Annotated in this window: 40 protein-coding genes and 1 pseudogene (1 of these 41 running past the window's edge); 32 read left to right on the top strand and 9 right to left on the bottom strand. The window is 61.2% G+C overall.

Annotation, left to right across the window (positions count from 1 at the left end; all coding sequences use genetic code 11):
* The 9 genes from QD336_RS14265 to QD336_RS14225 form a co-directional block, all read left to right on the top strand.
* Positions 1-770, top strand: a 770-nt coding sequence (locus QD336_RS14265) for an ABC transporter permease (RefSeq protein WP_499171092.1), incomplete at its 5' end; no start/stop codon positions are given.
* Positions 767-1,519 carry an ATP-binding cassette domain-containing protein gene (locus QD336_RS14260; protein WP_269345257.1) on the top strand — a complete coding sequence of 251 codons (753 nt, stop codon included), beginning with the start codon at positions 767-769 and terminating at the stop codon, positions 1,517-1,519. The genes QD336_RS14265 and QD336_RS14260, both read left to right, overlap by 4 nt.
* Complete coding sequence (locus QD336_RS14255; protein WP_499171091.1) at positions 1,516-2,703, top strand: NnrS family protein; 1,188 nt, start codon at positions 1,516-1,518, stop codon at positions 2,701-2,703. Before QD336_RS14260 ends, QD336_RS14255 begins: the two co-directional genes overlap by 4 nt.
* Positions 2,704-2,908: 205 nt before the next feature.
* Entirely contained in the window at positions 2,909-3,094 is a 186-nt protein-coding gene (napE, locus tag QD336_RS14250) for a periplasmic nitrate reductase, NapE protein (RefSeq protein WP_269345261.1), read from the top strand.
* 7 nt (positions 3,095-3,101) lie between these two features.
* A complete protein-coding gene (locus QD336_RS14245) occupies positions 3,102-3,596 on the top strand; it encodes a ferredoxin-type protein NapF (protein ID WP_269345263.1) in 495 nt (164 codons plus the stop codon).
* Positions 3,589-3,876 carry a chaperone NapD gene (locus QD336_RS14240; protein ID WP_269345265.1) on the top strand — a complete coding sequence of 96 codons (288 nt, stop codon included), beginning with the start codon at positions 3,589-3,591 and terminating at the stop codon, positions 3,874-3,876. Before QD336_RS14245 ends, QD336_RS14240 begins: the two co-directional genes overlap by 8 nt.
* Positions 3,851-6,355 (top strand): periplasmic nitrate reductase subunit alpha, encoded by a 2,505-nt coding sequence (napA, locus tag QD336_RS14235; protein ID WP_269345266.1) that lies wholly within the window; start codon positions 3,851-3,853, stop codon positions 6,353-6,355. Before QD336_RS14240 ends, napA begins: the two co-directional genes overlap by 26 nt.
* Positions 6,325-6,816, top strand: coding sequence for a nitrate reductase cytochrome c-type subunit (locus QD336_RS14230; RefSeq protein ID WP_010973823.1), 492 nt, complete (start codon positions 6,325-6,327; stop codon positions 6,814-6,816). The genes napA and QD336_RS14230 overlap by 31 nt, the downstream gene beginning before the upstream one ends.
* A gap of 2 nt (positions 6,817-6,818) precedes the next feature.
* Positions 6,819-7,514, top strand: a complete 696-nt coding sequence (locus QD336_RS14225; protein ID WP_269345777.1) for a cytochrome c3 family protein — start codon at positions 6,819-6,821, stop codon at positions 7,512-7,514.
* Between the two features lie 39 nt (positions 7,515-7,553).
* On the opposite strand, the pseudogene QD336_RS14220 reads toward QD336_RS14225, so the two are convergent.
* Positions 7,554-8,029, bottom strand: a pseudogene (locus tag QD336_RS14220) (LysR substrate-binding domain-containing protein).
* A 38-nt stretch (positions 8,030-8,067) separates the two neighbouring features.
* Between QD336_RS14220 and QD336_RS14215 the strand changes: the two are divergent.
* Complete coding sequence (locus QD336_RS14215) at positions 8,068-8,319, top strand: beta-barrel domain-containing protein (RefSeq protein ID WP_269345273.1); 252 nt, start codon at positions 8,068-8,070, stop codon at positions 8,317-8,319.
* A 191-nt stretch (positions 8,320-8,510) separates the two neighbouring features.
* On the opposite strand, the gene QD336_RS14210 is transcribed toward QD336_RS14215, so the two are convergent.
* The 3 genes from QD336_RS14210 to QD336_RS14200 form a co-directional block, all read right to left on the bottom strand.
* The gene (locus QD336_RS14210) at positions 8,511-10,424 is read right to left on the bottom strand and encodes a PhoX family protein (RefSeq protein WP_269345275.1); all 1,914 of its coding nucleotides are present in this window, start codon (positions 10,422-10,424) and stop codon (positions 8,511-8,513) included.
* Between the two features lie 484 nt (positions 10,425-10,908).
* Positions 10,909-11,748 (bottom strand): siderophore-interacting protein, encoded by an 840-nt coding sequence (locus QD336_RS14205; RefSeq protein ID WP_269345277.1) that lies wholly within the window; start codon positions 11,746-11,748, stop codon positions 10,909-10,911.
* 503 nt (positions 11,749-12,251) lie between these two features.
* Positions 12,252-13,439 (bottom strand): acyl-CoA dehydrogenase, encoded by a 1,188-nt coding sequence (locus tag QD336_RS14200; RefSeq protein WP_269345279.1) that lies wholly within the window; start codon positions 13,437-13,439, stop codon positions 12,252-12,254.
* Between the two features lie 96 nt (positions 13,440-13,535).
* On the opposite strand from QD336_RS14200, the gene QD336_RS14195 reads away from it, so the two are divergent.
* The 8 genes from QD336_RS14195 (at position 13,536) to QD336_RS14160 (ending at position 22,172) form a co-directional block, all read left to right on the top strand.
* Positions 13,536-14,456, top strand: a complete 921-nt coding sequence (locus tag QD336_RS14195) for a LysR family transcriptional regulator (protein WP_269345281.1) — start codon at positions 13,536-13,538, stop codon at positions 14,454-14,456.
* 134 nt (positions 14,457-14,590) lie between these two features.
* The gene (locus QD336_RS14190; protein ID WP_269345283.1) at positions 14,591-15,652 is read left to right on the top strand and encodes a LacI family DNA-binding transcriptional regulator; all 1,062 of its coding nucleotides are present in this window, start codon (positions 14,591-14,593) and stop codon (positions 15,650-15,652) included.
* Positions 15,649-16,671, top strand: coding sequence for an ABC transporter substrate-binding protein (locus QD336_RS14185; protein ID WP_269345285.1), 1,023 nt, complete (start codon positions 15,649-15,651; stop codon positions 16,669-16,671). Before QD336_RS14190 ends, QD336_RS14185 begins: the two co-directional genes overlap by 4 nt.
* A 166-nt stretch (positions 16,672-16,837) precedes the next feature.
* Entirely contained in the window at positions 16,838-17,665 is an 828-nt protein-coding gene (locus QD336_RS14180) for an ABC transporter permease (RefSeq protein WP_269345287.1), read from the top strand.
* A complete protein-coding gene (locus QD336_RS14175; protein ID WP_269345288.1) occupies positions 17,662-18,441 on the top strand; it encodes an ABC transporter permease in 780 nt (259 codons plus the stop codon). The genes QD336_RS14180 and QD336_RS14175 overlap by 4 nt, the downstream gene beginning before the upstream one ends.
* Positions 18,434-19,459, top strand: a complete 1,026-nt coding sequence (locus QD336_RS14170) for an ABC transporter ATP-binding protein (RefSeq protein WP_269345289.1) — start codon at positions 18,434-18,436, stop codon at positions 19,457-19,459. The genes QD336_RS14175 and QD336_RS14170 overlap by 8 nt, the downstream gene beginning before the upstream one ends.
* 2 nt (positions 19,460-19,461) lie before the next feature.
* Positions 19,462-20,382 (top strand): nucleoside hydrolase, encoded by a 921-nt coding sequence (locus tag QD336_RS14165; RefSeq protein ID WP_269345290.1) that lies wholly within the window; start codon positions 19,462-19,464, stop codon positions 20,380-20,382.
* Positions 20,379-22,172 (top strand): adenine deaminase, encoded by a 1,794-nt coding sequence (locus tag QD336_RS14160; protein ID WP_269345291.1) that lies wholly within the window; start codon positions 20,379-20,381, stop codon positions 22,170-22,172. The genes QD336_RS14165 and QD336_RS14160 overlap by 4 nt, the downstream gene beginning before the upstream one ends.
* 51 nt (positions 22,173-22,223) lie before the next feature.
* Here QD336_RS14160 and QD336_RS14155 read toward each other — a convergent pair whose 3' ends face one another.
* Positions 22,224-22,925 (bottom strand): DNA helicase, encoded by a 702-nt coding sequence (locus QD336_RS14155; protein ID WP_499171090.1) that lies wholly within the window; start codon positions 22,923-22,925, stop codon positions 22,224-22,226.
* Positions 22,926-23,142: 217 nt separating this feature from the next.
* On the bottom strand, positions 23,143-24,315 hold the full coding sequence (locus QD336_RS14150; RefSeq protein ID WP_499171089.1) for a M20 aminoacylase family protein: 1,173 nt from the start codon (positions 24,313-24,315) through the stop codon (positions 23,143-23,145).
* A 312-nt stretch (positions 24,316-24,627) separates the two neighbouring features.
* Here QD336_RS14150 and QD336_RS14145 point away from each other — a divergent pair, with 312 nt between their 5' ends.
* The 14 genes from QD336_RS14145 (at position 24,628) to QD336_RS14080 (ending at position 39,314) form a co-directional block, all read left to right on the top strand.
* On the top strand, positions 24,628-25,335 hold the full coding sequence (locus QD336_RS14145) for a phosphoribosyltransferase (protein ID WP_269345296.1): 708 nt from the start codon (positions 24,628-24,630) through the stop codon (positions 25,333-25,335).
* A gap of 206 nt (positions 25,336-25,541) precedes the next feature.
* A complete protein-coding gene (locus QD336_RS14140) occupies positions 25,542-26,597 on the top strand; it encodes a dipeptidase (RefSeq protein WP_269345298.1) in 1,056 nt (351 codons plus the stop codon).
* Positions 26,598-26,647: 50 nt separating this feature from the next.
* Positions 26,648-28,288 (top strand): ABC transporter substrate-binding protein, encoded by a 1,641-nt coding sequence (locus QD336_RS14135; protein WP_269345300.1) that lies wholly within the window; start codon positions 26,648-26,650, stop codon positions 28,286-28,288.
* A gap of 18 nt (positions 28,289-28,306) precedes the next feature.
* Entirely contained in the window at positions 28,307-29,374 is a 1,068-nt protein-coding gene (locus tag QD336_RS14130) for an ABC transporter permease (protein WP_269345302.1), read from the top strand.
* Positions 29,371-30,303, top strand: a complete 933-nt coding sequence (locus QD336_RS14125; protein WP_269345304.1) for an ABC transporter permease — start codon at positions 29,371-29,373, stop codon at positions 30,301-30,303. The genes QD336_RS14130 and QD336_RS14125 overlap by 4 nt, the downstream gene beginning before the upstream one ends.
* Positions 30,300-31,136, top strand: coding sequence for an ABC transporter ATP-binding protein (locus QD336_RS14120; protein ID WP_269345306.1), 837 nt, complete (start codon positions 30,300-30,302; stop codon positions 31,134-31,136). The genes QD336_RS14125 and QD336_RS14120 overlap by 4 nt, the downstream gene beginning before the upstream one ends.
* Positions 31,133-31,882 carry an ABC transporter ATP-binding protein gene (locus QD336_RS14115; RefSeq protein WP_269345308.1) on the top strand — a complete coding sequence of 250 codons (750 nt, stop codon included), beginning with the start codon at positions 31,133-31,135 and terminating at the stop codon, positions 31,880-31,882. The genes QD336_RS14120 and QD336_RS14115 overlap by 4 nt, the downstream gene beginning before the upstream one ends.
* Positions 31,883-32,167: 285 nt before the next feature.
* Positions 32,168-33,070 carry a LysR family transcriptional regulator gene (locus QD336_RS14110; RefSeq protein WP_269345310.1) on the top strand — a complete coding sequence of 301 codons (903 nt, stop codon included), beginning with the start codon at positions 32,168-32,170 and terminating at the stop codon, positions 33,068-33,070.
* 209 nt (positions 33,071-33,279) lie between these two features.
* The gene (locus QD336_RS14105) at positions 33,280-34,815 is read left to right on the top strand and encodes an ABC transporter substrate-binding protein (protein WP_269345312.1); all 1,536 of its coding nucleotides are present in this window, start codon (positions 33,280-33,282) and stop codon (positions 34,813-34,815) included.
* A 193-nt stretch (positions 34,816-35,008) separates the two neighbouring features.
* Positions 35,009-35,959, top strand: a complete 951-nt coding sequence (locus QD336_RS14100; RefSeq protein WP_269345314.1) for an ABC transporter permease — start codon at positions 35,009-35,011, stop codon at positions 35,957-35,959.
* A complete protein-coding gene (locus QD336_RS14095; protein WP_269345316.1) occupies positions 35,956-36,777 on the top strand; it encodes an ABC transporter permease in 822 nt (273 codons plus the stop codon). Before QD336_RS14100 ends, QD336_RS14095 begins: the two co-directional genes overlap by 4 nt.
* Before the next feature lie 53 nt (positions 36,778-36,830).
* Positions 36,831-38,228, top strand: coding sequence for an amidase (locus QD336_RS14090; RefSeq protein WP_499171088.1), 1,398 nt, complete (start codon positions 36,831-36,833; stop codon positions 38,226-38,228).
* Between the two features lie 97 nt (positions 38,229-38,325).
* Positions 38,326-38,892 (top strand): DJ-1/PfpI family protein, encoded by a 567-nt coding sequence (locus tag QD336_RS14085; protein WP_269345320.1) that lies wholly within the window; start codon positions 38,326-38,328, stop codon positions 38,890-38,892.
* A 71-nt stretch (positions 38,893-38,963) separates the two neighbouring features.
* Positions 38,964-39,314: a ribbon-helix-helix domain-containing protein gene (locus tag QD336_RS14080; protein WP_269345321.1), complete on the top strand. Its 351-nt coding sequence runs from the start codon at positions 38,964-38,966 to the stop codon at positions 39,312-39,314.
* Between the two features lie 96 nt (positions 39,315-39,410).
* On the opposite strand, the gene QD336_RS14075 is transcribed toward QD336_RS14080, so the two are convergent.
* From QD336_RS14075 to QD336_RS14065, 3 genes are all read right to left on the bottom strand, one after another.
* Positions 39,411-40,331, bottom strand: a complete 921-nt coding sequence (locus QD336_RS14075) for an ABC transporter permease (protein WP_499171087.1) — start codon at positions 40,329-40,331, stop codon at positions 39,411-39,413.
* Complete coding sequence (locus QD336_RS14070) at positions 40,324-41,334, bottom strand: ABC transporter permease (protein WP_269345325.1); 1,011 nt, start codon at positions 41,332-41,334, stop codon at positions 40,324-40,326. The genes QD336_RS14075 and QD336_RS14070 overlap by 8 nt, the downstream gene beginning before the upstream one ends.
* Before the next feature lie 138 nt (positions 41,335-41,472).
* Positions 41,473-42,616: the 3' portion of a peptide ABC transporter substrate-binding protein gene (locus tag QD336_RS14065; protein ID WP_269345327.1), read on the bottom strand. The gene runs 566 nt beyond the window's last position; 1,144 of the gene's 1,710 nt are visible here — the last part of the coding sequence; the start codon falls outside the window, past its right edge; it ends in the stop codon at positions 41,473-41,475.

Below are 42,616 nucleotides of genomic sequence, written 5' to 3'. Positions count from 1 at the left end.
ATCTCTGGTCGGGCTGGGCGGGGCTTTCCGGCATTTTCTGTTTTCTCGCCGCCTGGCAGGCCGGGCATGAGATTTATGGCTCCTTCATCCTGCCTTCACCGGGTGAGACCTTCGCTGCCATCGGGGTGCTTGCAGCGCGGCCGGATTTCTTCACGATCCTGTCGCAGAGCGCCGTCAGGGCGCTGACCGGTTTTGCCATTGCCGCAGGCATCGGCACGGTGGCGGGTGTGCTGGCCGGTTATTCCTTCGCGGCGATGCGGTTGATGAAGCCTGTCGTCACCGTCCTGCTCGGCGTGCCGCCCATCGGCTGGATCGTGCTGGCGCTGATCTGGTTCGGCTCGTCGGGAGGCACGGCCGTCATGACCGTGGTCATCGCCTCGGCGCCGGTCTCCTTCGCCGGCGCACTGGAAGGTGTGGCCAAGCGGGACCGGCAGCTGGAGGTCATGGCGCAGGCCTTCGGCGCTCCGTGGTTCTACCGTCTGCGCACGGTCACCATGCCGCATGTTCTCTCCTATCTCTTTCCGGCCTGGACAACGACGGCCGGCAGCGCCTGGAAAGTGACAGTCATGGCCGAGCTTCTGTCCAATTCCGGCGGCATTGGCGGCGAATTGGCGACCGCACGGGCGCTGTTCGATATCGCGCAGGTCAGCGCCTGGCTCACCATCACGGTCGGCCTTGCACTGCTGACCGATTACGGCCTGCTGCATCTGCTGCGCGAAGCGCTGGAACGCTGGCGCGCCGCCGGGCTGCCATGGGGTGTCAAACGATGAGCGAGCATCTTGCCCTTGGTTTTGAACATGTCGGCCACGCCTTTCTGGGTCGCAGCCTGTTCGAGAATTTTGATCTCACCATAGCGCCGGGGGAAACCGTGGCGCTGCTCGGCCCTTCCGGCAGCGGCAAGACGACGATCCTGCAGATCGCGGCCGGTATCATCGATCCCGTGCGCGGCCGTGTGCACCGCCATTATCGCCGGCAGGGGCTGGTGTTTCAGGAACCACGGCTTTTGCCGTGGATGACATTGATCGACAATATCGCCTACGGCCTTGCGGCTGCCGGTATGCCGAGAAGGGAGCGACGGGAAAGGGCAGGGCATTTTGCGCTGGAAGTCGGCCTGGAAGAGGCGGATTTCGGTAAATATCCGGTCGAACTTTCCGGCGGCATGCGCCAGCGCGCCGGGGTGGCGCGGGCGCTCGCCGTGGAACCGGACATGCTGTTTCTGGACGAGCCCTTCAGCGCCGTTGATGTCGGGCTGCGCCGCCATCTGCAGGAGCTTCTGGTGGCCGCCTCCCGCAGGCGCGGTTTCTCCACGCTTCTCGTGACGCATGACCTTCATGAAGCACTGCTGGTGGCCGACAGGTTGATCGTGCTCTCCGGTGTCGATGGCCGCGTCATCGCCACGCACACGCCCGCCGGCTCGCCGGGCCGGCGCATGGCGCGTGCGGTTTTCGACGAGGCGGAATTGCTGGCCGAAAGCCCGGCCTTTGCCGAACTGTTTTCGGCACGGGAGCGGACGAGATGAGGGCGCGCCCCATTCTTTCCGAGGCCCTGCGGCTGTTTTTCCCGCTCGCTGCGCTCCATGGCGCGGTCTGGCCGTTTCTGTGGATCGTCATTGGCGGTTATGACCTGCCTTTCGGCGATGCCGTTCCGCCATCGCAATGGCACGCGCATGAAATGATTTTTGGCACCTATGGCATGGCGCTTGCCGGCTTCCTTGGTTCGGCAGTTCCGGAGTGGACCGATACCAGGGCGGCCTCGGGCAGCACGCTTCTTGCTCTCGCCGGCCTCTGGCTGCCGGGTCGCCTGATCGGGTTTGCGGGGGGCGATGCATGGAGCCTGCCGGCGGGCTTTTTCGATCTGGCCTTTCTGCTGGCGCTTTCCGCCCTCATCGGCACGGCGATGCTGGCGCGGCGTACGGTGAAACATCTGGCCTTCCTCATCTGGCTTTTTCTGTTCACGGCGGCGGAAGCGGCTGTGCGTTATGCCTGGTGGAGCGGTGATCTGGACCTCGCATCCCGCTGTCTGGAGGCGGCGCTGTGCATCTTTATCGTGCTGTTTTCACTGTCCGCCGCGCGTATCAATGTCGTCGTCCTCAATCTGGCGCTCGATCCAACCGGGGGGACAACCCCTTATCGGCCGCATCCCGGCCGCCAGCACATGGCGGGCGCGATGGTGACGCTTTATATGGCGGCGAAACTTTTCTTTCCGCAAAGCGATGTCTGTGCCTGGCTGGCGCTTGCGGCCGGCGCCGCGTTTTTCGACCGGCTGGCCGAATGGTTCATCGGCCGCGCCGTCTTCAAGACCGAGGTTTTGCTGCTCGGCCTCGGCAATGCCTTCGCCGGGGCGGGGTTTCTGGCGCTCGGGGCGACACGACTCGGTTTTTCCGTCCCACCGGCCGCAGGCCTGCATCTCCTGTCGGTGGGGGCGCTTGGTTGCGCCGTCATGGCCGTCTTCATCATTGCCGGGCTCAGGCATACCGGACGTGATCTGGCGCATCTGCCATGGCAGGCGCATGCGGCAGCCGGGCTGATGGTGATGGCCGGGCTGATCCGCATCCTGCCCGAATTCGATTTCGCAGCGATCCTGTCTCCCTATCATCACGGCCTCAGTGCAATGGTGTGGGCTGCGAGTTTCGGTGTCTGGCTACAGGGCTTTCTGCCCTTCATGCGTGCGCCGGGCATGGACGAGGCGGGGGCATGCGGATGAGCGAGCTCTCACGGCGCCGGCGGCAGGGCGCTCACCCTTTCCATTCCCGATGTTTATTTTTTTGGCAAAAGCCCAATATGAAATCAGTGACTTAGGTGGGCGGTATTGATGAATGTTATTTCTGATAAATAATCAATAAAATCAAGTGGTTGAATATTTCCGTCTTTTCGCCGATGATGACTCGAACCGAATAGGAAACGCGAATATGCCTAAAATAGTCGCGCCCCAGAATGCCGATGAAAAGCAGGGCCGGACGAGGGAGCTTGTGACCTTTGCCGTCCTGGCCTTTGGAATCTGGCCCATACTGGCGGTTGGATTTGTCGGGGCCTATGGCTTCATCTGCTGGATGTTCCAGATCATTTACGGGCCGCCGGGGCCTCCCGGTCATTGAGGGCTAAATGATGATGGAACTCAATCGGCGCGATTTCCTGCGCGGCGGACAAAAACAAAAACCGCGTATCTGTCCCCCCGGGGTCGCGTTGAGCGACCTCGCCGCTTGTAGCGGTTGCGCAAAATGCGTCGAAGCCTGTCCCACCGGCATCATCGCGATGGCGGGCGGCTTGCCTTCGGTCGATTTCTCCGCCGGGGAATGCAACTTCTGCGGCAAATGCGCGGAAGCCTGTCCCGAGCCGGTTTTTGCCGTGCCTGCGGCGCAGCGCTTCGATCATGTCATGGCGATCGGCGAGGGCTGTCTCGCCTTCGGCAATATCGATTGCCAGGCCTGCCGCGATGCCTGTCCGACAGAGGCGATCCGGTTTCGCCCGCGCCGCGGCGGCCCTTTCGTGCCGCAGCTTGTCAGGGATGCCTGCACCGGCTGCGGGGCCTGCGTGTCCGTCTGTCCGGCCGGTGTGATCGAGATCAAGGATAGAGCCACGGAGATGCAATATGCCTGAAAATACGGGCCGGTATCATGTTTCAAGCGCCGTGGTGGCGGTGATGCCGCAGATGCGGGACGCCGTGTTTGCAACGCTTTTGACGCTCGACAATGTCGAGGTTCATGGCGAGGGCAACGGCAAGTTCGTCATCGTCATCGATGGCACGAGCACCGGCATGTTGGGCGATACGCTCACTTATATTTCGACACTCGACGGTGTGATTGCCGCCAACATGGTTTTTGAACACGTCGATACAGAGGAGACGAGCGGCGATGAGCAGCGAACTGACGCGGCGTGATCTATTGAAGGCGCATGCCGCCGGCATTGCGGCGGCAACGGCGGGCATTGCGCTTCCCGCCGCCGCCCAGCCGGTGCCGGGCGGTGTTTCCGCATTGCAGATCAAATGGTCCAAGGCGCCCTGTCGTTTCTGCGGCACGGGCTGCGGCGTCATGGTCGGCGTCAAGGAAGGCAAGGTGGTCGCCACCCATGGCGACATGCAGGCGGAGGTCAATCGTGGCCTCAACTGCATCAAGGGCTATTTCCTGTCCAAGATCATGTATGGCAAGGACCGCCTGCAAACCCCGCTGCTGCGCAAGAAAAACGGCGTTTATGCCAAGGATGGCGAATTCGAACCGGTAAGCTGGGACGAGGCCTTCGACGTGATGGCCGCGCAGTGCAAGCGCGTGCTGAAGGAAAAGGGACCGACGGCCGTCGGCATGTTCGGCTCCGGCCAATGGACGATCTTCGAGGGTTATGCCGCGACCAAGCTGATGCGCGCCGGCTTCCGCTCCAACAATCTCGATCCCAATGCCCGCCACTGCATGGCGTCGGCCGCCTACGCCTTCATGCGCACCTTCGGCATGGACGAGCCGATGGGCTGCTACGACGATTTCGAACATGCCGATGCCTTCGTGCTCTGGGGCTCGAACATGGCGGAGATGCACCCCATCCTGTGGACCCGCATTGCCGACCGGCGTCTGGGTTTCGACCATGTGAGGGTGGCGGTGCTTTCGACCTTCACCCATCGCAGCATGGATCTCGCCGATATCCCCATGGTCTTCAAGCCGGGCACGGATCTCGTCATCCTCAATTACATCGCCAACCACATCATCAAGACCGGGCGCGTCAACGAAGACTTCGTGAAGAACCACACGAAATTCGTGCGTGGTGTCACCGATATCGGTTATGGCCTGCGGCCCGACAATCCGGTGGAGGTGAATGCCGCCAATTCAGCCGATCCGACCAAGACGGAAGCGATCGATTTCGAGACCTTCAAGGAATTCGTCTCCGAATACACGCTGGAAAAGACCGCCGCCATGACCGGCGTGGAGGCCGGCTTCCTGGAGGAACTGGCCGAGCTTTATGCCGACCCGAAACGCAAGGTCATGTCGCTCTGGACCATGGGTTTCAACCAGCATGTTCGCGGCGTCTGGGCCAACCAGATGGTCTATAACATCCATCTTTTGACCGGCAAGATTTCCGAGCCGGGCAACAGCCCGTTCTCGCTCACCGGCCAGCCCTCGGCCTGCGGCACGGCGCGCGAGGTGGGAACCTTCGCCCACCGCCTGCCGGCCGACATGACGGTGACCAACCCGGAACACCGTAAACATGCCGAGGAAATCTGGCGCATCCCGCACGGCATTATCCCGGAAAAGCCGGGTTACCACGCCGTGCAGCAGGATCGCATGCTGCATGACGGCAAGCTGAATTTTTACTGGGTACAGGTCAACAACAATGTTCAGGCCGGCCCCAACACCAAGAACGAGACTTATCTCGGTTATCGCAACCCGGAAAACTTCATCGTGGTTTCGGATGCCTATCCGACCATCACTGCCATGAGCGCCGACCTCATCCTGCCTGCCGCCATGTGGGTGGAGAAGGAAGGGGCCTATGGCAATGCCGAGCGGCGCACCCATGTCTGGCACCAGCTGGTGGAGGCCTCGGGCGAGGCGCGTTCCGACCTCTGGCAGCTGGTGGAATTCTCCAAACGTTTCACCACCGACGAGGTGTGGCCGGCGGAGATACTCGACGCCAATCCCGCCTATCGTGGCAAGACGCTTTACGAGGTGCTCTACAAGGACAGCGATGTCGGCAAGTTCCCGCTGAGCGAGATCAACGCGGATTACCAGAACCAGGAATCCAAGGATTTCGGTTTCTATCTGCAGAAGGGTCTCTTCGAAGAATACGCCGCCTTCGGGCGTGGCCACGGCCACGATCTGGCGCCCTACGATGCCTATCACGAGGTGCGCGGCATGCGCTGGCCCGTCGTCGATGGCAAGGAGACCTTGTGGCGTTATCGCGAGGGTTACGACCCCTATGTCAAACCCGGCGAGGGCGTGAAGTTCTACGGCAACAAGGACGGCAAGGCGGTCATCATCGCCGTGCCCTACGAGCCGCCGGCGGAATCTCCCGATGAGGAATTCGATACCTGGCTGGTGACGGGCCGCGTGCTGGAGCACTGGCATTCCGGCTCCATGACCATGCGCGTGCCGGAACTCTACAAGGCCTTTCCCGGCGCCCGCTGTTTCATGAATGCCGACGATGCGCGCAAGCGCGGGCTCAATCAGGGTGCGGAAATCCGCATCGTCTCGCGCCGCGGCGAAATCCGCTCGCGGGTGGAAACGCGCGGCCGCAACCGCATGCCGCCCGGCGTCGTCTTCGTTCCCTGGTTCGATGCCAGCCAGCTGATCAACAAGGTGACGCTCGACGCAACCGATCCCATCTCCAAGCAGACGGATTTCAAGAAATGCGCAGTCAAGATAGAGCCAGTCGCATGATCAGGAAACACGGATGGATCGCCGCCACGCTTCTGGTCGTGGCTCTTGCGACGGGGGCCGTCGCGCAGATGGTGCCGGAACTGTCCGGCCCGCGCGGCGACGCGATGAAGACCGAGCCGGCCAAACCTCTGCCGAAATGGGTGATCGACGATTTCAGGCGCATGCGCGCCTATCCGGAACAGCCGCCGGTCATCCCGCATTCGATCGACGGTTACCAGCTGTCGGTCAATGCCAACCGCTGTCTGTCCTGCCACAAGCGCGAATTCACGCAGGATTCCGGCGCGCCGATGATCAGCGTCACCCACTATATGACGCGCGAAGGCCAGATGCTGGCGGATGTTTCGCCGCGCCGTTATTTCTGCACCGCCTGCCACGTACCGCAGGCTGATACCCGGCCACTCGTGCCCAACACGTTTGAGGACATGAGCACGATGGGTGTAAAACCGGCGGGTAGCGAATGATGATCGCCCGTGTGAAAAAACTTCTCGCCTGGCTTTGGGCGGTGCTGACGACACCGGCGGGTACGCTCAGCCTCGCCTTCCTGACGCTCGGCGGCTTCGTCGGTGGCGTGATGTTCTGGGGCGCCTTCAACACGGCGCTGGAAATGACCAACAAGGAAGCCTTCTGCATTTCCTGCCACGAGATGCGCGCCAATGTTTATGAGGAACTGACCCGGACGGTGCATTTTTCCAACCGTTCGGGCGTGCGTGCTTCCTGTCCGGATTGCCATGTGCCGCATGAGTGGACCGACAAGATCGCCCGCAAGATGCAGGCTTCAAAGGAAGTCTGGGGCAAGATTTTCGGCACCATCGACACCCGCAAGAAGTTCCTCGACAAGCGGCTGGAGCTTGCCCAGCACGAATGGTCGCGCCTGAAGGCCAATGACAGCTTGGAGTGCCGCAACTGCCATTCTTCCGCCGCCATGGACTTCACCAAACAGACGCAGCGCGCCGCCGATATCCATTCCAAATATCTGCTGACGGGCAAGGCCACCTGCATCGATTGCCACAAGGGCATCGCACATGAGTTGCCGAACATGGAAGGCATCGATCCCGGCTGGAAAATGCCGCTGGCGCTCGACGACCAGCCGGGGCCGACGGCATCTGCGGTGGATGACCTGCGGCGTGCAATGACGGATGTGCACCGGAACGTGTTCTGACGATCACGGCGAGGTGGTGGGAACCCGGTTGGGCCGCAATCAGGCCCGGTCGGCTTCTTCGATGAAGCGGCGCAACAGCGGCAGATGCCGCCTTTCGGCGAGGCAGATCGCATATTCGTCGATGAGTTCGTTGGCGTCGCACAGCGGCACGAAGGCAAGACGCACATCGTGGCCGAATTCCAGATCGGCAACCACGCCGCATCCCACCCCGTTGGCGATGGCTTCGCGCACACCCTCGCGGGAGGAAATCTCGACGACCGGCTGGATGGAGATGCCATGATCGGCGAGGTTCTTTTCGAAGATCTCGCGGGTGCGCGAGCCCCGTTCGCGCATGACGAAGGACAGGCCTCCAGTTCGGCCATGAAGGCGCGCTCCCGCTCCGCCAGCGGGTGCGAGACGGGTACACACAGACCGAGCCGCATGCTGAGAAACTTGACGCCATAGAGACGCGGATCGTCCGGTGCGCGGGCGGTGATGGCGACATCGGCGCGATAGTCGATGATCTGCTCCACCACCCGGGCCGAATTGTCGACCGAAAGGGAAAAGGTGAGCTGTGGCCGCTCCGCCTTCAGCCGTGACGGTGGAGCGCATTTCGGCGGATGTGATGGTCGATCAGCGAACGGGTGCGAGCTATTACATCGTGCGCGTCGCCACCTCGCAGGAGCAGATAAAGCAGCTGGGAGAATTCAGCCTCATGCCCGGCATGCCGGTGGAAGCCTTCATCACCACCGGCGAAAGAAGCGTGTTGTCGTATTTCCTCAAGCTCTTGCTCGATCAGGCAAACCGCACCTTCCGGCAGGACTGAGCGGGGGCGCCCAACTTTTAGCCGGCGAAGGCGGAAGCCGGTTTGCCGGTCGCTATGGCCCGCCCTGTCGTTCAGGGTGGGCCGAGAGCGCATTACAACAAAGAAAACGCCCTGCATCCTTGCGGTGCACGGCGTTTCCATATCGAACCGAACCGCGGCTTAGCCGCGGCACGGTTTTCTTCAACCCTGTGTCAGCCGACCTGCGCGTTGTCGTCGCGCTTGATGGCGATGACGGTCGAGCGCGGCAGCTTGCCTTCGCCATCCGGGAAGGGGGCATCGGGGTGCTGGATGCCGACGAAGTGGGTGCGCTTGTCGCCCGACCAGGTCTGGCCGGTGACTTCGGAACCCTTCGGCGCGGTCAGGAAGCGCTCGATGCGCCCGGTGGCCGGGTCGCCCGCCAGCATCTGGTTGTTGCCCTGGCCGGCGAAATTGCCTTCGTTGCTGTCTTCGCCATCGGTCTGAATCCAGAGCAGGCCGGTCGAGTCAAACATCATGCCGTCAGGCGAGTTGAACATGTTGCCTTCGTTGATGTTTGCGGAGCCGGCATAGGTGTCCTTGTGAACGGCGGGGTTGCCGGCCATGCAGAACAGGTCCCACTTGAACTTTGCGTCGGCATGGTCGTCATTTTCCGGATACCAGCGAACGATCTGGCCATATTCGTTCTTCTCGCGCGGGTTGGCGGCATTGATCGCCATGGCGTCGCCGCCGGCATTGGCGCGCAGCTTGCCATCTTTCATTTCGCCGCGGCGGCTGTTGTTGGTCAGCGCGCAATAGGCCTCGATGGCGACCGGGTTGATGGCAACCCATTCCGGGCGGTCCATCGTCGTTGCACCGACCTTGGAAGCGGCCTGTCGGGTGAAGACGCAGATTTCATCGATCTTCATGCCGGTGGTTGCGGGCGTGAGCGCCACCCATTCGCCGGCGCCGTCATCCGAAAATTTCGCGACGTGGAGCGTGCCTTCGTCCAACAGCTTCGAGGTGTCGCCGCCCGGCACATAGATGCCGTTGGAGACGAATTTATAGAGGAATTCGCCACGCTCGTCGTCACCCATGTAAACCACCACGCGGCCGTCGCGGGCAATCACCACGGCGGCGTTTTCGTGCTTGATGCGGCCGAGCGCGGTGCGCTTGACGGGGGTGGAGGAGGCGTCCGAAGGATCGATCTCGACCACGTAACCGGCACGGCGCGGCTCGTTGGGGTTCCTGGCAACGTCGAAACGTTCGTCGAACTTTTCATAGGCGTAACGTGTCTCGGCAACGATGCCATAACGCTTGTAGTCGTCAGGCAGCTTGAAGGCGGCGTCTGCGGTGCCGAAATAGCCGTTGAAGTTTTCCTCGCAGGTGAGGTAGGTGCCCCAGGGCGTGCGGCCGGCGCCGCAATTGTTGAAGGTCCCGAGACAGTCGACACCTTTCGGATCGGCAGCGGTCTTGACGAGATCGGAGCCGGCGGCGGGGCCGGAAAGCTTTATCGGCGTGTTGTGGTGGATACGGCGGTTGAACGGGCTGTCGAGAACGATTTCCCAGCCGTCGTTGCCTTCGGCGACTTCCATGACGGTGACGCCCTGCATGTTCTGCAGGATCTTCACGTCGTCGGCCGTCTTCGGGTTGCCCTTTTCAGTGTGCGGCAGGTTGGTTTCCGGGTTCACATATTCGTGGTTGACGGCGATGAGCTGGTGGCTGCCGACCATGAAGAGTTCCATGCCGTCGGTGTTTTCGCCGAAGACCTTATCGGAGTTTTCAACGCTGACGCCCTTGGCGGGGTCGAGATCGGGAACGTTGGAGAAAAGCGGCTGGCCCCACTTGGCAAGCGGCTTCCAGTTGTAACCTTCCGGCACATGGATGGTGTGGTCGGTGGCGGCCGCCACCGGCTTGAAGGGGAAGCGGCCGGCAGCGGCTTCCTGCGCTTCGGCCGAGGTGCTGGTCATCAGGTTGCCGAGCGTGCCCATGGCAGCTGCCGCCGAGCCGAAGGCGAGCACGCCGCCGAGAAAACCGCGGCGGGAGATCGCGCTTTCGACCACGCGGTCGAAATCGGTTTCGGCCGGCGGCGGGTTTTGCAATTCGTCCCACTCGTCCCAGGACAGCTTGCTCGTATCGATGTCGGTCATGTCGTGTCTCCACCGTTCAATGTTTGGAATCATTCCAACAGGCTGCGTACCGGCTGAGTGTTTCACTCGGATGACGGGAAGACATGCTTTAAATATGACTGTCATAGGGAAGAATTCGCCATTTTTCCCTCAATACGCGAGAAGGATGCGGATGAGCAGCATGCCTTCAAAGCGGCGGAAGCGGAAGGGACCTCCGCTGTGCGGCGCTCTTTTTTGCTGAGGCTCGGCCGTCAGGCGCGGCGATGTGGAGCCGTTTACTCGATGATCCACCGCTTTTGGTCAGTGGCACGCCAAGGGGCAGGCTGCCGGGCGAGATAATCATCGAGATGCCGCCCGGCAAGTTGCGAAAGCGGCGGGATCAGGCGCATGAGGGCGAGCGAATGAAGCCTGCCGCCCTCTCGTCGTCCGGAGCCTTGGTAAAAAGTGCCCCAAGCTCCGTCATCACCTTTGCGTGTCCGGTATGGTTTGCGCCGGGATTGCCGGCTCAATCATCGAAATGATCGTGAACACCGCTGGCGCCGCGCCGCCAGTAACCGGAAGCGCGGGTCCATTTGGGGTTTGCGCCGCATTCCCCGACGAGGATGGCGCGAACCTCCTTTGCGGTCTGCGATTCACATGCGACCCAGCTGAAGAAATCGCCTTTCGGCAGCTCGAACTGGCGCAGCGCCGCCTTCAAGGCGCCATGGTCCGTGCCGCTTGCGGATTGCTGCGTGACCCACACGATCGAAGCGTCTGCCCTGGTCGTAAGTTCCAGCCGGTCGGCGTCCGTCTCGACCTCGATCAGCGCCACGACACGGGTGCCCGCGGGCATTTCCTCCAGCCGCCGTGCAAGGGCGGGAAGGCCGGTGTCGTCGGCGATCAGCAGATGCCAGTCATAGGTGAAGGGAACGATGAAGGAGCCACGCGGCCCGGCGATCCACGCCCGGTCACCCGCTTTGGCGGATTTTGCCCAATTGCTGGCGGGGCCGTCATGATGGGTGGCGAAATCGATGGCGAGTTCACCCTTTTCGGCGTCGAAGCTACGCGGGGTATAATCACGCACCAGCGGGCGCGGTGCGCCTTCCGGAAATTCCATGCCATTCGGGCCGATCACCGGCAGGCTTGGTTCGGTTTCACCGGGCGCGGGGAAGAACATCTTGACGTGATCGTCAAAACCGAGGCTGGCAAAGCCCTCCAGTTCCGGCCCGGTAAGGACGATGCGCACCATGGAGCGGCTGAGTTTTTCAACGCGTGCGACATCAAGCGTACGCAGGCGGATTGGGTGGCGGTGACGTGTGGGGGTGCGGTCCGGAATGGCGGACGCTAGGGTGTCTGGCATGCTCATGCTCTTGTCTTTCCTGGGATATTGCCGATGGGATCGGCGGTCTCGCTGTCCCGGATCGGTGGGCCGGATAATCGCGCGTCGGAATTTTCCGGCGGGCGATCCGGCGTCGTTGCGTCAAGATGCGCGAACCATAACAGGCGATTTTGGCTGCTGCAATATAACTTTCTTCTAAAACTCAAGTTTATGGTCGCCGCGGTTTTGAATAAGGGAAAATCGCGGCATTGAGGTCAGCACGGGCGAACCGCGCCTGTTCGGCAGCGGCGTGCGCGGCACGTTCTAAGGTGCTGTCCTGAGCAGAGCAAAAAGGCCTCCGAAAGATTTCCGGAGGCCTCAAACTGCTGGCAATCGTGTCTGACCCTCGCGGTCATCCCCAAGCTTATCCCGAGGCTTCAATCACGGAGCATAAAATCAAATGGTTGCAGATGCTCGGGACAGGCCCGGGCATGGCGAAGGAGGGGTTCTGGCCTCTGTCAATCCAGCTGCTTCTCGATGCGGAGAAAGCCTCAGAAAAATGCCTGAATACCCGTCTGTGCCCGGCCAAGGATCAGCGCGTGAACGTCATGCGTACCCTCATAGGTGTTGACCGTTTCAAGATTCTGCGCGTGGCGCATGACGTGATATTCGATCTGGATGCCGTTGCCGCCATGCATGTCGCGGGCCTGCCGGGCGATATCCAGCGCCTTGCCGCAATTGTTGCGCTTGACGATGGAGATCATTTCCGGCGCCATCTTATGTTCGTCCATCAGCCGGCCGACGCGCAACGATGCCTGAAGGCCGAGTGCGATTTCGGTCTGCATGTCGGCGAGCTTCTTCTGGTAAAGCTGCGTGCCGGCGAGCGGCTTGCCGAACTGCTTGCGGTCGAGGCCATATTGCCGGGTACGGAACCAGCAATCCTCAGCGGCACCCATCACGCCCCAGGAAATGCCGTAGCGGGCGCGGTTCAGGCAGCCGAACGGGCCCTTCAGGCCGGAAACATTCGGTAGCAATGCGTCTTCGCCGACTTCCACGCCATCCATGACGATTTCGCCGGTGATGGAGGCGCGCAGTGAGAGCTTGCCGCCGATCTTCGGGGCGGAGAGGCCCTTCATGCCCTTTTCCAGCAGGAAACCGCGGATCTCGTTGCCATGGGCTTCCGATTTCGCCCAGACGACGAAAACATCGGCGATCGGTGCGTTGGAAATCCACATTTTCGAACCGCGCAGGCGATAGCCGCCTTCGATCTTTTCGGCGCGGGTTTTCATGCCGCCCGGATCGGAGCCGGCATCCGGCTCGGTGAGGCCGAAACAGCCGATCAGTTCGCCGGAAACGAGGCCCGGCAGGTATTTCTTCTTCTGCTCGTCCGAGCCGTAAGCGAAGATCGGGTGAATGACGAGGGAGGACTGCACGCTCATCATCGAGCGGTAACCACTGTCGATCCGCTCCACCTCGCGGGCGACGAGGCCATAGGCCACGTAGCTCGCATTGGCCGCGCCATATTCCTCCGGCAGGGTCACGCCGAGCAGGCCGGTGCGGCCCATCAGGCGGAAGAGTTCCGGTTCGGTGGTTTCGGAAAGATAGGCTTCCTGAATGCGCGGCAAAAGTTCGGATTTGCCGAAGGCTTCGGCACTGTCGCGGATCATCCGCTCGTCATCGGTCAGTTGGTCTTCCAGCAGAAAAGGGTCCTGCCAATTAAATGCTGCGCGTTCGCTCACTTTATGCCTCCGGATTTGCTGGCCGGATTATTGGTATTCAAGCCTGATGGCACAAGCCATGTTTACTCATTTTTGCATTACATATAGTAATGGCTCATGTCGTCTCTCAGCCGCAAACTCCTGCCGTCCACCAGCGCGCTCGCCGCTTTCGATTCCGTTGCCCGGCTCGGCAGTTTTTCCGCCGCCGCCGATGAGCTGGCGCTGACGCAAGGGGCAATCAGCCGGCAGGTTATGTCACTGGAAGAACAGCTTGGCGTGCGCCTGTTCGAGCGCGGCGCGCGGGGCGTGGCGCTGACGACCGAGGGGCGCGCTTATGCGAAATCCATCGCCTCCGCCCTTGGCGAGATACGCTCCGCCTCCCTGCAGATCATGACCAAAACGCATGGCAATACGCTGAACCTCGCCATGTTGCCCACCTTCGGCACCCGCTGGCTTTTGCCGCGCATCCCGGATTTTGTGGCAAACCACCCGGAAATCACTATCAATTTCGCCACCCGCATCGGCCAGTTCGATTTTGAGCGGGAGCAGTTGGATATGGCGATCCATATCGGCCAGGCCGACTGGCCGGGCGCGGAAAGCACCTTTCTTATGCATGAAATGGTCGCGCCGGTTTGCAGCCCGCAATTCCTCAGCGCCCATCCGGTGGAAAAGGGCGAGGATATCGCCGCCCTGCCGCTCCTGCATATGGCCTCGCGGCCGGGAGCATGGGGCCACTGGTTCGAAAGTCTCGGCCTGTCGCTCGCCTTGCCGCAGGGCATGCGCTTCGAGCAGTTTTCCAGCGTGGCGCAGGCCTGCATCGCCGGGCTTGGCGTGGCGCTGATGCCGCTGTTCCTGATCGATAATGAGCTGAAATCGAAGCAACTGGTGAAAGCCTTCGATCATCAGGCGAGAAGCCCCAGTTCCTATTATGCGGTGGCGCCGCTTTCGCGTGCCAATCACGTCCCTGTCGTGCTGTTTCGTGACTGGCTGGTGCGGCAGGTCGAGGCTTATCGCGCAGCCAGCACCCAGACCTCGTAAAAATAATCGCTCTTTTTTCGGGCATTTAACCTTTGTGCCCAGCTTTTCGCCGTATTTCGCCGGCGCAGGACTCGACAGCGGTCCACACCTCGCTTATCCTGATTAAACGTTTAATCAGCCTTCCCGGACCATCAATGGCGTCGTCACGGCCTGCCACCAATCTGAGCGCGATAGCAGCGGCACTCGGCGTGTCGGTTGCAACCGTGTCCAATGCGCTCTCCGGCAAGGGCCGCGTTTCGCCCGATCTGGTGGAGCGCATTCGCAAGACGGCAAGCGAACTGGGTTATGTGCCGAGTTCGGCGGGCAGGGCGCTGCGCACCGGCAGATCAGGCGTTTTGGGGCTGGTTCTGCCCGATATCGCCAACCCTCTTTTCCCGCAGATCGCGCAGGCCATCGAAAAGGCGGCCGTCACCGCCGGTTATGGCGTGCTGATTGCCGACGCCCGCGGTGAGATCGCCATGCAGACGGACGCCATCAACCGGCTGATCGAGCGCGGGGTGGATGGCATGGTGATCGTTCCCCGCCGCGGCACGCGTATCTCCAATGTTGATTGCCCGGTTGCCGTCATCGACAGCCCTTCCACGCCGGGAAACACCGTCGCCGCTGACCATTGGGATGGCGGCCGGCAGGTGGGCGACTATCTGGCAAGCCTTGGCCACCGCAAGGTGGTGCTGGTGGGCAAGAACCGCGATTCCAACGTGCAGAACGACCGTCTCGGCGGCATTCGCGATGGTCTCGGCAAGACGTGTGTGACCCGGACGCTCTGGATCGACAGCATCGAACAGGTGGGTGGCGCAGGCTGCCGGCTGGGGCTTGCCGATCTGGTGGCGGATGGTTTTACCGCCTTTGCCGCCATTTCCGACCTGCATGCGTTACGCGCGCTCACCGAGTTGCAGCGCGAGGGTATCGAGGTGCCGGAAAAGGCGAGCGTCACCGGTTTCGACGATCTCATTTTTTCCGCCGTGGTCACCCCGCCGCTCACGACCATGCGCATGGATATGGGCCGCATAGCCGATCTCGCGGTCGGGGCGCTGCTGCGCGCCATCGATGGCGCCGGTGAGAACGGTGTCGCCATCGATGTGACGGCGGATATTTCGAAAGTACCGATGGCGCTGATCATGCGCGGCTCCACCGGCAAGGCAAAGCATGATGCGATTGAAGCCAAAAACACGACAGCAGGAGAACTCACACCATGAAAAAGATCATTTTCGCGTCGGGCACCGCCCTGATGCTGACGATGGGAGCGGCGCAGGCCCAGGACAAGACGCTGACGATTTCCGTCTACGCCTTTGCGCAGGATGAATTCAAGGAACTGGTCTATACGCCCTTCGAGCAGAAATGCGGCTGCAAGCTCGTCGTCGAGACCGGCAACAGCGTCGAGCGTCTGGCCAAGATGGAAGCCAACAAGGCCAATCCGGTGGTTGATCTCGCCATTGTTTCCATGGCCGATGCGCTCTCCGCCACCCGCAAGGACCTGATCCAGAAGATCGACGCCTCCAAGGTGCCGAATATCGAAAACCTCTATGACATCGCCAAGGACCCGAATGGCGACGGCATGAGCGTCGGCGTCAATTTCTACGCCACATCGATCGTCTACCGCACCGACAAGATGAAGATCGACAGCTGGGCCGATCTTCTGAAGGACGGCATTGTCGACCACGTCGCCTTCCCGAATGTCACCACCAATCAGGGCCCGCCGGCGCTTTATATGCTGGGCAAGGCCATCGGCAAGGATACGCCTGATCTTTCCGGCGCCATCGAGGCCGTGGGTGAGAAGAAGGACGATATCGTCACCTTCTACGTCAAGTCCTCGCAGCTGGTCCAGCTGATGCAGCAGGAAGAAATCTGGGCAGCCCCCATCGGCCGTTTCTCCTGGGCGCCTTTCACCAAGCTTGATCTGCCGCTTGCCTGGGCAACCCCCAAGGAAGGCCAGACCGGCGGCATGAATGTGCTCGTCGTGCCGAAGGGCGGAAAGAACGAGGATCTTGCGCTGCAATTCATGGATTTCTGGCTGTCGACCGACGTTCAGAAGGCGCTGGCTGAAAAGCTGGTGGACAGCCCGACCAACAAGCAGGTCAAGGTGTCTGACGAGGTGGCGAACAACATCACCTATGGTGACGAAACCGCCCGCAGCCTGCAGCTCATTCCGTCCGACGTGACGCTTGATAACCGCGACAAGTGGTTGTCGGAGTGGAACGCCAAGGTCGGCCAGTAACTCCTTTCACCGTTTGGAACGGGGCATCGAAACGTCCGCGAGGACGGCTCCATTCCGGGAAAAGCGGTTCGGTCGTCCCCTGACCGCTTTTCCACCTTCCATTTTGCAGGTCGGTTCGTCCGGCTGTCGTAACAACCGGCCTTGAGGCCGTTCAGGGAATAAACCCATGTTTCAGAACCGGGCCGAAGCGCTGGCGCTTGCCTTGCCCGCCGCGATTTTCGCGGCGGCGGTCTTTCTTGTGCCGGTCTTCATGCTTCTGTCGGAGGGTTTTCGCACCACTGACGGCTGGACATTGTCGGCCTATGCCACATTCTTTTCCGATCCGCTGAACCAGACGGTTTTCCTGCGTACGCTCAAACTCGGCGCGCTCGTCACCGTCGTTTCGGCGGTGGTGGGGTATGCTGCGGCTTTCGCCATCGTCAACCTGTCGCCGGGCAAGAAGGGCCATGTGGTCAATCTCGTCGTGCTGCCGTTGATGATCTCGCCGGTCGCCCGCACCTATGCATGGATCGTCATTCTCGGCAGAACCGGCATCGTCAATCAGGCGCTGCAGGCGGTGGGCCTGAGCGACGCGCCGATCCGCATCCTGTTTTCCGAAACGGCTGTCTTCATCGGCCTTCTGCAACTGTTCCTGCCGCTGATGATCATCTCGCTCATCAGCGCGCTCGAAAACATGCCGAAGGATACGATTGCCGCTGCCCGCGTGCTCGGCGCCAACTGGTTTCAGGTGTTCTGGAAGGTCATCCTGCCGCTCACCAGGGAGGGGCTGGTGGTCGGCGGTACGCTGGTCTTCACCGGTTCGCTGACGGCCTATATCACGCCCGCCATTCTCGGCGGCTCGAAGGTGCTGATGCTGGAAACCCTGCTTTACCAGCAGGTCACGGTCTCCAATAATTTCGTTGCCGCCAGCGTCATCGCCTTCATCCTGATCGTCATGAGCTTTGCCGCCAATATCCTGCTGAAGCGCATCGCCACCGCAAGGAACAAGAAATGACCCGGCAGCTCTTCATTCCGCTCACGCTCCTTCTTGTCGTCGGTTTCCTCATCGGGCCGTTCCTCATCATCGTTGCGGCCTCGTTTTCGGCCGGTGATACGCTCGCCTTTCCGCCGCAGGGCTTTTCGCTGAAATGGATCGCCAAGGTCTTCACGGTCGAAAGTTTTCGAGAGAGCTTTGCCATGTCGATGTTCCTTGCCATTGGCGGCACGTTCACGGCACTCATCCTCGGCATTCCCGCTTCCTACGCCATGTCGCGCTACAAGCTGCCCTTTAGCGAAACCGTGCGTACCATCGTTTCCGCGCCGATCATCGTGCCCGGCATCATCGTTGGTCTCGCGCTGCTGCGTTATTTCGTTGTGCCCTTCGGTATCGGCATCACACTCGCGCTGTTTCTCGCCCACACCGCGCTCATCCTGCCCTATGCGGTGCGGGTGGTATCGGCCAGCCTCAACAATCTGCGCTCGGATATCGAAGAGGCGGCGGTGCTGCTCGGCTCGTCCCGCGTCGGCGCGTTTTTCCGGGTGGTGTTGCCCAATATTCGTGGCGGCATTCTCTCAGCCTTCATTCTCGGTTTCGTGACGAGTTTCAACCAGGTGCCGGTGTCGCTGTTCCTGTCCGGTCCCGGCGTGCGCACGCTGCCCATCGACATGCTGGGTTACATGGAAATCGTCTTTGATCCTTCCGTTGCAGCCCTTTCTTCGCTGCTCGCCTTCCTTTCCATCGGCATCGTCTTCATGGCCGAACGTTTCCTGGGGTTCTCCCGTTATGTCTGACGCAAATTACCTTTCGCTCAAAAAAGTCTCGCTCGCTTATGGCGGCAATGTCGCCGTCAAGGATCTCGATCTCGATATCCGCAAGGGCGAGCTGCTCGCCCTTCTCGGGCCCTCCGGCTGTGGCAAGACCACGACGATGCGCGCCATTGCCGGGCTGATGCCGGTGGCAAGCGGGCGTATCGATCTCGATGGCGCCGATATTACCCGCGTCGCGGCCAACAAGCGCGCCGTCGGTCTGGTGTTCCAGTCGTATGCGCTCTTCCCGCATCTTACAGTTTATGAAAACGTCGCCTTTGGCCTGAAACTCAAGGGCATGAGCGGCAAGGCGCTGGAGGACAAGGTTGCCTCCGGCCTCAAATCGGTGGGCTTGTCCAACTTCGCCTCGCGCAAACCGGCGGAACTATCAGGCGGCCAGCAGCAGCGCGTGGCTTTGGCACGCTCCATGGTCATGGAGCCTAAGGTGCTCTTGCTCGATGAGCCGCTCTCCAATCTCGATGCGCGTCTGCGCCTTGAAATGCGCACCGAACTGCAGCGTGTGCAGAAGGAAACCGGCGTGACGATGATCTTCGTCACCCATGACCAGATCGAGGCTTTGGCGCTCGCCGACCGCATTGTCGTCATGAAGGGCGGTAAGATTGAGCAGATTGGCACGCCCGAAGAGATTTATAACGCGCCGGTTTCGTCCTTCGTGGCGGATTTCGTCGGCTTTGAAAACATCTTCGCGCTGGAAGGCGGCGCGTTGAAAACCGCAAACGGTACAACACCGCTTCCCGGGCCAGTCCTTTCAGCATCCGGACTGGCCTGGCGGCCGCGCATGGTCACCCTTGGTTCAGGTCCTTTCCAGGGAACCGTGCGCGGCACATCCTTCGCCGGCAACAGCCGCGAATATCTGCTCGACACGCCGCTTGGCCCCATCAAGGCGGAAACAGACGCCGCACTTGCCGCGCACGCCATCGGTGATACGCTCGCCTTCGACCTGCCGGTCGAAAAAGCGGCAAGCCTGAAGGTGTTCAACTGACCATGGGCGTATGGATCGATACCGATATGGGCTTTGACGATATCGCCGCCATCCTGGTGGTGCAATCGGCAGGCCTTGCCATCGACGGCATCTCTTTGGTCTTCGGCAATGCCACGCTGGATGCGGTCTTCGGCAATGCCGCAGGCGCTGTTGCAAGCTTCGGCTGGTCGATGCCGATCCATCAGGGCCGCGCCATGCCGGTGCTCGGCGCGCTCGAAACCGCGCAGTCGATCCTCGGCGATAGCGGCATTCCAACCGCCGGCCAAAGCCTGCCGGATGCGCCGGCTCTGCCGAAAAGCGATGCCTTTGCAGCGCTCTGCAACTGGCTGGAAGGGGCGGGGGAGAAGCGCATTCTTGCGCTCGGCCCGCTCACCAATATCGCCGCCCTGTGTCTTGCGCGACCCTATCTTGCCGCCAGAATTTCCGACCTGACCTGGATGGGTGGCGGGCTAACCAGCGGCAACCACACGGCATCTGCCGAATTTAACGCCTTCGCCGATCCCGAGGCGCTGGCCATCGTGCTTTCCCACGGCCTGCCGCTGCGCATGGTTGATCTCGATGCCTGCCGCAAGGTCACGGCCTCGCCCGCCGATGTGCTGCCGATCCGCGCTGCCGGCGGCAGGAATGCGGGCCTGATTGCCGATCTGCTCGAAGGTTTCATCGGCATTGCCACGAGCCGCGGCAGAGATGCCATGGCGCTTTATGATCCCGTTGCCGCAGTCGGTTTCATTTCCGATCATCTTGGCTGGCAGCAGGCGCGCATCGATGTCGAACTTCATGCCTCGCTGACGCGGGGAAGAACCGTGGTCGAGACACGGGCGGAGAAGGTGGCAGAGTTTAACGCCCAATTTGCCGCGAGTGTTGATGCCGAAGCCGCGAAGGCGGCCATTCTGGAGGCATTGCGCCGGGAGGCTGCCCGATGAGCGCGCAAATCCGCCTGGCGGAACCTGCCGATCTTAACGACGACACCCTGCGCGCCCGTGCGGTTGCTGCCGCGCGTGGCGATCAGCCTTTTGACGTCCTCATCACCGGCGGAACGCTGGTGGATGTGGTGACCGGGGAACTGCGTGCCGCCGATATCGGCATTGTCGGCCCACTTATCGCCAGCGTTCACGAAGCGGCAAGCCGCAGCGATGCAGCGCAGGTGATCGACGCGGGCGGGGCCTATGTCTCGCCGGGGCTGATCGACACGCATATGCACATCGAAAGCTCGATGGTGACACCGGCCGCCTATGCGACATCGGTGGTTGCCCGCGGCGTTACCACCATCGTCTGGGACCCGCATGAATTCGGCAATGTGCATGGTGTCGATGGCGTGCGCTGGGCGGCGAAGGCCATCGAAAATCTGCCCTTGCGCGCCATTCTGCTTGCCCCGTCATGCGTGCCCTCCGCACCGGGACTGGAGCGCGGCGGTGCGGATTTCGATGCCGCCATTCTGGCCGATCTCCTCTCCTGGCCGGAAATCGGCGGCATTGCGGAAATCATGAACATGCGCGGCGTCATCGAACGCGATCCGCGCATGAGCGGCATCGTGCAGGCCGGGCTCGCCGCGCAAAAACTGGCCTGCGGCCATGCACGCGGTCTTGGTGGCGCCGATCTCAACGCCTTCATGGCGGCGGGCGTCTCTTCCGATCACGAGCTTGTCTCGGGTGAAGACCTGATGGCAAAGCTCAGGGCAGGGTTGACGATCGAGCTGCGCGGCTCGCACGATCACCTGCTGCCGGAATTTGTGGAGGCACTGAATAAGCTCGGCCACCTGCCGCAGACGGTGACGCTCTGCACCGACGATGTTTTCCCTGACGACCTGTTGCAGGGCGGTGGGCTGGATGATGTGGTGCGCCGTCTTGTGCGTTATGGACTGAAGCCCGAATGGGCGCTGCGCGCCGCCACGCTCAATGCCGCTCAAAGGCTCGGCCGCGCCGATCTCGGGCTCATCGCCGCCGGTCGCCGCGCTGATATCGCCATCTTCGAGGACCTGAGCGGCTTTGCGGCCCGTCATGTGCTCGCAAGCGGCCGGGTGGTTGCGGAAGACGGTCGCATGCTGGTCGACATCCCCGCCTGTGATGCAGCGGCACTCGGAGGCTCGATGAAGCTTCCGCCACGTATGGCCGATGATTTCCGGGTAAAATCCAACGGCGAGAAGGTCCGCCTCGCCACCATCGACCGCCCGCGTTTCACGCAATGGGGTGAGGCGGAGGCGGACGTGAAGGACGGTTTTGTCATTCCGCCCCAGGGTGCAACGATGATCTCCGTCACCCACCGCCACGGCATGGCCGAGCCCGTCACGAAAACCGGCTTCCTCACCGGCTGGGGACGCTGGAACGGCGCCTTCGCCACCACCGTCTCGCATGATAGCCACAACCTCACCGTCTTCGGCGGGAATGCAGAAGATATGGCGCTGGCCGCCAATGCGGTGATCGAGACCGGTGGCGGCATGGCCGTTGCCTCTGAGGGCAAGGTTACTGCACTTCTGCCGCTGCCGCTCTCCGGCCTCGTATCCGATGCGCCGCTCGAAGAGGTGGCGCGGGCTTTCGAGGACCTGCGCGAAGCCGTGGGCAAGGTGGTGGAATGGCAGCCGCCCTATCTCGTCTTCAAGGCCTGCTTCGGTGCCACGCTCGCCTGCAACATCGGCCCACACCAGACGGATATGGGCATTGCCGATGTGTTGACGGGCAAGGTGATGGAAAGCCCGGTCATCGAGGTTTTGGGATAATAACGTCAGGACCGGCTGCCGCGATGTCGCCGTCGCGGCAGCCGGTGCCTGTCAGTTCACATTGTGAAGCTGCGCCTCGCCATTATGCAGAAAGCAGGCTTTGGTGAAGAGGCCCAAATCCAGCAGGTTGGGCAGGCGGATATCGCTCATATCGGGAAGCCGCTTATTGTCCGGATCAAACGAGCGGTCGACCTGCGAGATGAATGCGAAAATGACGCCGGTCTTTAGTGCGAATTCCCCAAGGGCGGTCACCTGTTGCGACAGGTCGGGCTTGTGCCGCTGCTGGTCGAGTATCTGCATATAATCGATCACGGCGAAGGTGCCGGGTTTGGCCGGTGACAAATGGCGGATGATGTAGTCCGCACATATCTCATCCGATGTCACGATCTCGGTTTCTTTCTGCCCGGCCGAGTGTTTTTCGATACGCTTGCGCGCCTGTTGCTCCGTCATTTCGAGCGTGAACAAGACGGACTGCCGTCCATCCTCGGCTGCCGCGCGCAAAAGTTCAAAACCAAGCGCTGTCTTGCCCTGACCTGGGCGACCGGCAAGCAACAGCATGTCGCCATTCACGATGCGTAAGAACAGGTTTTCGGATAAGGAACCCGCCGCAACGTGAGCGGAAAGCAGGCTCCACCTTGCAAATCCTTCCTCGCGCGCGATCTGGTCCAGCGCTTCGTGCAGGGGAATGGCATTGTTTCGGACCATGAGTTTGGCCCGCCGCTTCAACTGAAAAATCGGAGTGGAAAGTTTCATCAAAAGACCTCTATTGCGGGTCTGAAACGCAATCCCTCCTTATGCGAAAGCCCGAACAGACGGTTCGATGATGATATTACCCCGCATGTCGGATGCTTCCCCGAAAGGAGGGGGGAGGCGTGGGTCGAGCCTGTGCGCAGAAATTACCGCGCCCGATGATTCGCCACAAGCGTCGGAGCTGCTGCCGGTCGAAAAACGGCAGGCAGCGAGATGGGTCTCACTCCGCCGCCAGTTCCTGCTCCACCAATGTCGCCCAGAACGCGACGCCTGGCACGATGGCCGCATCGTTGAAGTCATAGGAGGTGTTGTGGTGCAGCGCGCCATCCACCGCCGGGCCGTTGCCGAGCCAGACATAGCAGCCGGGAGCTTCGCCGGCGAAGAAGGCGAAGTCGTMGCCGGCGGTCGAAGGCGGGAAGGCGGTACGGGCCTTGGTGCCGAAGACGGTCTTGGCGGCGCGCAGCGCCCGTTTCGTCGCATCCGCTTCGTTGATGACGGGGGGAATGCGGCGGATGAATTCGTAATGCGCCTCGATGCCGAACATCGCCGCCGTGCCCTTTGCCAGCCGACCGATTTCCGTCTCCAGCTGGTCGCGCACATCTGCCGCATAGGCGCGCGCCGTGCCGCCGATTTCGACGAGATCGGGAATGACGTTGAGCGCCTTCGGGTCGCCCGCCTGCACCGAACAGGCGCTGACGACGGCGGGCTGCAACGGGTCGATGACGCGACCGACGATGTTTTGCAGCGAGGCGAGGAAGGTGCCCGCCGCCGTTATGGGGTCACGGCCGAGATGCGGCTTGGCGCCATGGGTGCCGATGCCCTTAAAGGTGACGCGCCAGCTGTCGGAAGAGGCAAGCTGCGGGCCTTCCACCACCGCCATTTCGTCAAGCCTAAGCCCCGGCATATTGTGCAGGCCATAGACCGCATCGCAGGGAAACAGATCGAAAAGCCCGTCTTCCACCATTTTTTTGGCGCCGCCACGACCTTCTTCGGCCGGCTGGAAGATGAAATGCACGGTGCCGGAAAAATCGCGGGTCTTGGCGAGATAACGCGCGGCACCCAGCAGCATGGCGGTGTGGCCGTCATGGCCGCAGGCGTGCATCTTGCCGGGAAATTTCGATTTATAGGGCCGGTCGGGCACCTCAGGCATGGCCAGCGCATCCATATCGGCGCGCAGGCCGATGCTGCGGGTGCCGTTACCCACCTGCAACGTGCCGACCACACCGGTGCCGCCGAGGCCGCGATGCACCTTCAGCCCGGCGCGCTCGAGGAGATCGGCAACGATGGCGCTGGTTCTCTCCTCTTCGAAACCCAGTTCGGGATGCGCGTGCAGATCGTGGCGAAGCTCCGTCAGAAATGGCAGGTCCTCGCCGATCCGGTCCAGCAGTCTCATGGGAAGCTTGTCCTTGAATATGGGGAAAACCCGCGTCATAGGTGGGTTTGTCCGAATGCCTGTTGCTTTGTTTCCGTTCTAGAGCATTTCCAGCAAAACTGTGTAGCGGTTTTGCGTTCGGAAATGCGGAAAACAAAGAGCTGGAGTATTTTCGTGTTTCGTAGAAAACAAAAATACCCTAGCGGAAAAAGCCAATGAAATGAACCCGCCGCGTGTTTGCGGTTGCTGAAATGCCTGATGTATTGAACCCTGTTGGCGTGGCTCGCAAACCGTATCTGTTTGGCGCCACCCTGGTTCTGAAAGGAAAAAACGATGCCGTCATCCGCATCGCCTGCTGCCCAGTCTCCCGCCGCGCCGCACGAGTTCTGGCAGGATATCCTTCCACCCGCCAGCTTCGATGCCACAGGTCCACATTCCACCTTCTTTCCGGCACAGCTGGATGATGGCCGGCAGATCTGCCTGCCGATAAGGCCGCTTGCGGATGGTGAGCATGCATTGGCTTCGCTCATCGTCAATCAGGCCTCTTTCGAGGTGCTGGAAGCGCTGGCGGCTGATCTCGCCGCCAGGCTCGCGCCCTTCAGCCCGGATGTCGTGATCGGCCTGCCGACGCTCGGCCTCACCCTCGCCGCCGCCGTTGCCCGCCGTCTCGGCCATTCCCGTTACGTGCCGCTCGGCACCTCACGCAAATTCTGGTATCTGGATGAGCTATCGGTGCCCATGTCCTCCATCACAACCCGGCAGGAAAAACGGCTTTATATCGACCCGCGCATGTTGCCGCTCATCGAGAACCGGCGGGTGGCGTTGGTGGATGATGTGATTTCCAGCGGCAGCTCCATCATTTCCGGTCTTTCGCTTCTTGCTGCCTCCGGCATCCGCCCCGCCGTCATCGGCGCGGCCATGCTGCAATCGGATCGCTGGCGGGAAAAAATCGCTGCTTTCGGGCCGGAATGGCCGGAACGGGTGAGGGGCGTTTTTGCCACGCCGCTGCTGACAAAAACGGAAGGCGGCTGGCGCGCTTGACGTTGCGCAAGTTCCGGCAAAAGGCAAGAGGTGATAATTTTACCGGTGCCTAATTTCTACCTTGCGAAGCCGGAAGAGATCGTCCTAAGATCGCCGCCGACAGACAATAGCGGTCGGCGAATACAAGCCGGTTTGCTTTCGCGCGGTGTCATCCCGGCGTCTGCCCGCTCCCCGTTTTGTTCTTTCGATGACTGGAATTTCTTCCCATGCATGCAGTGTTTGACGGTCATAATGATGTGCTGCTTCGTTTGTGGCGCAACAGCAAGGCCGGTGCCGATCCCGTGGCCGAATTCAAGAACGGCACGCGCGAAGGCCATATCGATGGTCCCCGTGCAAGGGTAGGTGGTCTCGGTGGCGGCATCTGCGCCATCTATATCCCCTCCGGCGATCTGATCCTGCAGGAACCGGATGAACAGGGTCATTACGACACGCCGCTCGCCTCTCCGCTGGAGCGCCTGCCTTCCCTCGATATCGCCATGGAGAAAGCGGCAATTGCGCTGCGGCTCGATCGCGCGGGCGCATGGCGGCTCTGCCGTTCCACGGCCGATATCCGCAAGGCCTTTGCCGAGGATATTTTCGCCGCCGTGCTGCACATGGAAGGCTGCGAGGCGATTGGCGCCGATCTCGATGCGCTGGAGGTGTTTTACGCCGCCGGCCTGCGCTCGCTCGGCCCGGTCTGGAGCCGGCACAATATTTTCGGCCATGGCGTTCCCTTCTCTTATCCCATGTCGCCCGATACGGCGCCCGGCCTCACCGATGCCGGATTTCGGCTGGTGAAAGAATGCAACCGGCTCGGCATTCTCATCGATCTCGCCCATATCACCGAAAAGGGTTTCTGGGATGTGGCCAAGACCACCAACCAGCCGCTGATCGCCAGCCATTCCAACGCGCATGCGCTCACCCCCGTCGCCCGCAATCTCACCGACCGGCAGATGGATGCCATCCGGGAGAGTGGCGGGCTGGTGGGCCTCAACTACGCCGTGACCATGTTGCGGGCGGATGCGCGTGACATTGCCGATACGCCGCTGTCCGACATGGTACGCCATATCGACTACATGGTGGAGCGCATGGGCATCGACTGCGTGGCGCTCGGATCGGATTTCGACGGTGCAACCGTACCCGTTGGAGTGGCCGATGCCAGCGGCAATCACAATCTGGTTGCGGCGCTGAAATCGGCAGGCTACGGTGATGGAGAGCTTGCTAAAATATGCCGGGAAAACTGGCTGCGTGTTTTGTCTCAGGCCTGGCACGAGGCGGCCTGAGACCAGTTTTAAGCGAACCAAATCAATCTCATAACAAAAGGGGAGATCCTATGATCAAATCGCTCAACAAATCCATGCGTATTCTCAGCACCAGCGCCGCTCTGTCGCTGATGATGCTGTCTGCGCCGCACGCTTTTGCGGCCACGCCGGCCGATACGCTGGTCGAAGGTTTCGCCATCGACGACATCATCACGCTCGATCCGGGTGAGGCATTCGAACTGTCTGCCGCCGAAGTTACCGGCAACACCTACAGCAAGCTCGTTTCCATCGATTTGAACGACACATCCAAGGTGATCGGCGATCTGGCCGAGAGCTGGACGACCTCTGATGATGGTCTCACCTATACGTTCAAGCTGAAATCCGGCCTGAAATTCGCTTCCGGCAATCCGGTCACCGCTGATGATGTGGCCTTCTCCTTCGAGCGCGCCGTCAAGCTCGACAAGTCGCCGGCATTCCTTTTGACGCAGTTCGGCCTCAAGGGCGACAACGTCACTGAAAAAGCCAAAGCGACCGATGCAAACACCTTCGTCCTGACGGTCGACAAGCCATACGCGCCGAGCTTCGTGCTGAACGTGCTGACCGCGACCGTCGCTTCGGTGGTCGACAAGAAGTTCATCACCGAAAAGGCGAAGTCGGTTACGCCAAGCGCCGATTACAAATACGACACGGATTTCGGCAATGAATTCCTGAAGACGGGTTATGCCGGTTCCGGCCCTTACAAGATCCTCGGCTGGAAGGCCAACGAGGCGGTGATCCTCGAAGCCAACCCGAATTATTATGGCGAAAAGCCGAAACTGAAGCGCGTCGTCTATCGCCACATGAAGGAAAGCTCGGGCCAGCGCCTGGCGCTTGAGAACGGCGATATCGACGTTGCCCGTAACCTCGAGCCGGGCGACATGGAAGCGGTGTCCAAGAAGGAAGGCCTTGCCGTCACATCTGCGCCCAAGGGCACCGTTTATTATTTCAGCCTCAACCAGAAAAACGAGAACCTGAAGAAGCCGGAAGTCGTTGAAGCCCTGAAATATCTGGTCGACTACGACGCGATCGGCGCGACGATCATCAAGGGCATCGGCGAAATCCACCAGACCTTCCTGCCGAAGGGCCAGCTTGGCGCGCTTGATGAGAACCCCTACAAGCTCGACGTCGCCAAGGCGAAGGAACTTCTCGCCAAGGCCGGCCTGAAGGACGGCTTCACCGTGACCATGGATGTGCGCAATACGCAGCCGGTGACCGGTATTGCCGAAAGCGTGCAGCAGACGCTGGCGCAGGCCGGCATCAAGCTGGAAATCATTCCGGGTGACGGCAAGCAAACCCTGACCAAATATCGCGCCCGCACCCACGATATCTACATCGGTCAGTGGGGTTCGGACTATTTCGACCCGAACTCGAATGCGGAAACCTTCACCATCAACTACGACAATTCCGATGAGGGCAAGAACAAGACGCTCGCCTGGCGTAATGCCTGGGACGTTCCTGATCTGACCAAGGAAACCCAATCGGCTCTGCTGGAGAAGGACAGCGCCAAGCGCGCGGCGATCTATCAGAACCTGCAGAAGGAAGTTCTGGCGAAAGGTCCCTTCGTCATCATCTTCCAGCAGACAGAAGTTGCCGGTTATTCCGCCAAGCTCAAGGGCCTGAAGCTCGGCCCGAGCTTCGACACCAACTACGTTTACACCATCTCCAAGGAATGATCCGGAAGGATTGATCTCTTGAGCATGGTTGAAACCAATAGCAAGGCGAGGCACGGCAAACGCCGTGCCAATGCCCGCGTGAAAGCCGTTCTCGGCTTCGCCGTCACCGTCATCACCACCTTTCTGGGTCTGATGGCGGTCACATTTTTCATCGGCCGCGTCGTACCGATCGATCCCGCACTGGCGATCGTCGGCGACCGTGCGCCTGCACATGTGGTCGAGCGGGTGCGTGAGCAGCTCGGCCTCAACCTGCCGCTCTGGCAGCAGTTTTTCCTTTACCTGAAGCAGGCGCTTTCGGGTGATTTCGGCACCTCCGTCCTCACCACCAATCCGGTGATGGAGGATATCAAACGGGTGTTTCCGGCGACGATCGAGCTTGCCACGATCGGCACGATCATCGGCGCCGTCTTCGGCATTCCGCTCGGCGTTCTCGCTGCCGTGAAACGCGGCAGCTTTGCCGATCAGGTGGTGCGTGTCATCGGCCTCATCGGTTATTCCGTGCCGATCTTCTGGCTCGGCCTGCTCGCGCTGCTGGTGTTTTACGCCCGGCTGCAATGGGTGGCTTATCCCGGCCGCATGGATATCGTTTATGAATTCACCTTCACGCCGGTCACGGGCTTTTTCCTGATTGACGCGATCTGGCAGCGGCAATGGGACGTGTTGTGGGATCTCTTCCGCCACATCATCCTGCCGGCCTCTCTGCTCGGTTATTTCTCGCTGGCCTATATCAGCCGCATGACGCGTTCCTTCATGCTGAACGAGCTCGCCCAGGAATATATCGTCGCGGCCCGCGCCAAGGGGCTTTCGGAAACCCGCATCATCTGGTTCCACGCGTTGCGCAACGCCGCCGTGCCGCTGGTGACCGTGATTGCGCTGTCCTATGCCGGTCTGCTGGAAGGTTCGGTGTTGACCGAAACCATCTTCGCCTGGCCGGGGCTCGGCCTTTACATCACCAATTCCCTGCAGAATGCGGATATGAATGCCGTTCTCGGCGGCACGATCGTGATCGGCGCCATCTTCGTCGGCATCAATCTCTTCTCCGATCTGCTTTACCGGACGCTCGATCCAAGGACGCGCAGCCGATGACGATGTCGACAGATACGATCAAACCCTATAGCCGCGAATGGCTGCTTTCCGACCGGCCGGCCTCGCGCAAGCAGGCGCGCCTTGGCCGCGCCTATGTCATCTGGCGGCGGTTTTCAGAAAACCGGCTGGCGCTGCTTGGCCTTGGCATCATCATCGCGCTGCTGTTCGTTGCGCTGTTTGCCGATGTGCTGGCGCCGCATAATCCGGTGCAGGGTGACCTGCGCAATGCCCGGCTTTTGCCGCCCGGCACGGAAGGTTACCTGCTCGGCACCGACGATCAGGGGCGTGACATTCTCTCGCGCCTCATCCACGGCTCGCGGCTGACGCTGTTCGTCGTGCTCTTGGTCGCCATCATCGCGGCGCCCGTCGGCCTCATCGTCGGCACGGTTTCCGGTTATGCCGGCGGCTGGGTGGATGCGGTGTTGATGCGCATCACCGATATCTTCCTTGCCTTTCCGAAGCTCGTTCTGGCGCTGGCGCTCGTCGCCGCACTCGGGCCGGGCATCGAGAACGCGGTGCTCGCCATCGCGCTCACCTCATGGCCGCCCTATGCGCGCATCGCGCGTGCCGAAACCATGACCTTCCGCAATTCCGATTTCATCGCGGCGGTGAAGCTCATGGGGGCGTCGCCGTTCCGCATCGTCTTGAAACACGTCATGCCGCTCTGCCTGTCATCGCTCATAGTGCGTGTGACGCTGGATATGGCGGGCATCATCCTCACCGCTGCCGGCCTCGGCTTCCTCGGCCTCGGCGCACAGCCGCCGCTGCCGGAATGGGGAGCGATGATCGCTTCGGGCCGTCGTTTTATCCTTGACCAATGGTGGGTTGCAGCCATGCCGGGCGTAGCGATCCTCATCGTCAGCCTCGGTTTCAACCTGCTGGGTGACGGCCTGCGCGACGCGCTGGATCCCAAGGAGGCGGGCCAATGAGCGCGCCGCTTCTGACTGTCCAGAATCTCCGCGTGTCCTTCCCCACCCGTACCGGGCTGGTGGAGGCGGTACGCGGCGTGTCCTTCACGCTCGGCCGCGAGCGTCTCGGCATTGTCGGGGAATCCGGCTCCGGCAAGTCGCAGACCGGCCGTGCCATCATGGGGCTGACCCCGAAAAGCGCGCGCATTGAGGCCGGCGCCCTGCGCTTCGGTGATATCGATCTGCTCAAGGCTTCGGCAAAAGAGCGGCGGATCATGCGCGGCAAGCGCATGGCGATGATCCTGCAGGACCCGAAATATTCGCTGAACCCGGTGATGACCATCGGCCGCCAGATCATGGAAACCCTGCGGACCCATGAAAAGATCGGCTCAAGCGAGGCGCGCCAGCGCACGCTTGCGATGCTCGAAGCCGTGCAGATCCGTGATCCCGAGCGCGTCTTCGATCTTTATCCGCACGAGGTTTCCGGCGGCATGGGCCAGCGTGTCATGATCGCCATGATGCTGGTCTGCGGCCCGGAGCTGCTGATCGCCGACGAACCGACCTCGGCGCTCGATGTGACGGTCCAGCTGGAAGTGCTCGATATTCTCGACAAGCTGGTGCGCGACCGTGGCATGGGGCTGATCTTTGTCAGCCATGATCTCAGGCTCGTCTCCTCCTTCTGTGACCGTGTTCTCGTCATGTATGCCGGCAAGGTGGTGGAGGAGCTTGCTTCCGCCAATCTGAAGGAAGCGAAACACCCCTATACGCAAGGCCTGTTGAACTGCCTGCCGGAGATCGGCGGCCATCGCCATCCTTTGCCCGTTCTGGAACGCAAGCCGGAGTGGCGCGCATGAGCACAGTTCTTTCCGTCCGCGACATGGTGGTGGATTTCGACGGTTATATCGCGCTCGACAGCGTCAGCATCGATGTGGCCGAGGGCGAATCCTTCGGCATCGTCGGCGAATCCGGTTCCGGCAAATCGACCCTGCTGCGCGCCGTTGCCGGCCTCAACCATTTCGATGAAGGCTCATTGATGGTGGCCGGGCGCTCCTATTCCGGCAAGCGCCGGGACAAGAGCTTCTACAGCGATGTGCAGATGGTGTTTCAGGACCCCTATGGTTCGCTTCACCCGCGCCAGACGGTGGATGCGCTGCTGCTCGAGCCACTCGTCATCCACGGTCTCGACAATCGCGAGCAGCGCATTGCCCGCGCTCTGGACGAGGTGGGCCTCGGTTCCGGTTTCCGTTTCCGTTATTCGCACCAGCTTTCCGGCGGCCAGCGCCAGCGCATCGCCATTGCCCGCGCGTTGATCGTCGAGCCGAAAATCCTGCTGCTTGATGAGCCGACCTCGGCGCTCGATGCTTCCATCCAGGCGGAAATCCTCAACCTGCTGGAACAGGCCCGCAAGGACCGCAATCTCACCTTCGTCATGGTCAGCCACGATCTCGGCGTCATCAGCCACATGTGCGACCGCCTGGCAGTGATGAAAAGCGGCAAGGTGGTGGAAATGCTGGAGGCCGAGGCGCTGGAAAGCCGCGAGTTCAGCGCTGACTATACAAGGCAGCTGCTGGTGGCGAGCGAGGGTTTCAAGCGCGCTTGATTGGTAAGACGTTGCCTCCCTTTCTTCTCCCCGAGGGGGAGAAGATGCCACGAACGGGGTAGATGAGGGGGCCAGCTCTCCGAATATCTCTGGCGTCGCCCCCTCATCCCGCTACCGCGACCTTCTCCCCGGCGGGGAGAAGAAACAAGCCGCGAGCGCTCATTCCACATGCGATTGCAATGCTCTCGGCTGAGGTTCAAGACATTGAATGTCCGGTCTTTGCTCGTTAAGCGGTAGTGATATGCTGGCCCCCACACCGGCCCACCCGAACAAGGTTTCCACCCCATGCAATTGCGCGCCTTGATGTATTTCGACGAACTCGTCCGCACCAATTCCATGCGCGCCGCTGCGGAAAACCTGAATGTCGCGCCGACGGCGGTAAGCCGGCAGATCGAGAACCTCGAATATTATTTCGGCTCACCACTGGTGGAACGATCCAGCCGCGGCGTGAAGCTGACGGCGGCAGGCGAGTTGCTCGCCGCCCGCGCGGGCAAGACGCTACGCGAGCTCGATCATGTGCACCAGCTGATCGATGATCTGAAAGGCCTGCAACGCGGCCGGGTCACGGTCTATGCCAATGGCGCGACGGTCGCGAACCTTCTCGCGCCGGTGCTGGCGCAGTTCAGCCTGAAATACCCGAAGCTGCGTTTCGAGGTGCATATTACCAGCGCCCGGCAGGCGATGGAGGCGCTGGGCGCGGCGGAGGCCGATCTGGTCGTCAGCCTGTTTGCGCCGAAACTCTCGGGTGTGAAGGTGCGCTCGCGCACCCGTATCAGCTATGATGTCATCTTCCCCGCTGGCCACGCGCTTGCCGCCCAGCCGGAAGTCTCGCTGAAGGAACTGGCCGGCTTGCCGCTTGCCCTGCCGGACAAGAGTTTTGCCGCGCGTCAGGCCTTCGATGCGCTGTTTGCCGATGCCGGCATCGAGCTCGATCCCGTTTTCATCACCAGTTCGCTGGAAATGCTGAAGGAGCTGGTGCTCGGCCATGCTGCCGCCACGCTGCTGCCGGCGCTTTCGGTGGCGCGGGAAATCCGCAGCGGCCAGATGGTCGCCATTCCGCTTTCCGGCAAGAAGGGCATTCATACCCAGATCGATCTCTGCGTCGCGCCCGACCGGCAGCTTTCTTTCGCGGCGTCCAAGCTTGCCGATTTCATCGAGCGTTTCATGCGCGAGGCGACAGCGGGCTAGTTTCTTATGCCCGCCGTGGAGAGGAATAGGCCAGCCTGGAGAATTACCCACCAAGGTTGATTTCCACCCGCAATTCCGTGTAGCCATTTCAGCTACACGGAGCACACAAAAACGAAGATTGTGTGTGCGCCTGCAACATGACACTCTTTTTGCAACGGGTGGTCTTTGGAAGGGCAAAAATGCCCCGGCCGCCAGACAGGGGACTAAGGATGCCACGCATTTATCTTTCGCAGGCGGCAAAGCTTTCGCGCCGTACCGCGCTGACGCTTGCACTAGGCACGGCGCTCTGGCTGCCGCTTTCGATTGCTGAGGCGCGAGCCGCGCCGAAAACCGCCCTGACGCTTGGCATGACGGTGGAGCCGACCGGTCTCGACCCGACCATTGCCGCCCCCGTCGCCATCGGTCAGGTCACCTGGCAGAATATTTTCGAAGGTCTCGTTACCATCGACAGCAAGGGCAAGGTGAAACCACAGCTTGCCGAAAGCTGGGAAATTTCGTCTGATGGCAAGAGCTATACCTTCAAGCTGCGCAAGGGTGTTACCTTCCATGATGGTGAGGCGTTCGATTCCTCTGTCGCGAAATTCTCGCTGGACCGTGCGCGCGGAGAAGCTTCCGTCAACCCGCAGAAGCGCTTCTTCGCGGCAATCGACAGCATCGAGACGCCGGATGCGGATACGCTGGTGCTGAAGCTGAAGCAGCCCGCCGGCAGCCTCATCTACTGGCTCGGCTGGCCGGCCTCCGTCATGGTCGCGCCGAAGAGTGCCGAGGGTAACCGCACGACCCCCATCGGCACCGGCCCGTTCAAATTCGTCAACTGGGCGAAGGGCGACAAGGTGGAACTCGAGAAGAACGCCGCCTATTGGGACAAGGCCGTGGCGGTGAAGCTCGACAAGGCGACTTTCCGTTTCGTCGCCGATCCGCAGGCGCAGGCGGCGGCGCTGAAATCCGGCGATATCGATGCCTTCCCGGAATTCGGTGCGCCGGAACTGATGACCTCCTTTGACGGCGACAAGCGCCTCGGCACCTTCGTCGGCAATACCGAATTGAAGGTCGTGGCCGGCATGAACAATGCCCGCAAACCCTTCAGCGACAAGCGCGTGCGCCAGGCGCTGATGATGGCGGTGGATCGCGGCACTGTCATTGAAGGCGCCTGGTCCGGTTTCGGCACAGCCATCGGCAGTCACTATACCCCGAACGATCGCGGTTATATCGACACGACAGGCGTGCATGCCTTCGATATCGACAAGGCCAAGGCGCTGCTTGCGGAAGCGGGATATGCCGATGGTTTCAGCTTCACCATCAAGGCCCCGCAAATGGCCTATGCCCAGCGCACCTCGCAAATCCTGCAGGCGATGCTGGCCGAGATCGGCGTGACCATGACCATCGAAACCACCGAATTCCCTGCCAAATGGGTGGCGGATGTTTTGAAGGGAGCGGATTACGACATGACCATCGTTGCCCATGCGGAGCCGATGGATATCGATATCTACTCCCGTGATCCCTATTATTTCAACTACAAGAACCCTGCCTTCAACGAGGTCATCGCCAATGTCGAAAAGACGGCGGATGCGGCTGAGCAGGAAAAGCTCTATGGCGAGGCCCAGAAAATCCTTGCCGAAGATGTGCCGGCGCTGTTCCTTTTCGTGATGCCGAAGCTTGGCGTCTGGGACAGGAAGGTGAAGGGGCTGTGGGAAAACGAGCCTATTCCTTCGAATGTGCTGACGGATGTGCATTGGGAAGAATAGGATTTGCCAGTCGCCGTTTCCTCCGTCATGCCGGGCTTGATCCGGCATCCAGTCCAGCCCAAGTCCTTGGGCTGAAAAGGCTCTTTTCGCCGCGCAGACGCGCGACGGCTGGATTCCGGCTCAAGGCCGGAATGACGGGGACGAGAGTGGCGGACGCCAAAGCAAACAGAACCACGCAAGGAGAAGATGCCAGATGTTAGCCGTCCTCATCCGGCGTCTCGTAAGCCTCGTCATCACGCTGTTTGCCGTCTCCCTCATCATCTATCTGGTCATGGGCCTGCTGCCGGGGGATCCGGCCGCCATCATGCTCGGCACTTCGGCAAGCCCGGATACGCTGGCCGCCCTGCAAAAGCAGATGGGTCTCGACCAGCCCTTGCCGCTGCGTTACCTCCACTGGCTTGCCGGGGTCTTCCGGGGTGATCTCGGGCAATCCTATACCTATGGCGTGCCGGTGGCGGGGCTGATCATCGAACGGCTGGCCGTCACCCTGCCGCTTGCGCTGCTTGCCATCTGCCTGTCCGTCACTATTGCCATTCCGCTCGGCGTCGCGGCGGCGAAGAACCGCAACGGGGCGCTGGATTTTGCGGCCGGGCTGTTTTCCCATGTGGGCATCGCCGTGCCGGGTTTCTGGGTCGGGCTGCTGCTCATCATCGTGTTTTCCACCACGCTCGGCTGGATGCCGGCCGGCGGGTTTCCCGGCTGGGCACCGAGCTTTTCGGCCGCTCTCACGGCGCTGGTGCTGCCGGCAATCGCGCTCGCGCTGTCGCAGGCCGGCGTTCTCACCCGCGTCTGCCGCTCCGCCGTGCTGGAGGTGATGAATGAGGATTTCGTGCGTACCGCCCGCGCCAAGGGCTTGAGCGAGCGGGTGGCGCTGTGGCGGCATGCGGTGCCGAACGCGATGATCCCCGTCGTCACCATGATCGGCCTGCAATTCACCTTCCTCATCGCCGGTGCTGTGCTGGTAGAAAATGTCTTCAACCTGCCGGGTCTCGGGCGGCTTGCCTATCAGGCACTGACGCAGCGGGATATCGTGGTGATGCAATCCGTCGTGCTGTTCTTCTCGGCGCTGGTTATCATCATGAATTTCGTGGTCGATATCGCCTATCTCTTCATCGATCCGAGATTGCGGGCAGGTGCACGATGATGCGATTGCTCCGCCGCCGCCCGGCCTTCGTCGTCGGCATCGCCGTCACCACCTTTCTCGTCGCCGTCGCCCTTTTGTCGCTGGTCTGGACGCCGGTTTCGCCGACCAAGATGCAGATCGTGCAGAAACTGAAATCGCCTTTCGTTTATGGCGGCCTCGGTACGGATCATTTCGGCCGCGATGTGCTTTCCATGCTGATGGCCGGTGCGTGGAATTCGCTCTCCACCGCCATTGCCGCCGTCGCCATCGGCGCCTTTATCGGCACGGCGATCGGTGTTGCGGTCGCAGCCCTGCGCGGCTTTACTGAAACCGTGGTCATGCGCATCTGCGACATCATCTTCGCCGTGCCGCCGATCCTGTCAGCCATGATGCTCGGCGCATTCATCGGCACGGGGCGTTTCACCGCCATCATCGCCATCGCCACCTTCATGGTGCCGGTCTTTGCCCGGCTGACGCTGGGGGCGGCCTTACAAATCTGGGCGCGGGAATATATCACCGCCGCCACCAGCATCGGCCAGAACCGGGCCAAGATCACGCTTTTCCATATCGTGCCGAATATTTCCAACCAGATCATCGTGCAGGTGACGATCCAGCTCGGTCTTGCGATATTGACGGAGGCTGGCCTTTCCTTCCTCGGTCTCGGCATGCCGCCACCCGCCGCCACCTGGGGACGGATGCTGGCGGATGCCCAGACCTATCTCGGCGCGGCCCCCTGGCTTGCCATCATGCCGGGCCTTGCCATTGCGCTCGCCGTCTTCGGCCTCAACCTTCTCGGTGATGGCCTGCGTGATCTGCTGGACCCGCGCGATACCAGCTGACCGCTTCAAGCCGATATTGCCCCTATTTCCTGTTTTTGTGACGAGACGATGCCATGACCGATCTCATAGACCTCAACACGCTCGAAATCCTGGCGCTTTATCGGGAAAGGAAGCTTTCGCCCTCGGAATATTGGCTGGCGGTGGAGGCGCGGATCGAGGCTTTCGAACCGACGGTGAATGCGCTTTATGCCTATGACCCGGAAGATGCCCGCAGGCAGGCAGAGGCTTCGACGCAGCGCTGGTATAGAGGCGAAACGCTCGGTGCTCTCGATGGGCTTCCGGTATCGTTAAAGGAACTCATCGCCACCAAAGGCCATCCCGTGCCGCTCGGCACAAAGGCGGTGGAACTGGTTCCGGCTCTCGATGATGCGCCGGTCGCCGCCCGTTGCCGGGAAGACGGGGCGATCCTCTACGCCAAGACGACCTGCCCGGATTACGGCATGCTCTCCTCCGGCCTTTCCAGCTTCCACAAGCTCAGCCGCAACCCGTGGGACCCCACCCAGAACCCCGGCGGCTCCAGCGCCGGGGCGGCTTCGGCGGGCGCTGCGGGTTATGGCACGCTGCATATCGGCACGGATATTGGTGGCTCTGTGCGGCTGCCGGCCGGGTGGACCGGGCTCTTCGGTTTCAAGCCGAGCCAGGGCCGCATTCCGGTCGATCCCTATTATACCGGCCGCTGCGCCGGGCCGATGACCCGCACCGTCGCCGACGCGGCCTATGCGATGGCGACGCTTTCGCGCCCGGACTGGCGCGATGGCACATCGCTGCCACCCAACACCATCGACTGGATGGATCTCGACATCGATGTGAAGGGCCTGAAAATCGGCCTGATGCTGGATGCCGGCTGCGGCCTGCCGCTGGATGAAGAGGTGCGCGATGCCGTGCTTTCCGCCGCTAAACTGTTCGAAGCGGCGGGCGCCATCATCATCCCGGTCGAGCCGGTGCTGACACGGGAGATGCTGGATGGGCTGGACGATTTCTGGCGCGCGAAATTCTGGGGCGATATGGCGGCGCTGAGCGCCGAGCGCCGCGCGGCGATCCTTCCCTATATTCACGACTGGGCGCAGAAAGGCGCGGATGTTTCCGGTGCGCGTGCCGTTTTCGGTTTCAATCAGACCATGGAAATGCGTAAAGTTTGCAGTCGGTTGATGCAGTCTGTTGATGTTGTTATTTCACCCGTCAACCCCATCGTCTCCTATCCTGCCGACTGGGCTTCGCCCACCAATGATCCCGAACGACCCTTCGAACATATCGCGTTTACCGTGCTGTGGAACATGTCGGAACAGCCGGCATCCTCGATCAATTGCGGCTTCTCTAGATCGGGAATGCCGATTGGCTTGCAGATCGTCGGTCCGCGTTATGAGGATCTGTTCGTGCTGAAGCTTTCCAGAGCCTTTGAGGCATGGGGCGGCGGTGTGCGGCGCTGGCCGGAGCCGCCGCAGGGCCGCTAATCCCGCCATTATCGGCCTTGTAGTATAGCGATAATACCCGTGCTTTGCCCCACACTGCTAGAGTGCCTGCAGGCATTTAAAAACGGGAGGAGCAAACATGCCGAAGAAGATTTTGATGATCGCCGGCGATTTCGCCGAGGATTATGAGACCATGGTGCCGTTCCAGACCCTGCTTGCGGTCGGCCATACGGTCCATGCCGTCTGCCCTGGCAAGAAAGCGGGCCAGACGATTGCCACGGCAATCCATGATTTCGAGGGTGACCAGACCTATTCTGAAAAGCGCGGCCATAATTTCGCGCTCAACGCCACCTTCGCCGATATCAAGGTTGCGGATTACGATGCGCTGGTCATTCCGGGCGGGCGTGCGCCGGAATATCTGCGGCTCAATGCGGATGTGCTCGCTGCCGTGAAACATTTCTTCGAGGCTGACAAGCCTGTCGCGGCCGTCTGCCATGGCGCGCAATTGCTGGCGGCGGCCGGTGTCCTGAAGGGCCGCACCTGCTCGGCCTATCCCGCCTGCCGCCCGGAAGTGGAACAGGCGGGCGGCACCTATGCCGATATCGCCATCGATGCCGCCGTTACCGACGGCAAGCTGGTGACGGCGCCCGCATGGCCGGCGCATCCGGCCTGGCTTTCGCAATTCATGGCGGTGCTCGGCAAATAAGACCGGCAAAACGGGGCTTTTTCCGGCCCCGTTTTCCGCTTATGTTTTTGAGCGTGGTGAGGGAGGAAACCATGTGCAAGCTCTTCATCAAGGCAGACCCGACGCTTTGGGAAAGCCATACCCGGTCGCTCAGGATCGATGGCATGGTCACGAGCGTGCGGCTTGAAAACTTCTTCTGGACGACACTGGATGAGATCGCGCGGCGCGATGGCATGAACAGTGTCCAGCTCATCGCCAAGCTTTATAATGAATCGATCGATGCCGGGCATGATCTCGGCAACTTCACCTCGTTCCTGCGGGTCTGCTGCGGGCGTTATCTCGCGCTTCAGCTTTCCGGCGATATTCCGGCGCGGACAGATATTCCGATTGCGGCACTGGATGCGGACAGCATTCTCGATGCGGAGAAGGCGAATTACCACTAACTAGTCACCGTATGCTCCACGTCATCCTCGGGAAAAGCCCGAGGATGACGTGGAGAGTTCTTACGTCTTATCATCACCCTCCGATCGGCCGTCTCCTCAGCTCTTCAACGCCCTTGGGTCGAGCGCATCACGCACGGCATCGCCGATATAGTTGACGCTCAGAACCGTCAGTGAAATCGCCAGCCCCGGCCACAGCACGCGCGATGGCGTCAATTGCAGGAAGTTGGCGCCATCGAAGAGCAGCCGTCCCCAGGTCGGAAAGTCGGAGGGGAAGCCGAGGCCTAGGAAGGAGAGCGCCGATTCCGTGATGATGGCGGCGGCGATGCCGAGCGTGGCGGATACCATGATCGAACTCAGAACATTCGGCAGGATGTGCCTGATAATGATGCGATATTCGCGCATGCCGCTCGATTTCGCCGCCATGATGAATTCCTGGCTTTTGATCGTCAGCACATCGCCGCGCACGATACGGGCGGTATGCATCCAGCTGGTTATCCCGATCACGAAGACGATCAGGATGAAGATGCCGGTTTCCGGCCCGAAGGCTGCGCGCAGCGTATCGCGAAACAGCATCAGGATGACGAGCAGCAGCGGCAGGAGCGGCAGGGCCAGGAACAGGTCGGTGAGCCGCATCAGCGGGCCGTCCAGATTTCGGAAATAACCTGATAGCACCCCCACCAGCGTGCCGAGAAACAGCGCCAGCAGCATGGCGGTAATGCCGACGGCAAGCGAGATGCGCCCACCCGCCAGAACCTGTGCCAGCATGTCCTTGCCGAGATTGTCGGTGCCGAAGGGATGGGCCAGCGACGGCCACTGGTTGCGCGCCTTCACGTTGATGGCGTTGGGTGCCACGGTGTGGATATAGGGGCCGACATAGACCGCAAGCAGGATGAAGGCGAAGACGAAGAGCCCCGCCACGCCGCCCTTGTGAACGCGGAACTGTTTCCAGATATCGGCAAGGGCGGATTGCGTGGGCGAGGGAGCAACCGTCGGCGCTGCGATGGTGGCGTCAGTCATAGCGGATCCTCGGGTCGAGAATGCCGTACAGCACGTCGGCAATCAGGTTGAAGAGCACGATCAGCACCGCGAAAATGAAGGTCAGCGTCTGCACCAGCGGAATATCCGCACCCTGAACGGCGGTGATCAGCAATTGGCCAAGCCCGTTCACGCGGAAAATCTGCTCGGTGATGATGGCGCCGGAAAAGATCGTCGGCACGCCGAGCGCAATGACGGTCACGACCGGGATCAGGCTGTTGCGCAGCACATGCACGAGCAGCACGGATTTTTCCTTCACGCCCTTGGCGCGCGCCGTGCGCACATAATCCTGATGCAGATTGTCGAGCATGGAGGCGCGCACGAAGCGGCTGATCTGCGAGACGTTGTAGAGCGTCAGCACCAGCACCGGCAGGAACATCTGCTTCACCTGCGCCACGAAACTTGCCCAGTCCCTGACCTGCAGATTGGTGTCGTAAACGGAAGGGAACCATTGCAGATAGGAGCTGAAGATGACGACCAGCAGCACGCCGGTGAAGAAGGTCGGCACCGAATAACCGACCATGGAAACGAAGGTGCCGATCTGGTCGAAGATCGAATATTGCTTGTAGGCGGAGATGACACCGATCGGGATCGCCAGCAGCGCGCCGAACAGATAGGCAAGGCCTACCACCCAAAGCGTCTGCGGCATGCGCTGGATGACGAGATCGACCACCGGGCTGCGTGTCGCCCAGGAGAGCACCCGCATGCGGCTGCCATCGCCGATCTGCCAGCCGGTCAGCTTTTCAAAGAGGTTCAGCGGCTCGTTGATGAAGAATTGCTGCAGCCACATCAGGTAACGGACGAAGAAGGGCTGGTCGAGGCCAAGCGAGGCGCGGATCTGTTCGCGCACCTCGGGCGGAATGGTGAGCGGCAGATCGCCGGTCGGGTCGTTGGGCGCGAGATCGAGCAGCGCGAAGATGACGAAGCTGATGACGAGCAACGTCGGTACGGCAAAGGCAAGCCGCCGGAGCGTAAAGGTAAACATCTGAAACTCTCCAGACCCAGAGCGCGGCAGGGCGAAAATCGGGAGTGTTTTCGCAGGGACGCGGCCAATGTGTCTTCAGATCATGGTCCAGGGCATGCAAAAGGCCGGCTCCCCCTGGGAAGCCGGCACATCTGCGTGTTATTTCTTGCGGGACCAGTCCGCGACGTTCCAGAGTTCGGAATCCCAGGCATTCATGCGAACGCCTTCCAGCGTCAGCGAATGCGAGGAGACACTGCCGCGGTGGATGAGCGGAATATGCGCGCCTTCCTCCGTCAGCATGTCATTGAGCTGCTTGGAAATCTCCGCGCGCTTGGTAAGCTCGGCGGTCTTGGAGAGTTCGCCCACCAGCTTGTCAAATTCCGGGTTGCAATAACGCGGAATATTCTGGCCCTGCCAGCCGTTTTGAGGGGCGGGGATCTTGTCGCACAGCCATTCCGCCAGATATTTCTCCGGGTCGGTGCCGTCGAAATTGTTGGTGTACATTTCGACATCGGCATAGAACTTCTGGAAGGTGTCCGGGCTGGCCGGGTCACCGCCGAAGAAGACCGAGGCGCTGACATTGCGCAGTTCGGAGGCAACGCCGATCTGCGACCACATGTCCTTCACCAGTTCCTGCGTGGCCTGGCGAACCGAATTGGTGGAGGTCTGGTAAAGGAAGGAGAGTTTCACGCCATTCTTGGCGCGAATGCCGTCGGCGCCTTTCACCCAGCCGGCATCGTCCAGCAGCTTGTTTGCGCCATCCACATCCTGCTTCAGGCACCAGCTGTCATTCTTGGTGGAGGCGACGGCTTCCGGCGCCGGCACGATGTTGCAGGTCGGTTTGCCGGCTTCACCGTAACCGGCCTCATCGATCACGTCGCGGTCGATGGCGAGTGAGAGCGCCCGGCGCACGGCGGGGTCGGAAAGGGCAGGGTGCGGGCCGCCCTCTTTGGTGGAGCGCTTGTCGCCCAGAGAAGGATCGGCATTGTACCAGTTGAGATTGATACGCTCGACCTGCGTGCCGAAGGCGGTTTCCAGCTTGCCCTTGCCGGCAGCCACCATGGTGGCCAGGATTTCCGGCTCCACCTGCATGTTCCAGGCGTAATCGAATTCGCCGGTTTCCAGCACGGCGCGCGCGGCGGAAGCGGCGTCGCCGCCGCCCTTCAGCGTCGCGGTGGCAAAGGCGGGCTTGGCCGGATCGCGGTAATTGGGGTTGGCGACGAAGCTGATGACATCATTCGGCTTGAAATCCTTGACCACGAAGGGGCCGGTGCCGATGGGGCCGAAATTGGCGGATGTGCAG

Source organism: Rhizobium sp. BR 250, from assembly GCF_047445855.1.
Lineage (GTDB): Bacteria > Pseudomonadota > Alphaproteobacteria > Rhizobiales > Rhizobiaceae > Agrobacterium > Agrobacterium tumefaciens_I.
The sequence above is the reverse complement of the archived record's forward strand: the minus strand, read 5'-3'. Positions and strand labels throughout refer to the sequence as shown.

Excerpts from the sequence above, each read along its gene's own strand:
- QD336_RS14070 (WP_269345325.1), bottom strand. The coding sequence starts at position 41,334 with ATGTTTACCTTTACGCTCCGGCGGCTTGCCTTTGCCGTACCGACGTTG.
- QD336_RS14140 (WP_269345298.1), top strand. The coding sequence starts at position 25,542 with ATGCATGCAGTGTTTGACGGTCATAATGATGTGCTGCTTCGTTTGTGG.
- QD336_RS14125 (WP_269345304.1), top strand. The coding sequence starts at position 29,371 with ATGACGATGTCGACAGATACGATCAAACCCTATAGCCGCGAATGGCTG.
- QD336_RS14105 (WP_269345312.1), top strand. The coding sequence starts at position 33,280 with ATGCCACGCATTTATCTTTCGCAGGCGGCAAAGCTTTCGCGCCGTACC.
- QD336_RS14075 (WP_499171087.1), bottom strand. The coding sequence starts at position 40,331 with ATGACTGACGCCACCATCGCAGCGCCGACGGTTGCTCCCTCGCCCACG.
- QD336_RS14090 (WP_499171088.1), top strand. The coding sequence starts at position 36,831 with ATGACCGATCTCATAGACCTCAACACGCTCGAAATCCTGGCGCTTTAT.
- QD336_RS14145 (WP_269345296.1), top strand. The coding sequence starts at position 24,628 with ATGCCGTCATCCGCATCGCCTGCTGCCCAGTCTCCCGCCGCGCCGCAC.
- QD336_RS14155 (WP_499171090.1), bottom strand. The coding sequence starts at position 22,925 with ATGAAACTTTCCACTCCGATTTTTCAGTTGAAGCGGCGGGCCAAACTC.
- QD336_RS14165 (WP_269345290.1), top strand. The coding sequence starts at position 19,462 with ATGGGCGTATGGATCGATACCGATATGGGCTTTGACGATATCGCCGCC.
- QD336_RS14205 (WP_269345277.1), bottom strand. The coding sequence starts at position 11,748 with ATGAGCATGCCAGACACCCTAGCGTCCGCCATTCCGGACCGCACCCCC.
- QD336_RS14260 (WP_269345257.1), top strand. The coding sequence starts at position 767 with ATGAGCGAGCATCTTGCCCTTGGTTTTGAACATGTCGGCCACGCCTTT.
- QD336_RS14085 (WP_269345320.1), top strand. The coding sequence starts at position 38,326 with ATGCCGAAGAAGATTTTGATGATCGCCGGCGATTTCGCCGAGGATTAT.
- QD336_RS14255 (WP_499171091.1), top strand. The coding sequence starts at position 1,516 with ATGAGGGCGCGCCCCATTCTTTCCGAGGCCCTGCGGCTGTTTTTCCCG.
- QD336_RS14180 (WP_269345287.1), top strand. The coding sequence starts at position 16,838 with ATGTTTCAGAACCGGGCCGAAGCGCTGGCGCTTGCCTTGCCCGCCGCG.
- QD336_RS14210 (WP_269345275.1), bottom strand. The coding sequence starts at position 10,424 with ATGACCGACATCGATACGAGCAAGCTGTCCTGGGACGAGTGGGACGAA.
- QD336_RS14245 (WP_269345263.1), top strand. The coding sequence starts at position 3,102 with ATGATGATGGAACTCAATCGGCGCGATTTCCTGCGCGGCGGACAAAAA.
- QD336_RS14160 (WP_269345291.1), top strand. The coding sequence starts at position 20,379 with ATGAGCGCGCAAATCCGCCTGGCGGAACCTGCCGATCTTAACGACGAC.
- QD336_RS14100 (WP_269345314.1), top strand. The coding sequence starts at position 35,009 with ATGTTAGCCGTCCTCATCCGGCGTCTCGTAAGCCTCGTCATCACGCTG.
- QD336_RS14195 (WP_269345281.1), top strand. The coding sequence starts at position 13,536 with ATGTCGTCTCTCAGCCGCAAACTCCTGCCGTCCACCAGCGCGCTCGCC.
- napE (WP_269345261.1), top strand. The coding sequence starts at position 2,909 with ATGCCTAAAATAGTCGCGCCCCAGAATGCCGATGAAAAGCAGGGCCGG.
- QD336_RS14110 (WP_269345310.1), top strand. The coding sequence starts at position 32,168 with ATGCAATTGCGCGCCTTGATGTATTTCGACGAACTCGTCCGCACCAAT.
- QD336_RS14240 (WP_269345265.1), top strand. The coding sequence starts at position 3,589 with ATGCCTGAAAATACGGGCCGGTATCATGTTTCAAGCGCCGTGGTGGCG.
- QD336_RS14095 (WP_269345316.1), top strand. The coding sequence starts at position 35,956 with ATGATGCGATTGCTCCGCCGCCGCCCGGCCTTCGTCGTCGGCATCGCC.
- QD336_RS14135 (WP_269345300.1), top strand. The coding sequence starts at position 26,648 with ATGATCAAATCGCTCAACAAATCCATGCGTATTCTCAGCACCAGCGCC.
- QD336_RS14175 (WP_269345288.1), top strand. The coding sequence starts at position 17,662 with ATGACCCGGCAGCTCTTCATTCCGCTCACGCTCCTTCTTGTCGTCGGT.
- QD336_RS14170 (WP_269345289.1), top strand. The coding sequence starts at position 18,434 with ATGTCTGACGCAAATTACCTTTCGCTCAAAAAAGTCTCGCTCGCTTAT.
- QD336_RS14190 (WP_269345283.1), top strand. The coding sequence starts at position 14,591 with ATGGCGTCGTCACGGCCTGCCACCAATCTGAGCGCGATAGCAGCGGCA.
- QD336_RS14230 (WP_010973823.1), top strand. The coding sequence starts at position 6,325 with ATGCGCAGTCAAGATAGAGCCAGTCGCATGATCAGGAAACACGGATGG.
- QD336_RS14185 (WP_269345285.1), top strand. The coding sequence starts at position 15,649 with ATGAAAAAGATCATTTTCGCGTCGGGCACCGCCCTGATGCTGACGATG.
- QD336_RS14120 (WP_269345306.1), top strand. The coding sequence starts at position 30,300 with ATGAGCGCGCCGCTTCTGACTGTCCAGAATCTCCGCGTGTCCTTCCCC.
- QD336_RS14115 (WP_269345308.1), top strand. The coding sequence starts at position 31,133 with ATGAGCACAGTTCTTTCCGTCCGCGACATGGTGGTGGATTTCGACGGT.
- QD336_RS14080 (WP_269345321.1), top strand. The coding sequence starts at position 38,964 with ATGTGCAAGCTCTTCATCAAGGCAGACCCGACGCTTTGGGAAAGCCAT.
- napA (WP_269345266.1), top strand. The coding sequence starts at position 3,851 with ATGAGCAGCGAACTGACGCGGCGTGATCTATTGAAGGCGCATGCCGCC.